The organism is Bradyrhizobium genomosp. III, assembly GCF_000261705.1.
In the GTDB taxonomy this organism is placed as follows: domain Bacteria; phylum Pseudomonadota; class Alphaproteobacteria; order Rhizobiales; family Xanthobacteraceae; genus Bradyrhizobium; species Bradyrhizobium ottawaense.
Window position 1 is genome coordinate 1 of record NZ_AJQF01000242.1, and the last position, 57,671, is coordinate 57,671.

The 57,671-nt window shown below is 59.3% G+C and carries 41 protein-coding genes; 11 read left to right on the forward strand and 30 right to left on the reverse strand.

Annotated features, from left to right (window positions below):
- On the forward strand, positions 1–2,547 hold a 2,547-nt coding region (locus tag IC66_RS0120900), incomplete at its 5' end, for a DUF4082 domain-containing protein (RefSeq protein WP_038948880.1).
- Positions 2,548–2,697: 150 nt separating this feature from the next.
- Here IC66_RS0120900 and IC66_RS0120905 read toward each other — a convergent pair.
- Positions 2,698–3,312, reverse strand: a complete 615-nt coding sequence (locus IC66_RS0120905) for a transglutaminase-like cysteine peptidase (protein ID WP_038948881.1) — start codon at positions 3,310–3,312, stop codon at positions 2,698–2,700.
- 391 nt (positions 3,313–3,703) lie between these two features.
- Here IC66_RS0120905 and IC66_RS0120910 point away from each other — a divergent pair, with 391 nt between their 5' ends.
- On the forward strand, positions 3,704–4,117 hold the full coding sequence (locus IC66_RS0120910; RefSeq protein ID WP_038948882.1) for a hypothetical protein: 414 nt from the start codon (positions 3,704–3,706) through the stop codon (positions 4,115–4,117).
- Between the two features lie 51 nt (positions 4,118–4,168).
- Here IC66_RS0120910 and IC66_RS0120915 read toward each other — a convergent pair whose 3' ends face one another.
- The 3 genes from IC66_RS0120915 to IC66_RS0120925 all read right to left on the reverse strand — a co-directional run bounded on the left by IC66_RS0120915 (position 4,169) and on the right by IC66_RS0120925 (position 9,990).
- Complete coding sequence (locus tag IC66_RS0120915) at positions 4,169–5,485, reverse strand: HlyD family type I secretion periplasmic adaptor subunit (RefSeq protein ID WP_038948884.1); 1,317 nt, start codon at positions 5,483–5,485, stop codon at positions 4,169–4,171.
- Entirely contained in the window at positions 5,482–7,239 is a 1,758-nt protein-coding gene (locus tag IC66_RS0120920; protein ID WP_049806581.1) for a type I secretion system permease/ATPase, read from the reverse strand. The genes IC66_RS0120915 and IC66_RS0120920 overlap by 4 nt, the downstream gene beginning before the upstream one ends.
- Before the next feature lie 270 nt (positions 7,240–7,509).
- Positions 7,510–9,990, reverse strand: a complete 2,481-nt coding sequence (locus tag IC66_RS0120925; RefSeq protein WP_244429133.1) for an Ig-like domain-containing protein — start codon at positions 9,988–9,990, stop codon at positions 7,510–7,512.
- Between the two features lie 756 nt (positions 9,991–10,746).
- On the opposite strand from IC66_RS0120925, the gene IC66_RS0120930 reads away from it, so the two are divergent.
- The gene (locus IC66_RS0120930) at positions 10,747–11,709 is read left to right on the forward strand and encodes a class I SAM-dependent methyltransferase (RefSeq protein WP_038948887.1); all 963 of its coding nucleotides are present in this window, start codon (positions 10,747–10,749) and stop codon (positions 11,707–11,709) included.
- 26 nt (positions 11,710–11,735) lie between these two features.
- Here the strand turns inward: IC66_RS0120930 and IC66_RS0120935 are convergent, their stop codons facing one another.
- Both IC66_RS0120935 and IC66_RS0120940 read right to left on the reverse strand, forming a co-directional pair.
- Positions 11,736–12,563 carry a hypothetical protein gene (locus tag IC66_RS0120935; protein WP_157158070.1) on the reverse strand — a complete coding sequence of 276 codons (828 nt, stop codon included), beginning with the start codon at positions 12,561–12,563 and terminating at the stop codon, positions 11,736–11,738.
- A 21-nt stretch (positions 12,564–12,584) separates the two neighbouring features.
- On the reverse strand, positions 12,585–13,658 hold the full coding sequence (locus IC66_RS0120940; protein ID WP_038948891.1) for a glycosyltransferase family 2 protein: 1,074 nt from the start codon (positions 13,656–13,658) through the stop codon (positions 12,585–12,587).
- Between the two features lie 136 nt (positions 13,659–13,794).
- Between IC66_RS0120940 and IC66_RS0120945 the strand changes: the two genes are divergently transcribed.
- Complete coding sequence (locus IC66_RS0120945) at positions 13,795–14,586, forward strand: FkbM family methyltransferase (protein ID WP_038948892.1); 792 nt, start codon at positions 13,795–13,797, stop codon at positions 14,584–14,586.
- On the forward strand, positions 14,583–15,854 hold the full coding sequence (locus tag IC66_RS0120950; protein WP_038948893.1) for a hypothetical protein: 1,272 nt from the start codon (positions 14,583–14,585) through the stop codon (positions 15,852–15,854). The genes IC66_RS0120945 and IC66_RS0120950 overlap by 4 nt, the downstream gene beginning before the upstream one ends.
- Before the next feature lie 76 nt (positions 15,855–15,930).
- On the opposite strand, the gene IC66_RS0120955 is transcribed toward IC66_RS0120950, so the two are convergent.
- Positions 15,931–16,908, reverse strand: a complete 978-nt coding sequence (locus IC66_RS0120955; RefSeq protein WP_049806583.1) for a glycosyltransferase — start codon at positions 16,906–16,908, stop codon at positions 15,931–15,933.
- Positions 16,909–17,344: 436 nt separating this feature from the next.
- Here IC66_RS0120955 and IC66_RS0120960 point away from each other — a divergent pair, with 436 nt between their 5' ends.
- Positions 17,345–18,640, forward strand: a complete 1,296-nt coding sequence (locus IC66_RS0120960; RefSeq protein ID WP_244429134.1) for a glycosyltransferase family 4 protein — start codon at positions 17,345–17,347, stop codon at positions 18,638–18,640.
- Between the two features lie 56 nt (positions 18,641–18,696).
- Here the strand turns inward: IC66_RS0120960 and IC66_RS0120965 are convergent, their stop codons facing one another.
- From IC66_RS0120965 to IC66_RS0121015, 11 genes are all read right to left on the reverse strand, one after another.
- Positions 18,697–19,452: a class I SAM-dependent methyltransferase gene (locus tag IC66_RS0120965; RefSeq protein WP_244429135.1), complete on the reverse strand. Its 756-nt coding sequence runs from the start codon at positions 19,450–19,452 to the stop codon at positions 18,697–18,699.
- A complete protein-coding gene (locus IC66_RS0120970; RefSeq protein WP_049806585.1) occupies positions 19,449–20,939 on the reverse strand; it encodes a class I SAM-dependent methyltransferase in 1,491 nt (496 codons plus the stop codon). The genes IC66_RS0120965 and IC66_RS0120970 overlap by 4 nt, the downstream gene beginning before the upstream one ends.
- Positions 20,936–22,075: a DegT/DnrJ/EryC1/StrS family aminotransferase gene (locus tag IC66_RS0120975; protein ID WP_038948899.1), complete on the reverse strand. Its 1,140-nt coding sequence runs from the start codon at positions 22,073–22,075 to the stop codon at positions 20,936–20,938. The genes IC66_RS0120970 and IC66_RS0120975 overlap by 4 nt, the downstream gene beginning before the upstream one ends.
- The gene (locus tag IC66_RS0120980) at positions 22,072–23,073 is read right to left on the reverse strand and encodes an NAD-dependent epimerase/dehydratase family protein (RefSeq protein WP_083859315.1); all 1,002 of its coding nucleotides are present in this window, start codon (positions 23,071–23,073) and stop codon (positions 22,072–22,074) included. Before IC66_RS0120980 ends, IC66_RS0120975 begins: the two co-directional genes overlap by 4 nt.
- Positions 23,070–24,248: a DegT/DnrJ/EryC1/StrS family aminotransferase gene (locus IC66_RS0120985; protein WP_038948902.1), complete on the reverse strand. Its 1,179-nt coding sequence runs from the start codon at positions 24,246–24,248 to the stop codon at positions 23,070–23,072. Before IC66_RS0120985 ends, IC66_RS0120980 begins: the two co-directional genes overlap by 4 nt.
- A gap of 98 nt (positions 24,249–24,346) precedes the next feature.
- Entirely contained in the window at positions 24,347–24,865 is a 519-nt protein-coding gene (locus IC66_RS0120990) for an acyltransferase (protein ID WP_038948903.1), read from the reverse strand.
- A gap of 35 nt (positions 24,866–24,900) precedes the next feature.
- Positions 24,901–26,376: an oligosaccharide flippase family protein gene (locus IC66_RS0120995; protein ID WP_038948904.1), complete on the reverse strand. Its 1,476-nt coding sequence runs from the start codon at positions 26,374–26,376 to the stop codon at positions 24,901–24,903.
- A 52-nt stretch (positions 26,377–26,428) separates the two neighbouring features.
- Positions 26,429–27,493, reverse strand: a complete 1,065-nt coding sequence (locus tag IC66_RS0121000; protein ID WP_038948905.1) for a Gfo/Idh/MocA family protein — start codon at positions 27,491–27,493, stop codon at positions 26,429–26,431.
- A 40-nt stretch (positions 27,494–27,533) separates the two neighbouring features.
- Complete coding sequence (wecC, locus tag IC66_RS0121005; protein WP_038948907.1) at positions 27,534–28,796, reverse strand: UDP-N-acetyl-D-mannosamine dehydrogenase; 1,263 nt, start codon at positions 28,794–28,796, stop codon at positions 27,534–27,536.
- Positions 28,789–29,913 carry a non-hydrolyzing UDP-N-acetylglucosamine 2-epimerase gene (gene wecB / locus IC66_RS0121010; protein ID WP_038948908.1) on the reverse strand — a complete coding sequence of 375 codons (1,125 nt, stop codon included), beginning with the start codon at positions 29,911–29,913 and terminating at the stop codon, positions 28,789–28,791. Before wecB ends, wecC begins: the two co-directional genes overlap by 8 nt.
- 3 nt (positions 29,914–29,916) lie before the next feature.
- Complete coding sequence (locus IC66_RS0121015) at positions 29,917–30,711, reverse strand: WecB/TagA/CpsF family glycosyltransferase (protein ID WP_038948909.1); 795 nt, start codon at positions 30,709–30,711, stop codon at positions 29,917–29,919.
- A gap of 194 nt (positions 30,712–30,905) precedes the next feature.
- Between IC66_RS0121015 and IC66_RS0121020 the strand changes: the two genes are divergently transcribed.
- On the forward strand, positions 30,906–31,793 hold the full coding sequence (locus IC66_RS0121020) for a glycosyltransferase (protein WP_049806586.1): 888 nt from the start codon (positions 30,906–30,908) through the stop codon (positions 31,791–31,793).
- Positions 31,794–31,809: 16 nt separating this feature from the next.
- Here the strand turns inward: IC66_RS0121020 and IC66_RS0121025 are convergent, their stop codons facing one another.
- The 9 genes from IC66_RS0121025 to rfbC all read right to left on the reverse strand — a co-directional run bounded on the left by IC66_RS0121025 (position 31,810) and on the right by rfbC (position 47,393).
- Positions 31,810–32,982 (reverse strand): hypothetical protein, encoded by a 1,173-nt coding sequence (locus IC66_RS0121025; protein WP_038948911.1) that lies wholly within the window; start codon positions 32,980–32,982, stop codon positions 31,810–31,812.
- A 24-nt stretch (positions 32,983–33,006) separates the two neighbouring features.
- Positions 33,007–34,434 (reverse strand): HlyD family type I secretion periplasmic adaptor subunit, encoded by a 1,428-nt coding sequence (locus tag IC66_RS0121030; RefSeq protein ID WP_244429136.1) that lies wholly within the window; start codon positions 34,432–34,434, stop codon positions 33,007–33,009.
- Complete coding sequence (locus IC66_RS0121035; protein ID WP_390887034.1) at positions 34,431–36,626, reverse strand: peptidase domain-containing ABC transporter; 2,196 nt, start codon at positions 36,624–36,626, stop codon at positions 34,431–34,433. Before IC66_RS0121035 ends, IC66_RS0121030 begins: the two co-directional genes overlap by 4 nt.
- A gap of 1 nt (position 36,627) precedes the next feature.
- Entirely contained in the window at positions 36,628–36,948 is a 321-nt protein-coding gene (locus IC66_RS0121040; RefSeq protein WP_038948915.1) for a hypothetical protein, read from the reverse strand.
- A gap of 11 nt (positions 36,949–36,959) precedes the next feature.
- The gene (locus IC66_RS0121045; protein ID WP_244429137.1) at positions 36,960–43,856 is read right to left on the reverse strand and encodes a DUF4082 domain-containing protein; all 6,897 of its coding nucleotides are present in this window, start codon (positions 43,854–43,856) and stop codon (positions 36,960–36,962) included.
- A 113-nt stretch (positions 43,857–43,969) separates the two neighbouring features.
- Positions 43,970–44,857: a glucose-1-phosphate thymidylyltransferase RfbA gene (rfbA, locus tag IC66_RS0121055; RefSeq protein ID WP_038948917.1), complete on the reverse strand. Its 888-nt coding sequence runs from the start codon at positions 44,855–44,857 to the stop codon at positions 43,970–43,972.
- Positions 44,766–45,803, reverse strand: coding sequence for a dTDP-4-dehydrorhamnose reductase (rfbD, locus tag IC66_RS0121060; protein WP_038948918.1), 1,038 nt, complete (start codon positions 45,801–45,803; stop codon positions 44,766–44,768). Before rfbD ends, rfbA begins: the two co-directional genes overlap by 92 nt.
- Positions 45,763–46,821, reverse strand: coding sequence for a dTDP-glucose 4,6-dehydratase (gene rfbB, locus IC66_RS0121065; RefSeq protein WP_038948920.1), 1,059 nt, complete (start codon positions 46,819–46,821; stop codon positions 45,763–45,765). Before rfbB ends, rfbD begins: the two co-directional genes overlap by 41 nt.
- Positions 46,822–46,835: 14 nt before the next feature.
- Entirely contained in the window at positions 46,836–47,393 is a 558-nt protein-coding gene (rfbC, locus tag IC66_RS0121070; protein WP_038948921.1) for a dTDP-4-dehydrorhamnose 3,5-epimerase, read from the reverse strand.
- 344 nt (positions 47,394–47,737) lie between these two features.
- On the opposite strand from rfbC, the gene IC66_RS0121075 reads away from it, so the two are divergent.
- The 3 genes from IC66_RS0121075 to IC66_RS0121085 all read left to right on the forward strand — a co-directional run bounded on the left by IC66_RS0121075 (position 47,738) and on the right by IC66_RS0121085 (position 53,742).
- Positions 47,738–50,077, forward strand: coding sequence for an AAA family ATPase (locus IC66_RS0121075; protein WP_038948922.1), 2,340 nt, complete (start codon positions 47,738–47,740; stop codon positions 50,075–50,077).
- Between the two features lie 75 nt (positions 50,078–50,152).
- A complete protein-coding gene (locus tag IC66_RS0121080) occupies positions 50,153–52,165 on the forward strand; it encodes a hypothetical protein (RefSeq protein ID WP_038948923.1) in 2,013 nt (670 codons plus the stop codon).
- A 107-nt stretch (positions 52,166–52,272) separates the two neighbouring features.
- Positions 52,273–53,742, forward strand: coding sequence for an exopolysaccharide biosynthesis polyprenyl glycosylphosphotransferase (locus IC66_RS0121085; protein ID WP_038948924.1), 1,470 nt, complete (start codon positions 52,273–52,275; stop codon positions 53,740–53,742).
- 55 nt (positions 53,743–53,797) lie between these two features.
- Here IC66_RS0121085 and IC66_RS0121090 read toward each other — a convergent pair whose 3' ends face one another.
- On the reverse strand, positions 53,798–54,163 hold the full coding sequence (locus tag IC66_RS0121090) for an H-NS histone family protein (protein WP_038948925.1): 366 nt from the start codon (positions 54,161–54,163) through the stop codon (positions 53,798–53,800).
- Positions 54,164–54,842: 679 nt separating this feature from the next.
- On the opposite strand from IC66_RS0121090, the gene IC66_RS0121100 reads away from it, so the two are divergent.
- Positions 54,843–55,226 (forward strand): H-NS histone family protein, encoded by a 384-nt coding sequence (locus tag IC66_RS0121100; RefSeq protein ID WP_028143632.1) that lies wholly within the window; start codon positions 54,843–54,845, stop codon positions 55,224–55,226.
- Positions 55,227–55,355: 129 nt separating this feature from the next.
- Here the strand turns inward: IC66_RS0121100 and IC66_RS0121105 are convergent, their stop codons facing one another.
- Both IC66_RS0121105 and IC66_RS0121110 read right to left on the reverse strand, forming a co-directional pair.
- Entirely contained in the window at positions 55,356–56,432 is a 1,077-nt protein-coding gene (locus tag IC66_RS0121105; protein WP_240536270.1) for a nucleotidyltransferase family protein, read from the reverse strand.
- Positions 56,419–57,630, reverse strand: a complete 1,212-nt coding sequence (locus tag IC66_RS0121110) for a serine/threonine protein kinase (RefSeq protein ID WP_244429138.1) — start codon at positions 57,628–57,630, stop codon at positions 56,419–56,421. Before IC66_RS0121110 ends, IC66_RS0121105 begins: the two co-directional genes overlap by 14 nt.
- Positions 57,631–57,671: the final 41 nt, after the last annotated feature.

Sequence of the window (57,671 nt, forward strand, 5' to 3'; positions counted from 1 at the left end):
GCCGCGAGTGCCACAACCACCCTGTTCACCACCCAAACGCCGGTCAACACCAATGCCACCGACGGGACAGGCGTGGATTATGAGCTGGGGATGCGCTTCAGCGCGGACGCTTCCGGCGTAATCCAGGCGATCCGGTACTACAAGGCTTCGAACGAGACCGGCACCCATATCGGCCACATCTGGTCGGCCACGGGCCAGGAGCTGGCGACCGTCACGTTCACCAATGAAGGCGCATCGGGCTGGCAGCAGGCGACCCTTGCCACGCCGCTCACCATCGCGGCTGGCACGACCTACGTGGTTTCGGTCAATATCAACAGCTACTACGTCTCCACCACGCAGGGCTTCGCGTTCGGCATGAGCAATCAGGGCCTGAACGCCCCGGTCGGCGCCGGCGTCTTCGACTACACCGAGGGCGTCTTCCCGACCAACGTCTATCAGAATGCAAACTACTTCCGCGACGTCGTGTTCGCCCCGTCCAACATCATCGCGCTCCTCAACACGTCGACGATCTATGCCAGTGAAGCGGCCGGCACGGCCACCGTCACCGTCACACGCTCCGGCGACCTCTCGTCGCAAAACACCGTCGAGTACACGACGAACGAAATCGGCACCGGCGGAAGCGCGACGGCAGGATCGGACTTCATCCAGCCCACCTTCAACGGTCGGGCGAACACCGGCCAGATCGTCTTCGCACCGGGCGAGAGCACGAAGAGCTTCACCATCCCGATCGTCAACGATCAACTGACCGAAGGCAACGAAACGTTCGCCATCGGCCTTCAAAATCCCGGCTCCGGCTCCCTCGGGGCTCCACGCACTGTGCTCGTAACCATCGTCGACGACGACTCACCCGCCTCGATCGCTATGGCGGACGTCGTGGTGAGTGTCGCGGAGAGCAGCCCGACGGCGACGATCACGCTGCTCCGCAGCGGCAACGTCAGTCAGGCAGCCACGGCCGGCTTCACGACGAGCAGCGGCAGCGCACTTGCAGGATCCGACTACACGACCACATCCGGCACGGTGACCTTTGCTGCCGGCCAGGTGAGCCAGACCATCTCGGTGCCGATCATCAATGATGCGACGCCGGAGAACGACGAGACCTTCACCATCACCTTGAGCAATCCGACGGGCGCCACGCTTGGCGCTCAGGCGACAACGACCGTGAAGATCCTGGACAACGACAACCCCGCTCTCGGCAATCTCGTGGGCGAGACGGCCGTCTCGGGGCTGAACCAGCCTGCGGCGATGGACTGGACTCCCGACGGCCGCTACATGTTGGTCGCGCAGAAGGACGGCGTGGTGCGGGTGGTGGACAACGGCACATTGCGATCGACTCCGCTCATCGACCTTTCGAGCGAGGTCAATGATTTCGGTGATCGCGGGCTGCTGGGGATCGCGGTGAACCCGAATTTCGCAACCAACCACTATGTCTACCTGCTCTACACCTACGATCCGCCCGAGACGGCGGGCCAGAGCGGCCTTGCGGCCGCCGATCAGGGCGGCAACCGACCTTGTCGTCTGGTGAGGGTCACTGTCAACTCCAGCACGATGATCGCCGATCCGGCCAGCGAAGTGGTGCTGGTCGGCAAGAACAGCACCTGGGCCTATACCAGCCGTCCCGACGCGAACAGCGGCGGTGATCCCAGCATCGTTCCTTCCGGGATCGTCAACGGCACCACGATCACGGCTCCCGCCAGCCAGATCGAGACAGGAGCGCAGGACAACGATCCCGACAGAGCCGGCATCCAGAACCAGAACATCCGCGACTATCTTGCGACCGACAGCGATTCGCATTCGATCGGCGCCGTTCATTTCGGCCCCGACGGCTACCTCTACATGACGGTCGGGGATGGCACATCGTACAACTTCGTCGATCCCCGCGCAGTGCGGGTCCAGGACATCCATAACCTCTCGGGCAAGCTCTTGCGGATCGATCCTGTCACGGGCGAGGGAGCGCCGGGCAATCCGTACTATCAGGCCGGCGATCCAAACAGCAATCAGTCGAAAGTGTTCTACTACGGCGTCCGCAACGCGTACCGCTTCAGCTTCGATCCCGTCACGAATCTGCCTGTGCTCGGAGACGTGGGCTGGAACAACTGGGAAGAGCTCAATACGGGGCCCGCGGGCTCGAATTTCGGATGGCCCTACTTTGAAGGTCCGAACAAAACCGCCAGCTACCAGAACCTCTCGCAGGCGATCACCTTCTACAACAATGGCAACCGCAACAATTTGTCCGACCCGCCTGCCGTGTTCCCGATCCTGCCTTTGAGCCACGGGGCACCGGACAACTTCCACGTGATCACCGCGGGAGATTTCTACAATCAGAACACGATGTTCTTCGACGACGTCTACAATGGAACGATCTTCGCCGCGACGCTCGATGCGAACCGGCAGGTCGCAAGCGTCCAGTTGGTGGACAACGTGCAAGGCATTGTGGACATGCAGAAGGGGCCCGACGGCTGGCTCTATGGTGCCGATATATATGACGGCACGATCCGGCGTTGGGTGGACCCCTCGGCCGCCGGCAACGTGGGCCTCGCGGCGTCATGACGACGAGTGCGCCGGGAGAAGGTGCCCCACTTGTGAGACTTGTATGGGTCAGTGGGGCACGACAGAGCCGATGCCCTCACCGCACTTGCATGCTTGAGACAGTCGTCCCGGCCGGCGCAGTTCCGCATAATTCCGGCCACATGACAGGAATCATGCTCCCGGGCGGCCAATCGTCGTCCACAGTCGGCTGTCGCTCGGCATCTGCATGCGGACCCAACGATACGGCACCCGCGACCAGAGCTTAATCTCGGGCACGAGGTTATCCAGGATCAGGTCGCCGCTCCTGGCGCGCACCACCAGCACAAGGTGATGGTCCCCAGAGCTGGTGACTACTTCGCTCAATAGCAGGACCCGCGCAGGCCAGCCGCGTTGCAGCAGTTCGTGACGCTTGCTCACTGCGTAGTCGTTGCAATCACCACGATCGGGGTTAACGATCCACTCCTCACCTGCAAGGCCGAGTTCATTAGGCTGCGGAGCAATGGCGCGGTTCACGGTGCGATTGACTGCTTTCAGCTCCGCCCACCGTTCCTTCGTCAGCCGGGTCGGCCCGCCGCGGAATGAGCGCCGCGGGCGACACTCGGCCTGATAGCGCAGACAAAACACCGTATAAGTGAGGGGCGGAAGGGTCGGGCGTCCCTGCTCGATATGCGCAAGGGCCGCTTGCGAAGCCCCTGGCGCGCTCAACAATGCCGCGCGCGCCCACTGAACGCTTCCGATCATGACTGCCAAGGCTGCCGCAACGACCGGTCCCGAGGTTGGTTGCATCTGCGGATCCCCCCAGCGAACGCCAAACCAGGCCCGGATTCACTGCTCAGCGCGGCCGCCCCGGTCGTGGGAACGATCAACCGCCCATATTATATTATTTAATATCAGTTAAATTTAAATGGCAATAATAAGTTAAGAATTAAGTCGGCGCAGATGTCGCACGCAGGCAGCCGCCGGATGCTCGCGGTCTGCCGAATGAATGGAAATGGGAGCGAGAAGTTCCGATCGGCTCGGGGTTCCGATGAACGGCCCTCAAGCACGGCGCTGGACATGCGCGCGCATCCGCGCACCATTCAACATCTTAACGCCACATATAATTTTGATTGTTGATTTAATTATTCATCGAGGTCCAATTCTCAAACCGCATTTCCCGGGACAGGACGGATTTCACATGCAGGATGAGTTGCTCGTCATTCTGGGGGCTGAAGCTACGATACTTGTCTTCGTCGCCGCGATGACCCTGTACGCCAGGCGAATGGATGTTCTGAGCGGACGCTCGTTCGAGCGATCGGTGGTCTCGCCTACGGGCAACGGGCATCCGTTACGGTCGATCCGCCGAAAGCAGCGCGATCTGCTGCGGCTGATCAGGAGGTGGGGCGGCCTCACTACGTTCGCGTTCGCCCCGCTAAATCTGCTGCGGCGACCTGACATCGCCAGAACGCTGCAATGGAGCGTTCAAACCAGACCCCAGACTCTATCTCGGCGCGCGATGCGCTTTCGTCGGTCGGGCACGCCCGCTGCCGATGCGTCCGGCCGCCCAGCCCTGCTTTCAGAGGCTGTTCGCAACGCCGACGCCCAGGGATAGGGCGCCGGCGCCGAATGCATGCGGTCGAGCGCCGCTTGCTTCCGCGACGACTCAGCGCTCCTTGAATGCACGCTCCGCCTGATCGTGCAGCGGCTTGAGCAGATAGGACAGCGCGGTCCGACCAGCCGTCTTGATGAAGACCTCGACCGGCATTCCTGGCAGCAGCTTGGCCGAGCCGAGCTTCGCCAGCTCCTCCGGCTTCAACAGGATCCGGCCCGTGTAGTAACTCGTGCCGGCGCGCTGGTCCTGCGTGATATCTGCCGAGACCATGCTGACCTCTCCATCGATCTCCGGAGTGGTCTTCTGGTTAAACGCCGCGAACCGCATTGTCGCGGTCTGTCCCACATAGACCTGGTCGATGTCGCGCGGTGCGATCTTGACCTCGACCGCAAGCGAATCCGCATCAGGCACGATCAGCATGATTTGCTCGCCGGGTGAGATGATGCCGCCGACCGTGTGGACGCTAAGCTCGTGGACGCGACCGGACTGTGGCGCCCTGATATCGATCCGATGCAATTGATCGACCGCCGCAGTCTTGCGCTCGCCCAATTCGGAGAGTTTTGAGCGCGTTTCGATCAGGTCCTTGCCGACTTCCGTCCGCAGGTCCTGGTCGATCTGAATGCTCTGGAGGCCGATTTCGGAGATCTTGCCTTTCGATTGCGCAATCATGCCGGCCAACTGACTGCGCTCGCCTTCGATGCGTGCGGAGTCGCGCTCGAGGGAATTGAGCCGCGTGATCGGCACCAGATTCTTTTGCCAGAGGCTACGCACGCCCTCCAGCTCCTGGCGGATGAATTCGACTTCCTTCTGCTTGGCCTCGGTCTGCCCCGTATAGCCCTTGATCTCGTTCTCCAGCTGCGCACTTTTCTCCTGCAACTGCGCTTTTTGGCCGCTCCTTGCCTGACGGCGGAGGTCGAACAGCTTCCGCTCCGCAGCGATTGCTCGGCTCGCCTCAGAGTTGCTTTCCTTGGCTCGGTCGAGCAGCACCTTGGGAAACACGACCTGCTCGGCACCATCGCGCTCGGCCTCGAGACGAGACTGGCGCGCGAGCAGCTCATCGATGCTGTTGGTGACGATCGTCGCATTGGCGAGCGTCTGAGTCTCGTCGAGGCGGATCAAAACGTCGCCTGCATTGACCCGATCGCCCTGGCGCACGCGCAACTCACCCACGATCCCACCCGTGGAGTGCTGAACCTTCTTGACGCTCGAATCCACCACGACCACGCCCTGGGCGATCACCGCGCCCGACAATTGGCTCGTTGTCGCCCAACCGCCGATCCCAAATGTCACAAGACCGAACATGATCATACCAACGATCATATAACGCTGGATGGATTGCAATGCCGGCGCCACCACCTGGCCGTTCATCGGTTGCCTCCTTGAGCTTCCGCGACCACCTTGAGCGGCACGGGATTTCGCAAGACCTTCTTGAGGACCTCCTCCCTCTTGCCGAAGGACTGAACCCTGCCTTCCCCGAGGCACAAGACATGATCGACGCCTTCAAGCGCCTTCGGACGATGGGCGACCACGACGACGATCCCGCCGCGACGGCGCACGTTCAGGATCGCCTCGGTCAGCGCCTCCTCGCCCTCGGCGTCGAGATTGGACGAGGGCTCATCGAGCACCACCAGGAACGGTTTGCCGTAGAAGGCGCGCGCGAGCCCGATGCGCTGCCGCTGCCCCGCCGACAGTGCCACCCCCCCCTCGCCGATCTTCGTGCCGTAGCCATCCGGAAACGAAAGGATGAGATCGTGCGCGCCCGCGGCATGCGCGGCCTCCAGAACAGCGGCGGCGGTCGCCTGCGGATCGAAACGCGCAATGTTCATGGCGATGCTGCCGTCGAACAATTCCACGTCCTGAGGCAGGTACCCGATGTGCTTGCCGAGGGCGTCAGAAGACCAGTGATCGAGTGCGGCGTTGTCCAGCCGTATCCGGCCTCGAATGCCCGGCCATACCCCAACCAGCGCACGTGCCAGCGTCGATTTGCCGGATCCGCTCGGCCCAATGATTCCAACCGCCTGCCCGCGCCGCAACTGGAACGACACGTCATTGACGGTGGGCTGCTCCGAGTTCGGGGCGCCGATATAGAGATGCTCGACGGTGAGAGTTTCAACAGGAGGAGGCAATGCCAGCCGCTCCTCCTCGCCGGGCAGAAGTTTCAGCAAAGCATCGAGCCGTCGCCCCGATTGCCGGGCAGCAACGAACCCTTTCCAGTTCGCAATGGCCATTTCGACAGGCGCCAAGGCCCGTGCGGTGAGGATCGATCCGGCAATGATGATGCCGGCCGTCGATTCCTGGTTGATGACGAGGACTGCGCCGACGGCGAGAACCAGCGATTGCAGGATCGCTCGAAAGAGCTTGGAGACGCCTCCGAGCCCGTTTGCGACGTCGCTGGCCCGCTCATGGGCCGCGAGGTACTTCGCGTTGACATCCCGCCAACGCAACGCCGCCTGCTGCCGCATGCCCATAGCCTGCAGAACCTCGGCATTTCGGCGTCCCTCGAGCGCCAGTGCCGCGCGCGAGACTGCGAGACGCGAGGACGCCTTTGCCGGCCCTCGCGTGCGCGTTTCCGCGAGCATGGTAATGCCGACCAGCACCAGCGCGCCAGCCAGCGCAGTGACGCCAATCCAGAAGTGGAAGAGGAAGCAAACGCCGAGATAGATCGGCATCCAGGGTAGATCGAAGAGCGCGGTCGGCCCTCCGCTCGACAGAAAGCTGCGGACCTGATCCAGATCCCGCACCGGCTGCAGGCCATCGCCATCGGCCCTGGTCTTCAAAGGCAGACGAACAAGCGCGTCGAATATGCGAACGCCCAGCCTTTCATCCAAATACCGGCCGACCCGCGCGCTGATCCTGCTTCTGACGAAGTCGAGCCCACCCTGAAACACGTAGAGTACCGTGGCCAGAACCATCAAGGCGATCAGCGTCGGTATGCTGCGCCCGGGCAGCACCCGATCGTAGACTTGCAGCATGAAAAACGAACCAGTGAGCATGAGGAGATTGCTCATCCCGCTGAAGGCCGCGAGCGCCCAGAATATCCTGCGGCAAGACCGCAGGAACGCCGACATCTCCGACTGTGGCTCCTCATAGTGCTCCGCCGGTTCGGATCGACCAGCGAACATCCGTTGCCGCAGGGCCTCGACCGGGCGCCTCGCCAAGCCGACCAGTCGCGTGGTCCGCAGTTCGGCGTCATCCGCCCACTGTCGTCCGGCCGCCCAGAGCTCTGATATGTGAAGAAGTGGAATCCGAATGAGATTCGCGGGCGGGGGGAATCCCCCCCGCCGTCCAAAGTCAATCATGGTAGCCGCCCTTGAACCATGCCTTTGTCGGAAGATCCCCCAAGAGATCCCCAAGGCAGTTGTTGAGTACTACTCGGTGTGGATGCCCATACCTTACGCGAAGTGGAAGTCCTGACTGGTCAACGAACCGACCTTCATGTTCTTCAGCGTGAGCGTGTCGTCCCCCGTCGCGATGACGACGTCGCCGCCTGATTGGGTCGCGTGGGAGAGAACACTGGCAAAACTGTCGAACACGCTCTTACTGAACTCGATCGTGTCGTGAGCAGGTCCGCTGGCAACGAAGCCCTTGACAACATCGTTGCCGAAATTCGCGGCAAACGAGAAAGAGTCAGCCTTGCTGGTCCCAACGAACACGTCATTGCCTGAAGTGCTCGTCTGTGTGTTGCTGGTTGTTGAGCTCGAAGTAGCAATGGTCTGCGTGGTGCTCGTGGACGACGTAGCCAGGCTCGAAGTACCGACCTGCCCATCACCGTTGAGATCCTGATGGAAGCTTGTCTCAAGCGACTTAAGTCCAGAGTCCGTACCCGACACCGAGCCGCCGGACGTGGAGCCGGTCAGGGTGCTGACATGGGAGACGTAGTTGCCGTTGTTGTCGGTGTTCCACGCCGTGTATTGACCGGTGCTCGCCTCCTTCCAGGCAACCTGATAGCCCGTCGCCGTCTTCTCCGCACCAATGGGAGTCCAGGTGCCATCTGACCCGCTCACGAAATCGGCACCGCCATCCTTCAGCGAAGGGCCCGTTCCGCTGCTGCCGTTGAGGTAGAATTTGCCGCCACTCTCAACGAGACTTGTCACACCAGCCGACTCGACGACCTTGCCAGTTGTCTGCGCTGGCGACGTCGGTGCGGTTGCTGTGGAAGTACCGATCTGACCGTCACCGTTCAGATCCTGATGGAAGGTGGCCTCCAGCGATTTCAGGCCGGAGTCCGTACCCGACACGGAGCCCCCCCACGTTGACCCGGTCAGGCTGTCGACATGGGAAACGTAGTTGCCGTTGTTGTCGGTGTTCCACGCCGTGTACTGACCGGTGCTGGCCTCCTTCCAGACAACCTCATAGCCCGTCGCAGTCTTTTCCGCACCAATCGGTGCCCAGGTGCCATCCGACCCCTTCACAAACGCCACACCGTCATCCTTCAGCGTGGGGCCCGATCCGGTGCTGCCGTTGAGGTAAAATTTGCCGCTGCTCTCAACGAGAGTTGTCGAACCAGCCGACTCGACGACCGTACCGGCAGTCGGCGACGTGGGCGCGGTCGGCGACGACGGTGACGTCGGGGCCGAGTTGCTGATGCTCGCCGCGAACGCGGTGGACGCCGTGCCGGTGTTGCCTGCCGCGTCCGTTGCCTTGGCGGTGAGGCTGTGCGAACCGGCTGCTAGGGCAGCACTGGTGTAGCCCCAAGCGCCACTGCTGTCGGCCGTGACGGTCCCGATCTGGGTCGTGCCGTCCAATACCTTGACGACGCTGCTCGCTTCCGCCGTGCCCGACAACACCACCTGATTGGCACTGTTCACCGTATGGCTGGCCATGGTCGGCGCGGTCGGCGCTTTGGTATCGACGGTGATTGCCAACGCAGACGACGCCGCGCTGGTCTGACCCGATGTGGTAGTCGCCGTTGCGGTCAGCGTGTGCTTGGCGTCAGTCAGGACCTTCGTGATGTAGTCCCAATTGCCGCTCGAATCCGCGGTCGTCGAACCAATCTGGGTCGTACCATCGTAGAACTTGACCGTGCTGCCGGCAGCAGCGGACCCCTTGAGCTCGATGGTGTTGTCGTTGGTGATCTTGTCGCCAGCGGTGCCGCTATCGGTCGAGAACGACGCGATGACGGGAGCGGATGGTGCAGTCGGGGCAGACGGGGCTGTTGAGCCCGAGCCGCTGTTCGCAGACGTGTTGAGCGTTGCGACCAGGGTCCCGCTGTCATCGACGTTGCCGGTGTAAACCGGGGAGTTGCCGGTGAATGCCGTCGGGCCCCAATAACCCCCGCCCATATGATTGTTCGTGACGACCACTCCCGTGACCGATCCGCCGTTGAACTGGGCCGAGCTGTAGATGTTGTAGCCACCACCGTACAGCAGGTTGTTATCGACAGTGACGTCCGAGACGGGCCCGAAGTAGTTGTCGATCATGATCGCAGCCGTTTGGGTATGGTCATTGATGACCGTGTTATGGCTGATCGTGATGTTGGAGTTCTTCCCGTCGATCGAGATACCGTCGTAGTGCGGAGATCCCGACGCGATCATATCGTGGATATAGTTGTCCTTGATGAGGGTATTCCCTCCATCCACTCCGATCCCGTTCTCGACGTTGTAGATGTTGTTGGCGATGAACGTCCCTTGACCCATGATTCCATAGTCGCCGTCGTTGCCCGAGCCGACGCCATTGATCTCATTGTGCTGGATCACCGCCCCGGTCACACCCGTCGCAACCCTCACGGCGTAGAACGCGTCGGTCGTAACCTTGCAGTTCTCCAACGTGACGTTCGGAGCGTTGATGAAGACCGATCCATGGATGTCGAGGCCGCTGATCACGGCGCCCGCTGTGTTGATTACGAGATCCCCGTAGTAAGGAGTGAGGGTCACGCCCGCCGACACTCCAGTGTTCGTAGCATCAGGCCACGCAGTCGTCGTTGCCAAGATATATTTCTCCTTCGCAGTTAAATCGAACGTGGGCGCATCATCCCCAAAGGCGCGCCACGGGCCGTGTCATGCTCCATCGGCGGGGGCTTTTTTGGGACAAGACGGCGGCGCGACTAGGGTCATTTTTTGGGTCCAACGCTCGACTTAATTCAGCGAGATTAAAAAAAACCGAAGCAACTCCGCCATATAAGCTGCACCAGATTGCGAGTGTTCGCGCGTTGCCACAAGAGCACACTGCGAACTTTTTCACTTCAATCTTCGTCAGCGCCGGCAGAGAGGGTCATGCTCATCCATCAGCACGGGGCGCTCGGCATTTTCCAATTTAATTGGCGATATATAATCCCTGCCTTCAGCAAAGGATTACTGGCAAGACGCTCTTGGCCACACCTCACGAGAGATGTGGCGCTCGAAGGAGCCGCTTGGAGGGCCTGATGTTGAATCGCGCGCGGAGTTATCCCGCAATCGACCGCCGCTCACGCCAGGCTCGCTGCGTTGTCGCCAAAGCTACGCTGAAGATGCCCTTTCCGGCAGGCAAAGAGCCCACGCGGCCCCGTGTTTTTACGGCCCGGACGAACTGGAGGGATGGCCGTGGTCTGGACGGTGGAATGCCAATGGGCCACAATATTCTCGTGCATCGAGATGGAGCGTTATCGGACCGCTGATTGCCCTCGTTTTCTTCGTTCAGATCGGAAGTGATCCATGCACTATTTCCGGAAGTCTGTTTACAGAATACTTGATCTGGTTTTGGCGCCGTTCATCCTGCTTTTTGCTCCGCTTGCAATCCTCGTGAGTCGCCTTCGTGATCGAGCCCCCTTGTCGAGGTCTGTCTGCGACAGATTTCAGTTCGCCATCGTGCGGCATCACTACTACGAGCCCATCGTTTTTCCGGCAGACCTGAAGCGCGATCTCGATCTGCCGAGGCAAATAGCCGGACTGAACCTGAACGAAGCGGCACAGCTCGCTCTGATCGCGCAATTCAACTACCGGGACGAACTACTCGCAATTCCGGTCCATCAAAAAGGCCCGGGCGAATTTGGCTACCACAACGGCTCCTTCGAGCCTGGAGATGCCGAATTTCTTTATAATATGATCCGTTACTTCCGACCCAAACGCATCATCGAGGTCGGCAGTGGAAATTCGACCCTCATGGCCCGCCTCGCAATAGCGGCGAACAGGAAGGACGATCCACGATATCATTGTGAGCAGATCTGCATTGAGCCGTTTGAGCAGCCCTGGCTCGAATCGACTGGCGTGACGGTTTTGAGAAAAAAGGTCGAGTGCTGTCCCGACAGCCTGTTCGAGACGCTGGACGAGAATGACATTCTCTTTATCGACTCATCTCACATGATCCGGCCGCAGGGTGACGTGCTGCACGAATACCTACACGTGCTCGGCCTGCTCCGCCCCAATGTGATCATCCATGTCCACGACGTCTTCACGCCGCACGACTATCCCGCTCAATGGATACTTCGCGACCGCTGGCTGTGGAATGAACAGTATCTACTCGAGGCGTTCCTGAGCTTCAACCCGCATTTCGAGATCATTGGCGCGGTTAATTGGCTCGCCCGTTCCCACAGAGACAGGCTGAACGACGCATGTCCGGTTCTGATGCGCGAACCCTCGCGCCAGCCCGGTTCGTTCTGGTTCCGGCGGGTGGCATAGGCAGGAGGCCCGAAGCCAGGCACTGATTACCTCGGGCCGGCACGGCGGCCTGTCGCGTCATCGACATTTTCTCGCCAGACCGGGACGTTCTTCACAATCGAGCTATAGCCCCACTTGCCTCTGCCCATCCGGTTGTTCGTAAAAGAAACCCCGTCGACCGTCCCGCCATTGAATTGCGCCGAGCTGTAGACGGTGTAACCGCCGCCTATCAGCAGGTTGCCGTCGACTTCAATATTCGAGATCGGTCCGAAATAATTGTCGATCATGACCGCCGAGGTCTGCGTGTGCGCATTGATGACCGTGTTGTGCCTGATGACCACGTTGGAATTGCCGCCATCGATCGAGATGCCATCGTAATGCGGAGAACCGGACGCAAGGAGATCGTGAATGTAGTTATCCTGGATGAGCGTATCGGACCCGGACACGCCAATTCCGTTCTCGACATTATAGATGTTGTTTCCGACAAACGTACCCTGGCCAACGATGCCGTACGAACCATCGTTGCCGGAGCCGACGCCGTTGATCTCGCAATTCCGGATCACCGTGCCCGTTACACCCGGCTCGATTCTCACGATGTAAAACGACGCGGAAGTCACTCGGGAGTCCGTCAACGTCACGTTCGGCGCCTTGATGTAGACGCGGCCTGCAATGTCGAGGCCTGAGAAGGTCGCGCCGGCCTGATCCGCCACGACGTCGCCAGACGGCGTCAGCTTCGCGTCCGGCCGCACTCCCGTATTCGTTTCGTTGGGCCACTCGGACCTGTCGCGCTCGGCCGCGCGTGCAGCAACTCCACCGGCTTCGAGGCTCGCTACCGCAAGCAATAGAAGCGCCTGAACAAGGATCGGCTGCCGCATCTGGAGGCGCCCCCGGCTTCGCTATTGGGCCATCCGCTCCTTCGGCCGGCCCATCTCACCCTTCAGTCCCGCGACAAGTCCTTCGACCGCTGCGCGACTGTTGCTTGGCGCGCCCTGCAGCAAGAACCTGAATGCGTACATGAGCGAAACCGCAACTCTCAGAGGCAGCGACCACGGAAAATGCCGTCGCACGAAGCGAACGCAATTGCGGTGCTGGAGATAGACGGAGAGCACCGAAGCTCTGCCCGATCCCGTCGTCGTACCTCGCTTGTGAATGACGATCGAATCGGCCGCATAACCGAGCCCCAAGTGCCTTGCGCGAAGCCCCCAATCCATGTCCTCGTAAAACAGAAAATAGTTTTCATCCATGAGGCCGATCCGCTCGATGCACCAACGGGTCACGTACATCGATGCCCCCGAAGGGCTATCCATCGCGTCTTCAACGGCGGCGATGTTGCAGGACATGTCGATAAGCTCTCCCAGGCCTATGGCAACGTCTCTCGCCGCCAGCCTCTGCCAGGAAAGCCCGCCGCGAAATCTCACGTGATCTGCGTCGAGGCTGTCCAGAATGGTGCTGCCCACCATCGCCTTTCGGCCGGATTGTGCCCGTTCGTGCAGCGCCGCCAGGGCAGATTCGGTCGGCTGAGTATCGGGATTCAGGATCCAGATGGCGCACCAGGTGGGTATCGCAGAGAGGGGACGCAACCAGGCGTTAATCCCGCCGGCATAGCCCAAATTGTCGTAGGCGCACCCCACCCAGACATTTGACGATCTTCCGCGCAGAGACAGGCGCTGAACGTTCGTAAACCGGCTGGTGTTGTCATCTAGCGCGATTCCAAACGATTGGCCCCGCCGGCAGGGCCCTCCTTCGCTGATCAGGGCGCTTACAAGGTGGTGATAGGCATCACGACCGCCATTCTCGCAAATGAAGATGTCGAAAGTGGGCGACGTGGTCGCACGCGACAATGCCAACAGGCAATCAACGACGTCCTCCGAGTTCCGGTAACCGACGATGAGCACCGCGACCTCGGAAACGAGGCTCTCCGCCAGCCCATACGAAGCATCGGTTTCGCCAACCTTCAACGCGGTCGCCATGGGGAACTTTCGCTGCACGATTTAATAAATTATCTACATTCCCTATATTTAAATGACCGATATTGCAATCGCATTTATTTTGTTTAATCTGAGCGATTAATAGCCGATCCATGCGCTTGGGCAAGGTCGTATCGTCATGAACTTGAAGCCCTTTGCCCGTTTCGCATATGCGAACATCCCCGGCGTTGCCGCGGCGCGATTCGCATTCAAGGACGCGGCTGCCTCCTACCTCGCAAAACCCGAGTACAGGGGCGCGACTTGGACCTCCAGCGCCAATGGCCTGATCGTCGACATCGGGGCCAATCGCGGACAAAGCATCCAGGCGTTCAAGAGGTTCAGGCCGCAATCGAGCATCGCGGCCTTCGAGCCCGAACCGCTCTCGGCCGAGCGACTCAAACTCCGTTTCTCCGGAGACCGGTCCGTCTCGATCTTCCCCTGCGCTCTCGGAGCCAAGCCGGGCACCATTACGTTCTTCGTCCCCTCTTACGGTCGGTGGGCTTGCGATGGCATGGCCGCGACCTCCCGGGAGGCGGCGACCGAGTGGCTGAACGATGGCGGCCGCATGTACCGTTTCGATCAGTCCAAGTTGACCGTGGAGGAACACAGGATCGAGTGCCACACGCTCGATTCCTTTGCAATGTCGCCCTCCCTGATCAAGGTGCACGCTCAGGGCGCCGAGCTGGAGATCCTGCGAGGGTCGGAGCACACGCTGAGACGGCACAAGCCGGCCCTGATGTGCGCCTTCGCATCGGACGAGATCTCGGAATTCGTTTCCGACATCGGCTATCGGCCGTACGTCTTTCAGAATGGACATTTCCTGAGCGGACTGGCGCCGCGTTCGGTCACGTTCACTTGGTACTTGACTGACGACAACAGCCGCCGCGTTCAAGTCGAAGCGGGATCACCGGGCAAGGCGGTTCTCTCATGAGCGTCACGGTTGCGGGCGGCGAATTCGGCCTGACAAGTACGGCTTTGCCGCAAGCCGCTGAGCGGTGCAGCAAGCTGCCGGCCTGGCTGCTGCTGATGGGGCTCATTCTGCCGGCGGCGCAAGTCCAGCTTTATCTCGCCGATGCGAAACTCACGGTCGGGCGGATCGGCATCCTGCTGCTCATAATACCTGCAGCGGCAAGACTGCTCAGGACCGGTCGTCACATCCTCGCCTCGGACTATCTTGCATGTGCCGTCGCAGCCTGGATGTTCGCAGCCGCCACCTACACCAGCGGGTCGAGTGCGATCTCATCGACCGCCGCCGAGAGCCTCGAGTTTCTGGGCGGCTACATCGTCGCCCGCGGATTTTTCTTCGGGCCGGCGGCAATTCAAAGCTTCATTCAACCCTTTAAGATCGTGACTGCCTACATCGTCCTGCTGGCCCTTTTCGATAATCTTTCTGGCCGGCTCATTGTTCAGCAGATGTTTTCTGCCGCCTTCGGCAGCTATGCGCCGCTCTCGCCCGACTACAGGCTGTATTGGGTAAGAGCCGCCTCGACGTTCGACCACCCAATTCTGTTGGGCACCTATTGCACCGTCGCTTGCGCCATCCTGCTGTTTTCGGAGCAACGGCCATTGTCGAGGATGCTTTGGGCAGGTCTGTGCGTTTTCGGTTGCCTGCTGTCGTTGTCCTCCGCGCCGTTGTTGTCGTGTCTCCTCGTCCTGATGCTTTACCTCTATGATACGGCACTGAAGCAAACTTCTGGACGATGGCGCGCGCTGCAAGTGTGTCTGGCTACGATCGTTCTCGTGATCCTGGCCGTGGCCAATCACCCGCTAGGCTGGATCATCTCCCACCTCACCTTCGATCCGGTTTCGGGTTACTTTCGGATGCTGATCTGGGACGCAGCGACACAGAAGATCATGTATTCTCCCTTCACCGGATACGCATTCGCCCTGCTCAATCACGACATTCTCGATACCACGATCGACTCGGTGTGGCTGGTGTTCGCGCTACGGTTCGGACTTCCTATGATTTTCCTGCTCATCCTGACGAACATTGCGAGCATTCTACCGGTAAAAAAACGCTTCAAGGGCGTCATGGAGGATCCCAGCGCGTCGGGCCTGCGCATCGCATTCACCGTCGCAGTCGTCATGCTCATGTTTACCGGGCTGACGGTCCACTACTGGAACTACCTCTGGATCTTCTGGGGAGTATGCATCGGCATCAGGGCATCGCTGCGGGAGTCCGCGATGTATCCGGTCTAGCCCGATCCAGCGGTGGAACACGCCGTCGGGCCGAAACGCGGCTTGCAGCGTGGCAGCCCGTGAGCCTCGGAGCCGATTACAACATCTTCAGCCGCTCGATAGCAGGTCGCAGCAATTGCCACCCGCGCGACCCCAACTGCCGTTTGCTGGCGAGAAGCCACCAACGACGCGATCTCGTGACCGCCGGGTCCAGCTTTGCCGCTATCGCCGAAAGGCGCTCCGATAACCCAACGTCTCCGTCATTGAAAGCTCGGCTCGCACAACTGATCGTGTCGAGCGCCAGATGGCTCGTCAACCAGGACCTGAGATCGTCGACGTCCGGAAGCACGCCAGCGCAGCTATCCAGGAAATGCTCCAACGCCAGCTTGCGTTGAACGAAATCCTGCTCGGCCGAATATCCGCCTGACATGTTGGTTGAATGTCGCCGGTACACGGCCTGGATCGCATCGATGAAGCCGACGGGTCCATGCGCGGCGAACCGCAGCCACATCTCCATATCGCCGCTGTGCGTCAAATCCGGTAAATATCCCCCCACCTTCTTCTGCAGGCTGGTTCGCACCATCACGCTTGGCGCCAGGACTATGTTTCTGCACCCCCCCATTTTGATGAAATCGCGGCCGGCCAGTATCTTCGTACCAGGTCCAAGTTCCGGCGGCAGCGGCACAACCTCCTCGCGCTCCTGGCAAAGCGCGACTGCGCCTCCAAACGTGAGGCCGACGGAGGGATTCTCATCCATCAACCTCGCAGCCCTCTCGATCGCACCGGGCATCAGGTAATCGTCTGCGGAGAGCAGAATCATGTAGTCCGCAGCGGCCCAGTCGATCCCCTCGTTGAAGGTGGCGATGTGGCCGTGATTGACAGAATGCCTGCGAAACTCGACCCGAGGATCTGCACGAACCAGTTCCTGCGCAACCTGGGCTGTATTGTCCGCCGAGGCATCATCAATAATCAGCAGCCGCAACTCGGGTCCGCACTGCCTCAATATGCTGTCGGCGCATTCTCTAAGGAAATGCCCATACTGATAACAGGGTATGATCGCATCAATGGAACTCACGGCGCATCCATTCCTGCCAAAGGCCTCCGGAACGCGCCTTCCATGATTTTTGAGCCCGCATCCCAATATTGGTTGCCCACAATCCAGACCGGCTGTTCATCAAATCACCAGGCGACATATGAGATCGTACATCCTGAGTACGGCCGCAAGAATAATGCCACCTGTTTAATTGGATTTTTATCACGCCGCAATATATGTTTAATCTTTAATTTGCACGCTGTATATCGGTATCAGGAAATCGAGGCCGACGGCATTTGAACTCATGACGGGTTTCAGGCAGAACGACCTTTCCTTGCGAGGGCGTGCGACGCTTTGGGCACAACGAAACTCTTGGCGCCTGCCGCGAAGCGTGCGACGTATCGGGAAGAAACTGTTCATTGGCAGCCGGTTGGCGTCCGGAGACGACAGTCTCGTTGACGACTGGTCGAAGCCGCTCATGCCATATGATGCCATGGTCGCGCCGCATGCCCCGGCGGCGCCCGCCTCTATTCCGACCAGCAGCGTGTCGAATCCGGACGATTTTCTCGTGTCGCCGGGAAGTGTCCATTGCCTCATCGTCACTCCGGTGCTCGACGCCGGCGGGCTAGATGAATTTGTCGCCTTTCTTGCGCGACGCCTCCCCCATTTCGGGCTTCGTGTGACGGTTATGTGCGCACATTCATCGTCGGCGCCCGTCGGACAATTGTTCACGATCTTGCAGAGGGAAGGCACGGCGGTTGTTGCCGCCTCGCCAGGCGACGCTTGTCTCTGGATGAAAACGAACCGTCCTGACGTTATCAGCGCGCACGATCCGCCGGGTTGGCTCTTGCAGGCGGCCAAAGATGCCCGCGTTCCGGTCGTGGAGACGCTCCACGGCATTCCGACCCCCATAAGCACCAATTGGATGGAGGAGCGTCAGAGATCGGAACTCGTCACCTGCTTTGTCGCGGTAAGCGAGCTCGTGCGGCGTCAGTACCTGTCGGGCAATCCGGCCTATTCCGATCGTGCGGTCATCACCATCCCCAATGCATTCAACCAGACACATCGCCCGTCGGTGAACCGGTCGAAGGCCCGGGCCTGGCTGGGCCTCAAGGACGAGTTTCTCTTTCTCTCGCTCGGTCGTCACACGGTCCAGAAGAATGCATACGGCCTGGTGCGGGCATTCTCAGACGTCGCAGAAGATGATCACAAGGTCCATCTGCTGATCGCCGGCCGCCTGGACGATGCTGTGTACACGCGTCAAGTCCGTACGCTTCGCGACAAGATGCCTTGCAAGGACCGGATCCACCTGCGGCATTCGTTTCCAGATCCATCCATCCTGCTGGCCGCCGCCGATTGCTTTGTTCTGAACTCATTTTTTGAGGGATGGTCATTGGCCTCCATGGAAGCGCTAAGCGCGGGATTACCTACAATCGTGAGTGATGTCGGCGGCGCGCGTGAGCAGATCGGTCTGGACGGTAGCCGAGGCTTCGTTGTGGCGAACCCGGTTGGCGATCCCGAAAGCGCAAATTGGCATAGTTCGAGCCTTATGCGATTTCAGCCGCAGAAGAATATGGATGAACTCGTCTCCGCCATGAGGTCAGTCGTCGCTCATCGCGACTATTGGTCCAGGGTGCGCGAACAACTGTCGGCAGATTCAAAAGGCCGCTTTGATCCCGTCATATGCTCCAAACGGCATGCCGAGGTCCTGCTTGGGGCGATTTCACGATCTATGCTCGAAGGTGAATTTGGGGATTGTCCCGCTCGTAGTTGACGCGCCCGAGTGCGCCTCTTCGGGAATTGGAGCGGTCCGCCTGACGGCTATCGCTGCTAGCTGATCAGCCGGTTCTTCTTCCAGTTGATTTTCGGCTGCGCGGTCGATGCAGTGGTCAGTTCACCCGCCATAATATATTGCTTTGCCAGGTGATGGGTCAGGCCGCCGAAGGTAAGTCTGTCCAACATCTTCGATCTTGGACCTTCAATGCCCGTGACCAGACCATCCTTAACGACCAGGCCCGAATCGTTCAGAAGCCTGACGGCGGTGCCTTCGACAAAGAACTTCAAATGGGTGCGGTCAAGAATCCCCGAATCTGTGTATTCAAATCGACGCTGGAAGAGCAGCGGAAGCGTCACACTCAGATGCGCGATGTTCGGAACAGAAACGATTACGCGCCCACCATCCATGAGAAGGTTTCTGGTGATGGCCTGAAGAGTTCGCGTTGGATCCGGAACATGTTCAAGGACATCAAGCAACAAGATCAGGTCAAACTTGCTACCGACTCGCAATATCAAATCGTCGATGTCTCCGATCATCGCGACATCGGCGTTCAGTTTCAGGTCGGCTTCAAGTTCTTGATTGAGCTCGACTCCGAATGTCGTGGCGGCAGAGTAGATCGACTTGAGCCAGGCAAGAGTGAAGCCTGCGCCAGGTCCCACTTCGAGGATCCGGGAGGCGCGGCTGGGCAGTAACGACCGTATCTCGCGGCGAGAGCGGATGTAGTAGCTTTGCGCAGCCGTGTCCTGCGCAGCACCGGCGCGTCCCTGCATGTCGTCGATCTGGATTCTTCTGGCAGCCTCCAAGCTCATTGAACGACGCTCCTTCTAGAAACCTCCATTTGCTCAATGCCGTGATCCTTGCGAAGGAACGGCCTTAGCGATTCACGCCTGGTGGCGGTCGCAACAAGGTCGGGTGCAAGCACAGAAGACAGGAATTTCAACCTCAGACCGGCGCGATGCGGAGCGCGCCTCTCAATCTTCTCGATCGCCAGACCGGCTTGCGCACACCACCTCTGAATTTTCCCGCTCGTCGTGTCGTGGATCCCCACAGCATCGAAGCTCCCCCAGCGTCGAAAGACGCTGCTGGATTTCGCGCATTCCCAGGCATACCGAAGAGAGGGGCGGTTTGGCGCGCAAATGATCACTCGCCCGTCCGGAGCCAGGAGATCGGCAAACAGCTTGAGGAGATGCGCCGGATCACGAATGAATTGCAAGACATCAACGAACAGCAGTCGGTCAAACCGCTCCGCTGCAATTTTTGATCTCGCCGTTATGACGTCCCCTAACACCACCTCAGCCCCAAGCTGGGCCAAGCCGCTACCCACAACGGGGTCGAGGGGAATAGTCACCACTCGGTTTCCTCTCTCCAGCAATCGGCGTTCGTTTGCAGCCGAGCAGGACCCGATCGACAATACGGCCGCGCTTTGCGGTACAGCGGACAACACCTCGTCCCTGGCCGGCTCGTAGTAGTCTTTCGAATACATGCCGTGCCAGAGCCTGGTCTCGGCGCTGAACAGCGGAACGGCATCGTTTCCCTCACGCGCGATCTGCATCAGGACGGATAGTTGTGCGTCCAATTGCCGGCGATCGACGCCGAGCCGGTTGATATATTTGTTCGGTAAATGGTGCGCCGAGAAATCGTCGATATGGGAAATTGGTATCAGCTTCCGGAAGCCACACTGGGTGAATGGATCGGTTGCAGCGGTGCAAGGCAGGTCGTACTTGCCTTCGTGAGGCCCGACCAAAAAGCCGCCGGACGCAATTGCTCTGGCAAGCTGCTGCCGGGTGAGCATATAGCTGGCAGCATGCTCGTTGGTAAAATGAGCAAGATGGTAATTTCCCCTGGTCTTGACCGACGTACAATCCCAGTGGAAGGAACCGTGGGCCTGCGGATAATTCAATTCGCTGTTCGACGCTCTCTCGACGAGCATCCATCCGGCAACCTCGCCCTCATTCAACACTGAGGTCACGTCGAGAAACGCTCGAATATTTCTTTCAGTGATCAGGATATCGTCTTCGGAATAAATGAACATATCATACTGATCAGCCCGCGCTGCAAACAACTCTTTGTGCGCGAAGGGAAGCGACCAGGGATTCTTATTGGGAAGGCCAACGACACACTCGATGTCTGCAGCCGGCTTCTTGTCGATGTTGGAGATGATGACGATATCCACGTCGAACGACATGGACCGGTATTCCTTGATCACTCGATCCAGGTGGGCATTATTGGCAGTCCCATAGCTCGCGATCACGACCAAAAGTCGCAATGCCTTTTGGTCGGCGATCCCCGGGATCATCGTTCCAACTCTGCCCGCACCGCAGCACTCACCCTCGAGGTCTCCTCGGCGCTCATCTGTGCATAGATGGGCAGCAAGATCGACCGATCCTGGGCGAGCTCGGATTGACGCAGATCCTGTGTCTGGACAAGGGCCGAATAAGGCTGCTCACGATGGGCGCACATGATACCGCGGCGGGTCGCGATGCCCTTATCGAGGAGATGTTGCATCACGACGCGCTGGTCGAGGCGGTCTGGAAGACGTACGCAATAGCTCTGCCAGTTGGATCTGGCCCACGCTGGTTCAGTCGGTAACCGCAACCCTTCCAAATTGCCGAGCTGTTCGGCATAATTTGCGGCGACGGCTCGCCGGCGCGCAATCAGTTCCGGGAGCCGCTCGAGCTGTTTGCGCCCAATGGCGGCCTGCATGTCCGTCATTCGGTAGTTGTAGCCCACAACGACGTATTCCTCGAAGATCACGGACGACGAATTGTGCCGCACCGTGTCCGGAACGCTCATGCCGTGCTGGCGCAGGAGCTTGAATTTGCGATCAAGCTCGGCATTCGCGGTGGTGAGCATTCCCCCCTCACCCGTCGTGATCACCTTTCGCGGATGGAAGGAGAAGCAGGCAATGTCGCCATGCGGCTTGCCGATCGACTCCCATTCCCCGTTCATCCGGATCTGCGATCCGGCAGCACAGGCAGCGTCCTCGATCACGGCGATCCCGTGGCGGCGCGCTATGGCCAGAAGAGCGGCCATATCGCACGGCATGCCCATCTGATGGACGACGATGATCGCACGCGTGCGCTCGGTGATGGCTTCGGCCAACCGGGCGCAATCAAGATTATATGTCTCCGGCTCGATATCGACGAAAACCGGAGTGGCTCCCTGATGTCGGATGACGTTTGCGGTCGCGATGAAGGAATGGCTGACCGTGATCACCTCATCGCCGACGCCGATGTCCAGCGCCGCCAAGGCGAGCTGGAGCGCGGTCGTGCAATTCGAGACGGCACAGGCGTGCGGTGCGCCAACAAGTGCAGCGAACTCGCGCTCGAATGCGGCCACCTGCGGACCTTGCGATACCCAGCCCGACAGCACGACCGCGCGCGCCGCGTCAGCCTCTTCGTCCGCTAGCAGCGGCAAAGCGATCGGAATCACGATGCTGCCGCCTGCCGCTGGTGGTCCGAAGCAAGCTCACGTTCGGATCGCCACCATTTCACGAGGTCGGCGAGCCCCTGCTCCAACGAAACCGTGGTGCGGAAACCCAGCAGACGCTCCGCCTTGCCCGTCGATGCCAGTCGGCGCGGCACCGGATTGACCGAGCGCTCCGGCGCGAATTCAGGCGTCAGGCCCCGGCGTCCCATCACGGACGCAAGTGCCGTAGCCAGCTCCGTCAGGCTGGTTTCGGTGCCGCTTCCAACGTTAAAGACCTCATCGGTGATCTTTGACCTGGCCGCAAGGATGTTGGCGCGCGCGATGTCGCGGACGTGAACGAAATCCATAGACTGACGGCCGTCACCAAAGATGACGGGAGGCAATCCGGCCTCCAGTCGCTCCATCCAGCGGATCAAGACCTCGGTGTACCGTCCGTGGATGTCCATCCGGCTGCCGTAGACGTTGAAATACCGGAATGCCACATAGTCGAGGCCGCATACATCGTTGAAGGCCCGCAGAAGGCCTTCGTTAAACGCCTTGGCGGCTCCATAGAGAGTTCGGTTGTTGTACGGATTCTGCCGCTCCGTCGTCGGAAATTCCTCGGCCATGCCATATACCGATGCCGAAGACGCCGCGATGATCTTCTGAATGTCGTGCTTGATGCACAGCTCCAGCAGGTCGTAGGTGGCGTCGACCATAACCTCCTTGGCGAGGCGTGGTTCGGCCGCACAATGAGTGATGCGAAGTGCGGCCTGGTGGAAGACGATATCGGCCGCCTTGACCAATGCTTCCATCAGCTTGCGATCGCGTATGTCGCCGTGAACCAATCTCACCGGTCCGCGCCCGAGCGCGCGCCGAAGATTTTCCGGTCGGCCTCTGACCATGTTGTCGAGAGCAACAATTTCAATGCAGCCCTCGTCGCAGAGCAGATCAACGATGTGGGACCCGATGAAGCCTGCGCCGCCGGTGACCAGAACGCGCTTTCCCTTGAGATCAATCAAGACGCCCTCCTGTTGTGGGACCATGTCATGACGCTTTGTGGATGCTCCGCTCGGGCGCCAACCGCTTCACTGGGCCGCAGCATCGCTGCGTTCCTCAATGTGGCGACAACTTCGGCCGCCTGTTCCGGCAGCAGCTCCGGATAAATGGGAAGAGAGAGGAAGTCGTTCGCCAGCATCTCGGTAACGGGGAGATCACCGGCGCGGTAGCCGAGTTCTGCGTAGGCTCTTTGCAGATGCACCGGAACGGGATAGTGAATCCCGGCACCTATTCCGGCATCACGCAACAGCGACAGTGCGTGATCGCGCTCCTCCAATCTGACTGCATAGACGTGATACACGTGACGGGCGTGCCCTGGCGGCTGGGGACGCGCGAATGGGAGCTCAGACAGCAGTGCATTGTATTGCTCAGCCGCCGACCGGCGCGCTTCCGTCCAACTCTCAATGTAGTCCAGCTTGACGTTCAATATCGCGCTCTGAATTTCGTCCATACGATAGTTATATCCGGGGATGGCGTGGTCGTACTTCGCCTCCTGCCCCCAATCTCGCAGCAGTGACACGCGGTGCGCGAATTCAGGCCTATGAGTTACGACGGCTCCACCCTCGCCGAACGCCCCCAGATTCTTGCCAGGGTAAAAGCTGAAGCATCCTAGATCGCCAATCGAGCCTGCTCGACGTCCCCGGTATTCGGCGCCATGCGCCTGCGCGGCGTCCTCGATGACGACCAGGCCGTGACGACGCGCGATGGCCATTATCGGATCCATGTCGGCCATCAGCCCGTGGAGGTGAACCGGCAAGATCGCCTTGGTTCGCGGTGTTATCGCAGCTTCAATCAAGCCGGGATCCATCGTCCACGTTACAGGGTCAACGTCGACAAACACCGGCTTGGCACCGCTGTAGATAATGGCCGCGGTCGTCGCGACGAACGTCATGGATACGGTGATGACCTCGTCACCGGGTCCGACACCCGCCGTAAGCAAGGCAAGGTGAAGCGCCGAAGTGCCGGTGTTCACCGCGCGGCAATGGGCAGTCCGGCAATAACCCGCAAAGCGTCCCTCGAAGGCGGTCACCTCCGGCCCGAGCACAAAGTGCCCGCTCCCGATGACCCTAGCCACCGCGGCGTCAATTTCCGGCTTGATCTGGCAATATTGGGCTTTCAGATCCAGGAAGGGTATCAAGATTCAAGACCTTGGTTGGACCAAACATTATAATAAAATATTAACTCTCATAATCGCATTAAATCAAGCATTAAATTGTAACGCATATATATCGCGCTTTAAAATGGTTTATGGAGTAGCTCTGCAGAGCGACGATCGCGCAGGAGCGTGTTTTCAGCTGCGGGCAGGACCCGAGCGGGCACTCCTGCGACGATGGCGCCGGGCGGAACATCCTTAGTGACCACCGCACCGGCACCTACGGAGGCGCCCTCTCCGATCGTCACACCGCACAGGATGGTGGCGTTCGAGCCGATCGAAGCTCCCCGACCGACCCGGGTGCGCTGCAGCGTCCAGTCCGAAGCCTGCTGAGGACGACCGTCCGCGGTTGTTGCCTTCGGATATTTGTCGTTCGTGAACATCACGCCATGACCGACGAACACCTCATCCTCGATCGTGACGCCCTCGCAAATGAAGCTGTGCGACGATATCTTGCAACGCGCCCCTATCTCTGCCCCCGCCTGGATCTCGACGAAAGTTCCGATTCTGCTCTCGTCGCCGACGGTGCAGCCATACAGGTTGACCAGGTCCGGATGCAGGATGCGAACATCGCGACCAAGCTGGGTATCCTTTATTGGCATGTTAGCTTCCCTGTCCCTACAATCCAGCAAAACCACTACAGTACCGAGCGTGACGGGCGCAGCTTGGGCGCCATCTCGACGAGACCCGTCGCAGCTTGACGAAGGTGCTGCAGCAGAGGATGCCCTGTTACGATCAATCCCCACCACCAGCAGAAGGCGGCGACCACAAACGCTGATATAAGGCCTACAACGAAATTGAGAATTCCTGCCTCGATCAACAGCGCGCAGGCGCCTACGCCGGCGGCGGTCGCCATCGTGACGACACCGCTCTTGAGAACGGCACGGCCAAACTCGCTTGGCCGCAGCGCAAGATGCCGACTGAGATAGTATATCGCCACTACCGCCTGGAACGGCAACGTCAGCAATGCGCACGCTGCGACCGCCTCCACGCCCAAAAAGGATGCGCCCAAAAGGGCAAGGAGCGACGGTGGCAACGAGATGAAGGACGAGACAAGCGCGTCGCGCACGCGTCCAACCGCCAGGAACACGGGATATGTCAGGCACGCAGCGAATAGCGCCAGATTTGCAAGGCAGAGAATCCGCACCAACGGCACGACCTCCAACCAGGCTGCGCCAAGCCAGATCAAGACGATCGGCTTTGCCATGATCGCTACGAAGGTGAGAAATGGCCACTGCACCGCGGAAAGCAGTTGGACCGCGTCCAGATACACGCCCTTTAGATCTGCCCCGGCTGCACGCCTCGACACGATCGCCGGCATGATGATGGGGTTCAGCACCTGCGTGACGAGCCTGTCGAATACCTGAATCAGGTTGATCGCCCGGCTATAGAGACCCACAGCCGTAAAATCGAGAATCTTCGCGAGAAAGAGCTGGGGTGCGAGGTTGTAGAAGATATTGATGACGCTGACACCGCTGGAATAGAGACCGAATCTGAGGACCTCGCGGTATTCGGACAGCGAAGGGCGCAACACGCCGAAATCCCGGTACGAACTCAGCAGCAAGGCCGTAAGAACCATGCTCCCTGCCACACCACCCCAGATTGGAGCCATGTAGCTGAAGTTCAGGAGCGCCAGCCCGATCGAAACCAGCGCGACCGTCATGTTGCTTGCAAGATTGCAGATCGCGAGCGTCCCAAACTGCATGTCACGACGAAACAGGGCAGCCAACGTTCCTGAGACCGGTAGAAGGAGAAGGTTCAGCGCAGAAACCTGGATACCTTGCCTTAGGCTGTCCTGCCCAAAGAGTTGCGATACGACGTCGGCCCCAGCTGACAGGATTAGCGCAACTGCCAGCGAGATGATACAGGTGATAGTAAACGCCGTGCGAATGGTCCCGCGCGACAACTCATGCTTCTGAATCAGATAGTTTGCCCCTCCAAACTCCTGAAAGGCGGCGGCGATCACGGCGGTAAGTGCATTGACGACCGCAAAGACCCCGAACTCGCCCGGCGTCAGCAGACGCGACAGAACTGCGGTCGAGACAAGGAACAGCACAAGGGCGGCATAGCGGTCCACCCCGGAAAACAGGACTGAACGATGCACTGAATTCATCGAGACTCCGTCCCGGGGCTCATCTGGCCAACAGCCACGGCCAAGCCGCCTATCAAGCCGTCGCCCGGGCCCGCTCCGGTAGCATCCGCGGCAGTTGCCTTATCGGGATTGGTTTGCCCTGCTTCGCGATTGATCGAGAAGCTGCCTCGAGCACCTCGATCACCCGCAGCCCGGACATGCCGCTGGAGATCGGCCGCGTCCCGGTGCGCACACAGTCGATAAAGTGCTCGACCTCCGTTTGCAGTGCCTCCTTAGGCGAGATATGCGGAGCCCACATGTCACCAGCGCGATATCCAATCCGGAATTGATGGGCACTCTCGGGAGGCCTGTCGAGCGTAATTCCCTTGTCATAGACCTTGATCTTTTCGGTCGGTTCGAGATCGTCATAGACGATCATCTTCTTGCTGCCGCCAATGAAAGTCTGGCGGACTTTGACAGGCGAGAGCCAGTTGACGCTGACATGGGCCACACATGCGTTGGCAAAGAACAATGTGATATGCGCCATGTTTTCCGGCGAACCGACGACATGGCACGATCCCGTTGCCGATACCGCAATCGGCTCCTCATCGAAGATGTGATGAATGATCGAGATGTCATGCACTGCCAGATCCCAGATCACATTTACGTCTTTCTGGAACAATCCGAGGCTCGAGCGTGTGCTGTCGTAGTAGTAGACGTCTCCGAGCTCGCTCTTCAGCAACAGCTCACGAATCTTCTGAACCGCCGGGGTATAGAGAAAGGTGTGATCGACCATCAAAATCAGTCCGCGCCGATCCGCCTCGTCGATCAGGCGCATCACCTGCTCTGAACTCGGCGCAAGGGGCTTTTCGACCAACACGTGCTTGCCAGCTCTCAACGCCGCCATTGCCAGCTCGTAATGCGTGTGCACCGGCGTGGCGATGGCGATTGCATCGATCGAGGCGTCCTTCAGCAGGTCGTCATATCGCGCGGTGGTCGCCACCCCCGGGTACTGCTGCCTGATGGCGGCAAGCCTGCCTGGATCAAGGTCGCTCACGCTGACGACGCGGGCGGCGGGATTGATCGAGAAATTGCGAACGAGATTGGGCCCCCAATAGCCGTATCCCACGACCCCGATTCCCAGCTGACTATCTCGCATACTGACCTCGATCCATTCGGGGAAACTACGATTCTGCACGTTAGGTTCGCGCGGGCATATCCTGCCATATGCCTCGCGTATCGATGACGTCGAGGTGCCGGCGCTCCGCCAACGGCACCATTTTGAATTCGTCATGATCGACGAGAAGAACCGCAATTTCGCAGCTCCGGAGGGCCTCATCGATGGTCACGAACGCGACGCGATAATCGGCCAACTGAGACGGCAGACGGCGCAGATTCGGTTCGACGACCTTGATCCGTTCGCCGTATTTGGCCGCGAGATGCGTGGCAATCTCCAAGGCGGGGCTTTCACGCACGTCGTCGACGTTCGCCTTGAACGTCAATCCGCAACAGGCAACGTTCGCATAGGGATGATCGTCGATCAGCGCCTCTGCGTTCTCGATGATCTTCCGGGTCTTGGCGTTATTCACCTCGCGGCTTGTTCGCATCACTCGCGCGAGATCGGGCGCAGAGTCGATGATGAACCAGGGGTCGACCGCAATGCAGTGCCCGCCCACGCCCGGCCCCGGCCGCAGTACGTTTACGCGAGGGTGACGGTTGGCGATATCGATCACCTCCCAGACGTTGATATCGAACCTGTCGCAGATCAGCGAGAGTTCGTTGGCAAACGCTATGTTGGTGTCGCGGAAGGCGTTTTCCGTCAGCTTGACCAACTCGGCCGCGCGCGCCGTAGTGCCGACGCAGGCGCCGCGAACAAACATCTTGTAGAAGCGTTGGGCACGCCGCGTGCAGGTTGGCGTAATCCCGCCGATACACCTGTCATTGTTGATAAGCTCGGTCAAGATCCGCCCTGGCAACACGCGTTCGGGACAGTATGCGACGTAGATCGCTCCATCCTCCCGGCCGTTGACGCCAATGTGCAGCTCCGGCCTGCGTTCAACGATGCGCTTTGCGATGGCTTCGGTTGTCCCGATCGGCGATGTCGATTCAAGAATGACAAGATTGCCTGGCGCGAGAAGGTCCACGATGTTGTCGACCGCGGCGTGAACGCTTGCCAGGTCTGGACGGTTATCGTGGTCGATCGGGGTCGGCACCGCGATGATGAACACGTCCGCCGGCTGCGGCTTCCTCGACGTCGTGAGCGCACCGCTCGACACGACCTTGGAGACGAGACCGTCCAGATCGGGCTCGGCGATGTGAATTTTTCCGGATGCAACGGTGTCGACGATGCGTTCGTTTGTATCGATGCCGACCACCTGCAGCCCACGGCTCGCAATCAACGCCGCGGTCGGCAGCCCGATATAGCCAAGCCCAATGACATTTATCTTTTGGAATTCAGGCATCGAGAAGCACCTTCACGATACGCTCGCTCGCGTGCCCGTCACCGAACGGATTGTGCGAACGCGCCATGGCAGCATAAGTCTCGTCATCGTCGAGCAGGCGAAACGTTTCGCCAACGATCCTGTCGTAGTTGGCGCCGACCAGGCGCGCCGTTCCGGCTTCCACGCCTTCGGGACGCTCGGTCGTATCGCGCATTACCAGGACCGGCTTCCCGAAAGTGGGGGCCTCCTCCTGGACACCGCCTGAATCTGTCAGGACCAGATACGACATCGAGAGCAGGCTGACGAAATCAGTGTATTCCTGAGGAGAAATGAGGACGACCCGCGGGTGATCCGACAACCGAGACGCAAACAGGTCGCGGACATTCGGATTCGGGTGCACAGGGAGCACCACGGCGACATCTTCCCGCTGCAGGATGGTCTCAAGCGCGTTCACGATGTTGGTGACGCCGCCACCGAAATTCTCCCTGCGATGGCAAGTCACCAGGATGATGCGCCGATTGCCGTGACGCTTCTTGATGCCGTCCCAGCGACACGCCAGTCCCGGATCGGACTCGACCATGGCTTTCGCGAGGATGAGAGCGTCCACCACCGTGTTTCCGGTCACGTGAATGCGGTCATCAGCCACGTTTTCAGAACGCAACGCGCGGGCCGCGCGCTCCGTCGGGGCAAAATGTTGATCGGCGATCGAGCCGACGATCTTGCGGTTCACCTCCTCGGGCCACGGAGCGAAGATGTCGCCGCTGCGCAGTCCGGCCTCGATGTGCGAGACCGGTATACGGTGATAATAGGATGCCAGTGCACCCGTCATGGCAGTCGCCGTATCGCCCTGGACAATCACCCTGGTGGGCTTCACCTTTTCGAGCAGTTCGCCGATTTGTCCGAGCAGCCGGGCGGTCAGATGATCCAGCGTCTGGTTTGTCGTCATAACGTTGAGATCAAAATCCGGGACCACGTTGGCCAATTTGAGGACCTGATCAAGCAGCTGCCGGTGCTGTGCGGTCGCACATATCGTTACGGCGATGTCCTTGCGATTCTCAGCCTTGAGTCGGTTGATGACCGGAAACAGCTTGATTGCTTCCGGCCGGGTTCCCAGAAGGATGAAAAAATGCTTGCGCACGCTTCAACCCCCGATCCGGCTCGGACCAGGGGGAACGGCGCCGGGCGCACCGAGCGGGTGCCGAAGCGCCTGCCTGAAGAGCGCTTGCGCCAGCACGCCCGCAAACAGCGCGTTCGTCTTGGCGTATCGCCACCACATCCGCCCGGGCTCCTGATAGATGCGGTACAGCCACTCGAGGCCGAGCTTCTGAAGCCGTACTGGCGCGCGCCGAACGGTACCTGCCAGAACATCGAATGCACCACCCACACCCATGATAAAAGGCACGCCGAGATCATCGCGGTGAGCGGCGAGAAAGCGCTCCTTCCGGGGCGTCGGCATGCCGATGAAGAGGCAATCGGCCCCGCTGGACTGGATGTCCCGTACGACGTCTTTCTCCTGCTCGCGCTTGAAGTAGCCGTCGTGCCAGCCCGCAAAGACAAGCGAGGGATGCCTCTCGCACGCGCTCTGCATCGCCTGGTGCAGCACGCCGGGGGTCGCTCCCAGGAAATAAGGCTTGAAGCCTTCATGCGCGCATACCGCGAGCAACTCGGCGAGGAGATCCACGCCCGCGACGCGCGACGTGGCCGGAAGTCCCAGCGCTCGAGCGCCCCAAACGATCCCCATGCCGTCGAGGCCGACGACATCGCTGTTGGCGACATCGGCCGCGAGCACGGCATCAGACCTCATATTGACGAATTTGGCGACGTTCAGCGCCACATGTTGCAGCCTTCGCCGGCTGTGCATAGCCCCGCGCGCCAGATCGACGGTTTCCGCCATTGTCAGCAGGTCAACGGGACATCCCAGAAATGAGGCGCGCATTGGAACCTACCTCCCAGAAAAAAATACGGTCTGTTTAAGTTTGCATTTAAGATTATTATCTAGATAATACGCACCAGATATTTAATAGCAAGGTTTAAATAGGATAGAATTTGGCGCCAGACAGCGGAATATCAGGGCCTCCACGCAAGAGGCGGACAGCAGATCCAATGTCAATTAAATAGAGGATTTAACTGATGATTTCGGTTGTTATTCCGCATCTCAATCAGCCTGACGCGCTGGAATCCTGCTTGCGAAGCCTGGACGCGCAGACCCTGCCTCGGCACGCGTTCGAGGTCATCGTGGTGGACAACGGCTCGGCAACGCCCCCAACAGACATCGTTGGCGGCCATCCTCGTGTACGGCTGCAGCACGAACCGCATCCGGGTCCCGGTCCGGCGCGAAATGCGGGCGTCGCTGCGGCCAACGGCGAGATCCTCGCTTTCATCGATGCCGATTGCAGGGCCCATCCGGATTGGCTGAGCAGCGTGATGAAATGGTTCAACTTGTCGCCGGCTGGCACAGTTCTCGGGGGCGACGTTCGCATTTGGCACCCGGAAAATGCGGAGCTCGACGCCATTGCGGCATACGAGAGCGTCTTCGCCTATCGCTTCAAGCTCTATATCGAGCGCCACGGATATTCCGGCACCGGCAATATGGCGGTGTTTCGCCGCGATTTCGATCGCGTCGGCCCTTTTGCCGGCATTGAGATCGCCGAAGACATGGAGTGGGGAGAGCGTGCGCTGCGCGCGGGACTTCGATTTCGATACACTCCCGAGATGATCGTCTTCCATCCCGCCCGGAGCTCCCTTCGGGAGCTCTACGCCAAATGGGATCGACACATCGCGCACTATCGCAACATGGCGGAAGGCAAGCCTGTTTGGCAATTGCGCTGGCTCGCGCAGGCGTTGCTGGTCTTCGCATCTCTCGCGCCAAACGCTGTGACTGTGCTGACCAGCGACCGCCTCCATGGTAGCGGCGTCCGCCTCAAAGCTATTGCCGTATTGTGTGCCGTCCGGGCGCACCGCGCCATGACGATGATCTCGCACCTGCGGGGCCGGCGAGCAGTCGCTTGGAATCGTTAATGCGAAGGCAATTCTGTCAGGCGCCGCCGAAGGCACAGTTGTTGGTCAGCCCCGGCAAGTCGGTGCGCCGGCCGAATGACCACAGAATCCAGCCGAGCTCGTAGCTACGGCACTCGAGCCGAACTTCCACGTCAGTGCCGTCGATCAGTCGCTGCCCGTTTCCGAGCCAGGCGTTCTTGACTGCGCGCAATACGCGCGGCGCCTTCGTTGTCAATTCGCCTTTGCGAGCCTGCGAGCGGAGGGTCAGGCTCAGTTCAGGCACGAGCATGGCCCGGCCCAGCTGGTTCTGGCCAAGTACCCAGTTGAATCCCTTCACCAGGGCGTCCCGCGATCCCTTCTGCCCAAAGCGCTCCGCCCATTCCAGCAGCGCCGGGGCCATTCCATACTGATGAACCGAATAGACCTCATAGAAATCAAGGACGCGGCCGCTCATCGCGTCGAAAAACCAGGGCCATTCACCTTGTGGGCCTTGAAGCGCTATCAGATTGCGCACGCAAGTATCGGCCATGACAAGCGCGGACGCGTCTCCGGCAAATTCGCCATATTGATAGCAGGCGATCGAGAGATAAGTTTGCGTCGCAAATGACGAGAAGCGGCGGCGAAACCCGAACGGTGCATCGAAGAACAATCCCGATTCGCTGTGGAAGCGTTCCTTCAGGAAACGAAAAAGCGGCCTGGCGTAGCGCCACCACTCGCTCTCGCCTGCCCTCGCCTGAGCCACGACTCCTGTGAGCAGCATGCCAATATCCTGCGCGCGAAAGCTCTTCCACCTGGACTCATCGGCGAGAATGGCTGTCAGCTCGCATTTGACCGGCTCGGGCGTTTCGAAGCCGAGTTCGGCGGCGCTCCACAGCGCCATACCGAAGGCGTACTTGCGCACCGGAAGCCTCGTGAGTAGCGAAGTGTTACGGCTGAATATTTCAGGCAGATCAAGACCACTTGGAATTCCAGCGACGCGCGACATTCCGAGTAAGACATTGAGCGTATAGAATACGTCGCTGTTCGGTACCGACTCGTTTGGCGAAGAACGTCCATCGAGATGATAGATGTGCGACCACCGGCGATGTTCAGGCACCCAACAGCGTTCCAGCCCGTTGAGCGCATAGTTCACCAGCGGCGAATTCCGCGAGAGCTTACTCGCCGCCGTGGGCACTACGAGCTTCATCCCAAAATTCGGACTAATGATCATGGTCAATCGCCATCCCAAGCCGGGTTAATATTCACGGATGCTTTCATCCAATCCGCGTAGCAACGGATAGAGGAAATAGGAGATCACGGTGCGCTTGCCGACTTTCAATTCGGCCGTCACCGCCATACCCGGAATCAGTTGAATGCGCTCAGCCGGCAGCCGAAGGTGCGTGTCCGACAAATCGACCAGTACGCGGTAATAGGGAGCTGGCGCGCGGCGCGCACCTTCGGCCTTCGTATCAGGCGAGAACGTGTCCTGACTGATGACGCGGACTTCGCCAGATGCAGTTCCATACTTCTGGAACGGAAATGCTTCGAACTTGATCCGGACCGCTTGTCCAAGCGCGATCTGGCCGATGTCCCGACCCTCGACGTTAACCTCCGCCTGAAGGGGGACGTCACGCGGAACAAGGACGAACAGCGTTTCCGCTTCGCGAACCACCGAGCCAACTGTCCGGTTTGCGATATCCAGCACCACGGCATCTGCCGGCGCCTGCAGGACGATCAGCTGCCGGCGAAGTTCGGCCTTCTTCAATTCCTCTACTGCGCCATTGCGCTTTGGCAACGTCTCCACAAGTTCCTGATAAGTCGTGCGACGAAACTCCTCGGCGAATACCTTCTGATCGGCTCGGGCCTTTTCCAGCCGATGGGTGGTATCGGCGATACTGCCACGGACACGCGCCAGATTGCTCTCGACCTCGAGCCGTGCATCGCGAGACAGCAGGAAGTTCAGCCTCGAACCGACCTCCTTGTCCATCAGCGTGGTGCGCATCGCTTCAATCGAACGCATCGTGTCGAGCCGCTGAAGCAGAACCGCCTCTTCATCCTGCGCTGTCTTGAGATTGGCTCGAGCGGACGCGATCTGCGCGTCGTAGTTCTGGATCTGCGCCTCGTAGGCGGCCTTCCTCTGCAAGAACAACTTACCCTGCAGGACCTGGTCCGCATTTATCAGCTCCTTGACCGCATACTCGGTTCCATTCAATTCGGCGCCAAGGCGATCGATCGACGCATCGAAACCAGCCACTCTGCCACGCAATTGGTCGAAATCCGCCTGCGAGAAGGTCGGATCGAGCGTAGCGAGAACGTCGCCGCGGTTGACGCGATCACCGGCCTTGACGTGGATCGCGCGTATGACCGACGTTTCCAAGGGCTGCACGACGATATTGGGACGTGTCGTGGTCAATTTTCCCTGCGCCGTGACGATCATCTCCACTTGCGAAACGGATGCCCAGGTGATCGCGAAGACGATCAGCGCAAGTATGCCGTAGAGGGTGAGACGCGCGAGCCGCGGCGGCGCTTGCTGCTCGACCTCGGTGGCATCGGACTGGAATTCGGCGATGACTGGCGCTCGCCTCGGCGATGACCTGAATAGCTTTCGCCGTCGCTCGACCGGTCTGGCCGGGACCAGGCCGATCGGCTTCGCATCTGCGCGTGATGGCCTCGTCTCCTTCATGCAATCTGCTTCATCTGTTGGTTCCACAAGTGTCTGTAGATGGTGCATTTCGACAGGAGATGGTCGTGGCGATCCACGTCGACGATTCGGCCGCGGTCCATCACCAGGATCTGACTTGCCTCGGTCAGCATCGACAGCCGATGCGAGACGATGATGACTGTACGCCCTGCCGCCAAACGGCGGAGATTGCGCCGGATGATCATTTCGCTTTCGGAGTCAAGGGCACTCGTCGCTTCATCGAAAATCAAGATTCGTGGATTGACAATCAGAGCCCTCGCGATCGCGAGTCGCTGCTTCTGCCCGCCGGACAGGTTCGAGGCGTCTTCCTCGAGCATGGTGTCGAAGCCACGGGGCAACCTCTCGATGAATTCGTCGGCGCCAGCGAGCTGCGCGGCAGCGACGACCTCGGCAAAGGTCGCGTCACGTTTCACGCAGGCGATATTGTCGCGAACCGTCCCGCGAAACAGGAAGTTGTCCTGCAGGACGATTCCGAGGTTTCGGCGCAGATGTGCGAGGTCGAACTCTCTCGAATCATATCCGTCGATACGCAGCAGCCCCTGCTGCACCGGATACATGCCCGAAATCAGCCTTGTGAGCGTCGTCTTGCCGGAGCCGCTTCGGCCCACGATCCCGAAGATCGAGCCTGGCTCGATGGTGAAGGAGACATCGTCAAGCGCCGGCGCTCCCTCGGCTCCGTAGCGGAAAGAGACGCTGTCGAACTCGATTTTGCCGGCGAGGTCGGGCCGCAGCCCATCTTTCCGACCGTCACGTTCAGGCTTCTGATTCATGACCTCGCCGAGCATTTTCACGGCAAGCGCCACTTCCTGGTATTCGTGCACCATGGTCACGAGCTGGACCAGTGGTCCGGAGACCCTGCCGGCCAACATGTTGAAAGCGACCAGCGCGCCGATTGTCATTTCTCCGGCGAAGACATCGAGTGCTCCGACAGAGATGATTCCAAGCGTCATGATCTTCTCGAGAAATCCGGTGAGCGCCTGGGCGCCTGCGGAAATCTTCTCGACACCGAATCGCATGGTCACGGACTGCGCACATCGGCTATCCCAAACCCTGCTCTGCGCTGGCTCCATGCCCAGCGTCTTCACCGTGCGCATACCATGGACTGTTTCGACGAGGAGAGCCTGCCGCGCACCTTCCGCCTGGTAGAGATCGTAAAGACGTCGCCGGAAAGGGCCCATGAGCAGGCCGACAACAGCGCCGCTCGCGGCGGTGAAGGCCAGGACCATCAAAGTCAATTTGACACTGTAGAGCGCAAGGACCGGCAGGAAGACGAACAACGAGAGCGCGTCGAGGGTCGTCAAGAATAGTCGCCCGGTCAGAAACTCGCGGATCCGCGCCGCTTGTTGCATGTGCTTGACCAGTACCCCCGCGGCCACGTGCTCGAAGAAGGTGACTGGCAGCCCGAGGAGATGACCGAACGTCTTCGTCGCAACGCGAATGTCGACCCTGTTGGTCGCATACAGCAGCAAGTAGCGCCGCAGAAAGCCGAATATGGCGTCGAAGACGAGCGCTACGCCTGCTCCTGCCGCGAGTACATAAAGAGTGGTGAAGCTCTCGTGAACCAGAACCTTGTCGATGACGAGCTGGAAAAAGATCGGGACGACGAGGCCCAACGCGTAGAGCAGGATGGCGGCAATGGCGACGTCCCTGAACAGTCGCCATTGAAGAAGCAATTCCGGTACGAACCACCGGAGGCCGAAACTCCTCCGACCATCTTGTGTCAACGGCTCGCGCTTGATCAGGATCGTGTCGCCAGCCCACTGGGCACAGAAGCGGTCGCGATCAACAACCAAGACCTCGTGCTTGCGGTCGGCTAGGGGGTCGAAGATGCTGACGACCTCGGCGCCGTCAGCTCGCCGTCCCGCGCCAAGGACAACGATCCAGTTGCCATTGGCGAGCCTCGCCAACGCCGGATAGGCTTCTCCGAGACGAATCAGCGCGCCCCAATCCAGTTCCGTGCTTCTCGCGCGCAAGCCCGCATCCTTCGCCATGCGCAACAGAAGATTCAACGAGATCGGGGCGGCTACCGCGTAGGCACGCTTTAAGCGCTCGACTGGCAGATCTATGCCATGGTGACCGGAGACCTTGGACAGGCATTCCAATGCCGTCTGCATTGACAATCCGGGCGCGGGCGTATCCGCAACCTGGTCCTTCGCGCCGCCAGCGACGTCCATTTCAGCGGAAATTCGAAGAGACATTCAGAGACCGTGTGTTGGGCGCCAGCGCATCATGTATTCCCGACGCACCGTTGTGCGACTGAACTGACGGATTCTTCCGGACCACGCCCGCGTCAACTAGGCCCTGAAGCGCCTTCTGCATCACATCGACCGAATTGGCGAAGGATTCGACCGAAAAGATCAATCGCTGCGAAAACACTCGCTTGGGGGCATTGTTTGCGTCGCGCTCCGTCGGTGAAAGACTGACCAGATCGACACGAACAATGGTGCCGCTGACGGTAATTTCTTCGATTCCATCGGTATAAAGTTCGGCGTGCATCTTTACGTCTCCTATGCTGCCAGCTGCGGCCTGAAAACTACGTCAACGCCATAGCTCGTTGAGTTGTAGGTGTTGGTCGGGAATAGGCTGTCCGTCCCGTACGCAAACACACCGTTGCCGCCGATCGATGACGACGATGGGGCCGTCAGCGGTCCGTTGGTAATCGCGTTTGCGAGCAGGCCCGGATCGGCCGCGTAATTCCCGGAGGTGTGATAGGACGCGACGTAGGTCATTCCCGGCATGATCGTCACGGGCGTGGCAAAATTGACCTGTTGCCAGCCGTCGGCCGTTTCGCTGGTAAAGGTCGCCGTTGCCAGCAAAGTCCCGGTGCTGCTCCAGAGATCCGCGACGTGGCTGCCCGTGTTGGATGGACCCTTGTAAAAGCGAATGCCGACAATATCGCCCGGGGTGGACGTCTGAAACTTGACGCCAAGTTCCACCGACTGTGGATCATTGGCCGCCACAATGCTGGGCTCATCACTTGCGCTGAACAGGCGCACAGTCGTCGAAGACGCAGCGTTCACATCGAGAGAGACGAGTGCGCTGGCGGTACCACTATGGCCGTCGGAGATGCTGTAGTTGAAGGACGCCGATCCCGTGTAGCCGGCCGTAGGAGTGAAGATCACGCTGTTGCTTTGGGCGTTGAAGCTGGCGACCCCGTTCGTACCGCCGCTCGCACCCGTGATCGTGAGCGTATTGCCGTCCGGATCGGTGTCGTTGGCAAGCAGTACCGAGGCCGGAATCGCAAAGGGGACGTTCTGCGTGGCGTCCAAGCCGCTGTCGTTCGCAGCGACGGGCGACTGGTTGGCGCCGCCGCTCGAGCTGTTGAACACCACATCGACCCAGTAGTTGCTTGCGCTATAGCTGCTGGTCGGCATCAGATTGCTTGTTCCGTAAGTGTAGAGGCCATTGACGCTCGCAGGAGCCGTGAGCGGACCGTTGGTGCGGGCGGTGGTGAAGTAGCTGGTGGTGGAGGCATAGTGGCCGTTGCTGTGATAGCTCGCGACATAGGTGGCGCCGGCCGTGATGGTTACGGGACTGCTGAACGTGACGGTCTGCCAGCCGCTGCTGCCCTCGTTCGTGAAAGTCGCGGTCGCCAGCAGCGCGCCGGTGCTGCTCCACAACGATCCCGTATGAGTGCCGAGGTCATTTGCACTCTTGAAGTACTTGATGCCGGTAATCGTGCCTGCCACGGAGGATGTGAATTGCACGCCGAGATTGACCTGAGATGTGTCCCCATTGGATCGCAGTGCGGGGGTGTCCGAACTCGAGAACAGGCTCACCGTTGACGGAACTGCCGACACTGCGATATTGAATGTCTCACTGCTCGTGAGATTGCCCAGATCGGCAGCAGAGACCGTAACGCTGAGCGTGCCAACGTTCGCAGACGTCGGCGTGCCGCTAAAGGTACGGGTCTGAGCATTGAACGTGAGCCAGGCGGGAAGGGCCGAAGTTGCGGCGTAGGTGAGCGTGTCGCCGGCATCGACATCGGTGAAAGTGCCGGCGGGCAGCGTCAGAGAGAACACGGAGCCCACGGTCGCAGCCTGGCTTCCGGTCTGGATCGCCAGCACCGGCGCGTCGTTGGCGCCGTGAATGGTGACACTAAGGGTGGTCGACGATGCGACGCCGGCGGCGTCCCGCATCGTATAGTTGAAGACATCGCTCAGCGTATTACTCGACTGCCGCAGGGCCTGCACGGCCGCATCGTTCTCGTTCACCGTATAGGTGAAGGCACCTGAGGCACTGAGCAAGAGCGTGCCGTGTGCGCCCGCGAGAGGCGTATTGAATATCCCGTTGGTCGAGCCGAAGCTGAATGCAGTGACGGTCTTGGTGTCGCCGGAATCGGGATCGATATCGTTGGTCAGCACGTTGCCGATGGCGGGCGAACCGCCAGTGCTGTTGTTCGCGCCGCCCTTCTCGGTCGCATCCGCGCCGTCAGCAACCGCGGTTGGCGGCGTATTATTGGCGGCGGTGGAACCGTTGAAGACAACATCGACCCAATAGTTGGAAGATTTGAAGCTGTTCGTCGGGAACGCGCTTCCGGCTCCGTAAATATAGACTCCGTTGCTGCCGGCCGGTGCCGTCAACTGGCCGTTGGTAAGCGACGTCGCGAAATAGTTCTGGGTACCGGAATAGTTGCCGTTGGTGTGGTAGGACGCGACGTAGGTGGTGCCTGCCGTGATCGCGACGGGGGAGGAGAAGTTGACCTGTTGCCAGCCGCTGGCGGTCTCGCCCGTAAACGTGGCGGTTGCAAGCAGCGTTCCGGTCGAGCTCCAGAGATCCGCAATATGGGAACCGGTATTGAGCGATCCCTTGTAGAAGCGCAGGCCCGTGATCGTCCCGTTCACCGATGCGGTAAACTTGACGCCGACTTCGACCGGGCTGCTATCACCGGAATTGGGAACGCTCGGCGCATCGCTCGTGCCGAACAGGCTCTGCGCGGAGGCCGGATAATTGACCTTGAGCGACACCTGGCCGGACCCGCTTTGGCCGCTCGTGTCCGTGATCGTGTAGCTGAAACTCGCCGCCCCGGCATAGCCGGCGGTGGGCGTGAAGGTGAGGGTCTGGTTCTGGGAATTGTAGCTTACGCTTCCATTGGCCGCGTTGCTGACGCTGGTGAGCGAGAAAGCCAATCCGGACGCGTTGGTATCGTTCGCGAGCAGCGTCGATGCCGCAATATTCAGCACGCCATTTTGGCTAACCGTGAAGCCGCTGTCGGCATTCGCTTGCGGCGCGCTGGTTGCGGCGGAGCCGTTGAAGACGACATCGACCCAATAGTTCGAGGATTTGAAGGTATTTGTCGGGAACGCGCTTCCGGATCCGTAGGCATAGACCCCGTTGCTGCCGGCCGGAGCCGTCAACTGGCCGTTGGCAAGCGATGTCGTGAAATAGTTCTGGGTACCGGAATAATTGCCGTTGGTGTGATAGGACGCGACGTAGGTGGTGCCTGCCGTGATCGCGACGGGGGTGGAGAAGTTGACCTGCTGCCAGCCGCTGGCGGTCTCGCCCGTGAACGTGGCGGTTGCAAGCAGGGTTCCGGTCGAGCTCCAGAGATCAGCAATATGGGGACCCGTATTCGACGATCCCTTGTAGAAGCGCAGGCCGGTGATCGTCCCGTTCACGGATGCGGTAAACTTGACGCCGACTTCGATGGGACTGGTATCGCCGCCATTGGGGACGCTCGGCGCATCATTGGTGCCAAACAGGCTCTGCGCCGAGGCCGGATAATTAACCTTGAGCGACACCTGGCCGGTGCCGGTTTGGCCGCTCGTGTCCCTGATCGTGTAGGTGAAACTCCCCGCCCCGGCATAGCCAGTGGTGGGCGTGAAGGTCACGGTCTGGTTCTGCGAATTGTAGCTTACGCTTCCATTGGCCGCGTTACCGACGCTGGAAATCGAGAAAGTCAGCCCGGACGGGTTGGTGTCGTTCGCGAGCAGCGTTGATGCCGCAATGTTCAGCACACCATTTTGGCTGACCGTGAAACCACCGTCGTCACGAGCTTGCGGCGACGTCTGGCCTGAATCGCTGAAGACGACGTCCACCCAGTAATTCGCGGCGTCGATCGAGGACGCGTTGCTGGGGAAAGTCGGGTTACTGCCGTAGGCATAGACGCCGTTGAGGCTGCTACCGGGCGCGGTGAGCGCACCTTTCGTAATGCCGTCATAGTCGATGAAATAGAAGTCCGTCGAGGAATAGTGGCCGGTGTTGGTGTGATAGGAGGCGACATACGTGACTCCCGCTTGAACATTGACAGGCGTCGCGAAATCAACCTGCTGCCAGCCGCTCGCTGTTTCGTTGCTAAAGGTGGCGCTCGCGAGTAGCGTGCCGTTGGTGGTCCAGAGATCGCCGATGTGGGTGCCGGTATTATCAGGCGCCTTGTAGAACCGAATGCCGGTGATCTTGCCCGACGCGGTAGGAACGAATTTGAGGCCGACTTCAACTGCGCCGGAATCGCCGTTTGAAATCACCGCAGGCGTGTCGGTCGGACTGAAGAGCGACAGGCTGGAAGACGGCGTGACCGTGTAGGTCGTGCCCGTACCAGGTGTTTGCAGGTTCAGGCTGTCGTCGATCGCCCTGGTCTTGAGACTATATGTCCCCTGGGCGCCTGTGATGAACGTATATGACCACGTCACGTTCGCCGCGCCGACGTTGCTGTTGGTTGGATGCCAGGTTGTTCCACCATCCGTGGAGATTTCGACGCCGGCAATCTTTCCAGCCGCGTCAGCAGCCGTACCCGTCACCGTGATCGATTGCCCTTCGACAACGCTGGTAGCCGAGAGATTGCTGATCGCAGAGGTCGGCGCCGTAGTGTCTGTGGACCGGATCGCGGCCACCAGGTTCGCCTGCAGCGTCGCCGGCTGAACCCCCATGTCGGCGAAGAGGTTGACCATCGCCTGCTGGACATTTGGGTCCACTGGAGTCGCAGGTCCGTCGTGGTCGCTGGCAAGCGCCCACGGCCAGTTGATTGAACCGGCTGAGAATATCAGTGCGCCACTAACGGGATCCCGATGCAGCACGAGATTGTGGGTCGCCGTGCCTGCTCCGAACGTGTTGCCGTAATCAAGCAGATACTTTCCGTCCACATTGACTGTCGAAGACGAGACACTGACCAACCCCGCCGGACGGAATCCGTTGTCCGGCGCGACGTCCCATTCAACGCCCAATAGGCCGGGTACGAGCGAGGCGGTCTGTCCGGGTGAGGTTTGCGCGACGGCCGTATTGCGCCAGAAGCGCAACTGGGTCATCGAGTACGGTATCGTGATCGTATCGTACCGGAATGCGTTGACCGCAAACAATGTACCGGTCAATTCATTCGAGGGAAGAGGAGCACCGAACCGCGGGTCAGAGTAGTTGCCGGTCGCCTGTCCTGATGGATCAATCAGCGCATTTGCGTGCGTATCCTTGTAGCTGATGAGCGTGCGGTTGGCTGTTCCACTGCCATCGATGCTGGGTGCCAATCTTGTTTTCCAGAAAATTTCGTTGGCTGTGAGAAACGCAAGGTTCACACCAGCGTGCGCTGCGGCCTCTACGTTGGCGCGCTGAGCTTCGGTCCAGTACTCGTCATGCCCCGCGTCCATGAAGACTTTGTGATTGAGCAACAACGAGCCGTTTGTCGCAGCATCGATTCCGGAAATGTAAGAAACATCGTAACCGTTCTGCTCGAGCCAATAGATGGCCGCAATCTCAGCCGTGAACGGAGAGTCTCCCCCCTCGGAGAAGGTTCCAGTGCCGTCACGCGTCACCAGCGGGCGATTGTAACTGACCGCGTAGGCCGATCCGTTGACGCCCGGTCCGTTTCCGAAATAAAGGTTGGCCCCTCCCCAACCGTTGTAGGCTTGCCAGTCCTCATCACTCGTCTGCAGAACGATATCGCTGTGCGACGCGTCGTTCCGTATGATGAACGGGATCTGGAATATCTCGGTGCCGTTGATGACGTTGGCGATGTAGACGCCCGAGGCCGCATCGGTTGGCACGCTCCAGGAATCGGTTACGCTCCAGTTGCCGGCATCGACGAGACCGGTCGACGGATCACGTAGTGCAGCGGGTTGGACGACCGCGGCTCCGGCCTGATGCTGCAGGCTCGTAACCAGCCTGGCACCATCGCCGCCGTAATAGCCTAGCCGGTAAACATCGACGTGATAGTTCGGGTTGCCCGTCAGATTGTTGATCTTGAATTGGACCGTCCCGCCGACATTGGTGCTGATTGCTGTCGCAAATCCCTGGGTCAGGGTCGAATTATCGCCTGGCTGGATCTCCCAGACACTTCTCGGCGTGCCTGGCTTCTGGTTTTCCAGTACGGTGGGATTCGTGGGTGGATCGGAGACAATAGTGCCTCCCTGCCCATCGCTCTTGAAATTCCAATTCAGGTCCATCCCCGAAAACAGCAAGGTGGCACTTGCGGCACCGTTGCTGAAATCGACCACGCTGATATTCGAACTGTTGTCGTAGTGGACGGTTGCCGACATCGAGGATGTGAAGGGTAGATCCTTCAGGTCGATGAGGTTCCCCGGCGAAAGCGGCGCCCCCGGGGACGAACCTGCGATCAACCCGTGGAACCTGGCCGACTGATCGAGGACCAGCGTGCCAGCTTCCGTGTCGAACGACACGGTTATGCCGGAGAACGATCCATTCAAGAACTGCCCCGAAACCGAAGCTCCGATCTCCAGGATCGCCTTGTCTGCAATTTCGAAAGATCCCGTGCCTTTGACGTCGCCCTTAAAGTCCCCTGTAGCAATGCGATTGCCAAGGAACGCCCCAACTTCGACAGTCCCGTTGTTCAGTACATCGCCTTCGACGACAAAGGGCGACCCGGCACCGATCGAAAGCGTCGCGCCTGCATCAACGACCAGGCTCCCAATATCAACACGGGCAGTGCTGGTGACGACATACGCTCCCGCCGCATCGAGCACCGCGGAGTCAATGACCCCTGGGACGCCGGCGCTCCAGTTCGTAGCGGCATTCCAGACCCCGTCGCTCGAATTGGTCCAGTGGGTGGAGCTCGGCGTCGAAACCGATGATGATGTCGGCGGCGTCCGCTCATTTTCCACAGTTGAGATCGTCGGGACCAAGCCCTGATGGCGGCTCGTCAAAGACGTCGAAGACAGCAGAGCAGACAATCGCGACTGGAAAGATGGGAAGAGACGGGGCAAGGCGCCGCGCAAGTCTGGCAGATCGCCCGAGCGGGCCCCAGACGACGCGCGGGCGAAACCGGCGTCCCCAACTGGAAGCGGCAGACGCGAATCCTCGCTCGCCGAGGGATCAGCAAACGGTTGGCTCCAGAGGACGGATGGATCGGGGCCATCGAACGCATTCCAGAACGCCGATTCTGGCCAAAAGGCGGGGGTAAGTTCCCCTGGGAAAACGGCCCGGGCTCCCCGACCAAAGACGTTCGCCTTTTGCACAAGCATGGCTAAACCGATTAATTAAACGAACCTTATCGATTTAATTCTATTTTAAACCGTCCGTCAATTCAATGTGCACATCATTCAGGTGATTTATAATTATCGGCTTGGTACCGCTATTATTGCGAAGCGTAATGCGGCAGCCGAGTGATTTCGTTCAGATATTTGCCATAACCGCTCTTCTCCAGCGGCTGCGCGAGCGCTAGCACCTGATCACGATTGATGAAGCCGAGTCTGAAGGCGACCTCCTCGAGGCAAGCAATCTTCATTCCCTGCCGCTTTTCTAGGGTTTGCACGAACATCCCTGCGTCGACGAGAGACTCGAACGTGCCGGTATCCAGCCAGGCAAACCCCCGCCCCATGCGCTCGACGTGCAGCGCGCTGGCCGAAAGGTAGCGCATCTGAAGATCGGTAATCTCGAGCTCTCCGCGGGGCGATGGCTCGACGCGACGAGCGTAGCGGACAACCCGGTTGTCGAAAAAATAGAGCCCCGTAATTGCCCAGTTCGAAGCCGGTCGTTTGGGTTTCTCCTCGATCGAGACAGGGCGGTCCGCCTCATCAAACGCGACCACGCCATATCGTTCTGGGTCTCGCACGTGATAAGCGAAAACCGTGGCTCCTTCTTCACGTCCCGCCGCCTTGGCAAGCAGTTCACTCAGGCCATCGCCGAAGAAGATATTGTCCCCAAGCACCATCGCCACACGATCGCTTCCGATGAAATCGGCACCAACGATGAAGGCGTCCGCGAGACCGGCGGGACGGGCTTGTTCGGCGTAGCTGAGCCGAATGCCCCATTGGCTCCCGTCGCCCAGCAACCGCTCGAACTGACACCGGTCGGACGGCGTGGTGATAATCAGAATTTCGCGGATCCCTGCCAACATCAGAGTCGACAGGGGATAATAGATCATGGGCTTGTCATAGATCGGGAGCAACTGCTTGCTGACGACGCGCGTGATCGGATAGAGGCGCGTTCCGCTGCCGCCAGCAAGCACGATTCCCTTCAGCATTGGTTTCTCCTTCTCCGGCTAGCTGATCGAGACAGGCTTCGAGCGAATGGCGCCAGGGCGCCAATCGAATCCCGAACACGCGTTCGGCCTTGGATGAGTCGAGGCGCGAGTTTCGAGGCCGACGCGCAGCGGTCGGAAACTCTTCCGTCGAGATCGCCTCGAGCGCCGGAATCCGCTCTCCGCGACGGGAGCGCGCGTCGAAGATCGCCTGCGCAAAGTCGTACCAGTTCGTCTCGCCTCCGCCAGCAAGGTGGAAGATGCCGGCCGTCGCCCTGCGATCGTCCGTTACTGACCGTTCTGCGATCCGAAGCACGGCCTCCGCGAGGTCGAATGCATAGGTCGGATTTCCATGTTGGTCCCGAACAACCCTCACAATGGGCTGGCTCTCACATAGCCGCAGCATCGTTCGAACGAAGTTGCTGCCATAGGGAGAGTAAATCCACGAGCTCCTGATCACGGTTGCGAGCGGGTGCGCGGCCAAAACAGCAGCCTCGCCGGCGAGCTTCGACGCGCCGTAGACATTCAACGGCGCGGGAATGTCACTTTCGTCGTAGGCATCCGGTTTCGCACCGTCGAACACATAGTCGGTCGAGAGATGGATGAGTGGAATGTTCATCTGCCACGCGACATCTGCCAGCGCCGCCGCACCGTCGCGGTTGATGCTGAACGCTTTCGCTGCTTCGGATTCGGCCTGATCTACCGCGGTGTAGGCTGCCGTATTGATGATCGCAGTCGGCGCGACCGACGCGATGAGCTTGTCGATCCCCTCGCGGTCCTCCAGATCGAGCTCTCGACGCCCGAGGGCCACCACAGGCAGACCGCGCATTGCACCGAGATCAAGAAGACACCTTGCCAATTGACCATTCCGTCCGGCGATGAGGATGGGTCGATCTGTCATCTTCACCTCAGTGTTGGGCAGCCAGGAGACCCAGACGCGCGCCGTCATAGACACCGCAGCGAGCACGCTCCCACCATGCGCGATTCTTGAGATACCATCCGACGGTTTCGGCCAGCCCCTCTTCAAAGGTTCTCGTCGGTTCCCAACCAAGTTCGCGATGTGCCTTCGACGCGTCGATCGCATAGCGCGCATCGTGTCCCGGACGATCCGGCACGAACGTAATAAGAGATCGTCTTGCTCCCGCGCCCGGTGACAATCGATCCAGCACGTCGCAAATCTGGGTGACGACCTCCAAGTTGGATCGCTGGCTATCTCCTCCAAGATTGTACTTCTCGCCCGGTTTCCCATCGTACAGCAGTCTTATCAAGACGGTGGCATGATCATCGACGTGAAGCCAGTCGCGAATATTTCTGCCGTCGCCATAGACTGGTAGAGGCTTCCGGTCGATCGCATTGAGGATTGTCAGCGGAATGAGCTTTTCCGGGAACTGGTACGGCCCGTAGTTGTTCGAGCAATTCGATACGATGACGGGCAGTCCGTAGGTTCGAAACCACGCGAGCGCGAGGTGGTCCGAGGCGGCCTTGCTGGCCGAATACGGCGAACTGGGCCTGTAGGGCGTGTCCTCGCGAAACAAGTCGTCGGGCCCTAGTGAACCGTAGACTTCGTCCGTCGATACATGGATGAAGCGGAATTTCTTGCGTCTCAGAAGCGGCAGGTGCTCATAATAGGTCCTGGCGGCCTCCAACAGCGTGTAGGTGCCAACTATATTGGTGTTGACGAAGGCGTCGGGCCGGGTGATCGAACGGTCGACGTGGCTTTCTGCGGCCAGATGTATAACCGCATCCGGCTCGTAATCGGCGAATGCGAGATCCATAACCTCGCGATCGCAGATGTCGGACTGCAGGAACGCATAAGATTCCCGCGTCTCGATGCTCGCCAGCGCGGCTGGGTTGGCTGCGTATGTCAACTTGTCGACGTTGATGACTGCGGCACCAGTCTGCAACACCAGACGGCGACACACCGCAGAACCGATAAAGCCCGCTCCGCCGGTCACCAGGATACGCATTCTACTCGTCTCCACTACTCAAAAGCGAAACCAAGCTGATTAAACGCAGGAAGGGTTTGGTCCTTTGGCGACACCTGAGCCTGAGAGATTGTCACGGGCCACTTGATCGCTAGCGTCGGATCAGCCCAATAGACGCCGCCGTCGTGGCTCGGGGCGTAGACCTGGTCGACCTTGTACAAGACGACGGTCTTGGGTTGCAGCGTACAGAAGCCATGCGCGAACCCCTTCGGAATGAACACCTGCTCACCGCTTTCACTATCCAACTGGATGGCGATATGCTTGCCGAAGTTGGGCGATGACCGCCGGAGATCGACGGCAATATCGAGAATGGCCCCGTTCAACACCCGTATGAGTTTCGCCTGGGCGAAGGGCGGTCGCTGGAAGTGCAGGCCACGCACCGTGCCGATCCGGTCTGAGCTGGACTGATTGTCCTGCAGGAAGTCGTGCAGGATACCCTTTTCGGCAAAAGCTGATCGCTGGAAGGTCTCACAGAAGTAGCCGCGGCCGTCGGCAAACCGATCTGTTCGAACTACTTTGACATCAGGGATCGCCAAGGATCGCAGTTCCAGCATTAGGTACTCCTGCCGGCCCTCACTTCAGAATCGGATTTTCCATGCGGGGCGCATAATCCCCGATGGAATTAATTCTTTGCCAGGCCAGCCCGCCTCTAACCATCGCATTATTTTTGATAAAACACTGGATAGACCGCAAGCAATTGAAATACCGCACTGTTTTCCCGCATTCGATCAAAACTGACGCGCTACTTTATTTTCACTCTCGTTTCAATTAATATATGATTCATTTAATTTGGCAAGAAGATTTTTATAAGGTATATAATCCCTCGCCGCCCGTACGTCCTTTAAACGCTGGTCTGCGGGCGGGCGGCCTCAACGTGGCTCAGTCGGATAGGTACGTGATGCTCCAGAACAATCTTCAACACACGGATAAACTGCGGCTGGCGGTGAACGGGCTTGCTCAACCCGTCCAGGCAGACAGCGGAGGGATCAACGACGTCATCAATTTCGCTATCGGGCTTCTGCGACGCCAATATCTCGTGATCCTTGTCACTGCTGGGCTCATCACTGCGGCCAGCGTGCTCTATCTCCGGCTGGTATCTCCAACCTATACGGCGCAGGTTCAGATCCTGTTAGCCAATCCAAAGCCCCAGTTTGTCCAGCAGCAATCGCTCGTCGCCGAGCCGGCATTCGATCTCAGTCAGATCGAGACCCAGCTTCAGCTCCTGAGATCAAGGGCAATTGCGGTTGCGGTAATCGACCAGTTGAAACTGACGGACGATCCGGACTTTAAGGCGTCGGGGCCATCTCTACAGTCGCTCTGGCAGCGAATCCGATCATTCGCCTCGAATGGACCGAAGAAGGAAGGGCCGTCGGATACGCAGGGCGAACCATCGGACTCTATAGTAGACGCATTTCTCAGCCGGCTTTCAGCGGGACGTATCGGGTACAGCAACATAATTGAGATCAGTTTCAATTCGAGCAACGCGGTTCGGGCCGCGGAGATCGTCAACGCCGTAGCCAAGGCCTATGTTGCGGACCAGCTCAACGCAAAGTTCGACGCAAATCGCAGGGCAACAAGCTGGCTGCAGGAGAGGCTGCGCGACCTTGGTGACCAGGCCCTCACTGCACAACGGGCCGTCGACGTCTACAAGGCCCAGAACAATATTGTTTCTCTGGATGGAAAGCCCATCGACGAGCAGCAGATCACGGAGATCAACAATCGATTGGCTGCCGCACGCGCCCAGACCTCTGAGGCCACGGCCAAATTGGCTCGCTATCAAACTCTCCTTACCTCGTCCGATCCGAAAAATCCGGCCTCGATGGCCAATCTGGATGCCGTCGGGGCCGATGCGCTGAACAGTCAGATCATCACGGGGCTGCGCCAGCAGTATCTAGAACTCATGAGACGCGAGGCCGAGTTGTCCGCCAGGGTCGGTCGCGACCACCTAGCAGTCGTCAATGTCCGGAACCGCGCGCGAGAATTTCGTGTCTCCATTTTCGACGAAGTCAGGAGACTTGCCGAAGTCAGCCGAAGCGAGTTCGAACTTGCCAAACAGCGCCAGGAAGAAGTCGAAAAGCAGCTGTCCAAGGCCGTTTCGCAGTCTCGTTCAGTCAATTCTGCCGAGTTGACTATCAAGGATCTAGATAGCCGGGCGAAGGGCTTGCGTAGCCTGTACGAGACCTTCTTGCAGCGTTACATGGGCTCCGCACAGCAGGAGACATTTCCTGTCTCAGAAACGCGGGTCCTTTTTCCCGCTTCGCCGCCGCCAAGCAAAAGCAAGCCAAAGACAAGGCTGGTACTGGCGCTGGGCATCCTTGGCGGTCTTGGAGTGGGCATCGGCTTGGCGCTCCTCAGAGACCTCATGGACCGCGTCTTTCGTACCTCCTCCCAGCTGGAAACTGTGTTGGAATTGCCTTGCCTATCTTTGGTCCCGTTGTTACCGGCCCGCAAGTCTCCGAAGCCGTCAGTTCGACTCCTGAAAACCGATGATGATAACCAGCAGCGGATAGTTTCGTCTCCAACCGCAATTCACCGGACCGTAGTCGGGATGCCGCTATCTCGATATACCGAGGCAATTCGTTCTATCAAGCTGGCCATCGACCACAATCCAGCGAAAATCTGCTCCCAGGTCATCGGCATTACCTCGGCCCTCCCGAATGAGGGGAAGACTACGATTGCGGCCTCGCTCGCGCAATTGATCGGGCACACCGGCAAGAGAGCCATCATCGTCGACTGTGACCTTAGGAATCCTTCACTAACAGCTATCTTTGCGCCCAAGGCTGTCAGCGGAATCATCGAAGTTGCAAACGGAACCCGGTCCCTCGCGGACGCCATTTGGCGGGATCCGACAACCAACCTTGCATTCCTGCCCGCTGTGCGGCGGGGACCCCTGCTTCACACCAGCGAAATTCTCTGCGCGGACGCGATAAGCAAGCTGTTCGACCGTTTGCGAGCTGACTATGACTACGTCATCGTCGACCTTCCTCCCCTGACCCCGTTGGTTGATGTCCGAGCCACTTCATCTCTCATTGACTGCTACATTCTGGTTGTTGAATGGGGCCGTACCAAAATAGATGTCGTGCAGCACGCACTGCACACAGCACCCAACATTCACGAGTCGCTGATTGGGGCAGTACTCAGCAAAACCGATACCAAGGCAATGGCTCGATATGACGGTCATCGGAGCTACTATTATCATGACAGCCACTACATCCGTTATGGACTTTCCGGCTCTTGAAGGCGTCTCGTAGCGGCCTCCGCGTTCTCCGGCCAGTGGATCGGCGGAGTGGCCGCACTACACGATGAGGTTCACATGATTATCCGCCTTGTCATGTTGGCCGAGTTAGTGGCGATTACCGCGGCGCTCGCGATGCCGGAAAGCCTGCAAAGCTGGGTGTTGGCATCCTTCGTACTTGCAACGGCCGCACTAGTTGTAGCGATCTTTCCATCGTCCACCTCCCTCGGGCTCTCCAAGCTGCTCCGGCCCGGTCTCGTCGTTGTACTCGTGGCTCCGGTGCTCTGGATGGCATTACAGGCAGTGCCGATGCCCATGGGCACATTCGGCAATCCCATTTGGGCCACTGCATCGGCCGCCCTGAACGAGTCGCTCGCCGAAATAGTCACAGTCGATACCAGGGCTACTATGGTCTCGCTCTCGCAGTATTGTGCAGTGCTCGCCGCGGCCCTCCTCACCGCGGTCATCGCGCTTGATCGATACCGCGCGGCGCAAGTCCTTCATATTCTCCTGTCGATAGCCACGATAGCCACTGCTATGTGGTTCGGTAAGGAAACAACTGGTATCGCCGGGCCCGATGGCTCAACCGTCGCTGTGCTCGGCGTTTTGCTCTCCTGGGCGACGGCAATACGAGCGGTCGATCAGCTACGACGGCACAGTCGGCCCGGAACAATCGCGCCAGCCCCGCTCCCTGCTCTGTTCGCGGCGATCATCGCAATCATCGTCTGCCTGGCCGCGCTGCTCAGCCGGGCCAACTCTACCGCCGTCGTTTCTGCCCTCCTCGGATCAGGAATCTTGCTATCGGTATTCGCTATTCGCAGGTGGTTCTTGGGCTTGTGGGGTACCGCCGGCATTTTCGCAACAGCCGCAATATTCTCTATTGCCAGCGTCACGGTCATTCCGTTCAGAACGAACACCGATCTGACAATCGCCTTGTCAACGAGCAGCCAGATCGCGACAGAACGGATGCTGCAGGACGTCGCGCCGGCAGGATCCGGTGCGGGCGCTTCGGCGGTCCTCTTGCCGATTTATCGCGACGTTGGAACCGGCGCCACGCGAGAAAGGCCAACCGCCGCCGCAGCCATCGTTATAGATATGGGCTGGGCCTTCCTTTGCGGTCTCGTAATTATAGCAATGCTCGGCGCCTGCATTCTGGTCAGGCGTTCCCTTTCTCGAGCTTACGATTACGTGTACCCGGCCCTGGGCGCCGGCGCTTCGATGGCGCTGACGATGCTAGCGTTTGCCGACCACGGAATTCTGGGTTTGGGCGCGTCGCTTTTGGTCGCTGCGATTTTTGGACTGGCGTTCGCTCAAAGCCTCCCCGGCGCGGGCCGAGACGCCATGTCCGCGGAATGGAAGGCGTCTTCGGAGCGGATGGCAGGTCCGGCTCCGGCGTCGCCTCCAAAGTTCGCGTCATCATTAACCGCCATTTGGCCCCGTGCTGCCCTGATGCTGCTTGGAATCGCGCTGATCATGCAGGCAGTATGGATGGTCCCTCCCGAGTGGTATCTCGGTGGTCAATCGTCTTTGTCGACAGCCCTATCGACAATAGCACCACGGCCGTATGGGATCTCGAAACAGGTTTCAGTTGCGGCAGCACGTGAAGATTTATCTCCCCGGGGAGAAGCGAGATCCAGCTTGGATTCGGCACCAGCTGCGGACGAGCAAAAGACGGATTCTCCAGCGGCTTCAAAAGTGTTTGCTCGTGCATTGCGCTCTTCGCCGCTCCGCGGCGACATTTGGCTCTTGCTCGCAGCCGCATCGAAGCACAATTTGGCTCAGTCTAGCACGGCAGCGATGCTCAAGATGTCGTGGTACACCGCGCCCAATGAGTTGGATCTGCTTCCGTTGAGGCTGTCCGTCGCGCTTGCTACAGATGCAGTGCTACGGGACTTCGAGTTCCGTGACTTGATCAAACGAGACGTCAGCCTCGTCGTTACGCATCAGCCTATCGTGAGCCCAGTGCTTGCGGCCGCATACCGGTCGGCTTCGGCCGACGGGAAGGTCTATCTCGAGAGCCTGATTTCAGAGCTGGGTCCGTCGTACCTCGACAAGATACACGCGCGGAACTCCCGACAGGGATCTCGGTAAATTCCTCTGAGCGTCACGGAACGTTAGATAGCCAAGGCCGGGATTTTTTTCTTGATAAATTCAGTTAATTAATAATATATTAAATATTAACTCACTGGTGTCCGAGAATGAACTTCGTGAACCGACATTTTCCCGATCGGGAGGTTACGGATCGGGTCAGTCCGGGGCCGGCAGTGTCCCGCCATCAGAAATGGCCTCTCCGTTATGACTCGGTTGAATACGTGGCGCTCTGCGCGGATATTGCGACCATTTTGTTTGCGAGCGTCGCTTCTACATTGCTGCATCAGGCTAAAAATGGACAAGCCGCAGGCGACTTGAGCGCTGCAACTGGCTTGGCGCTGGTCAGCGCGGCTTATCTCGTTTGCGTGCTGAAGGCCCAGGGCCTTTATCAGCCAGTTGAGCTCCTCGCCCTCCGAAACCAAATACGCGCCGTCTGTATGGCTTGGACGTCGTTGTTGCTCTTCATTTGGGCCGTGTCCGGCTTTGCGGTTCGCCCGGAGTCTTCTCAGCAAGCAGCCCCGCTTTTCGCCGTCTTGGGCCTCGGCTTGCTTATGGCCGAGCGGTGGGGAGTCAAGGCGCTTCTCGGAAGGGGACTCAGCGGCAGAAAGTTCGCCGAGACAAATATTGTTCTGATCAGCGATCAACCACTATCGAAGAACGCGGGGTTATCTGAAGCGCTCGCCATGCACGGTTATTGCGTCAAGGGACGGTTCAGCTTGCCTCCAATGGGCTTTGGTCCTGTCTGTCGAAGGCGGCTCACCGCCCGCGTGATCGATCACATTCGCAGTTGCCAGCTTGAGCAGGTGGTGGTGGAAGCTAAGCCGGAACGATGGCACGAACTTCGGGCCCTCATTGCCGATTTACGGGTATTGCCGTTCCCGATCATGTTTGTGCCGGTCGGCACACCATCCGAATTGCTTCGACATCATACGCGAAGTCTTGGAAGCGCCGTTTGTGTAGAACTTCAGCCCGGCCCCCTCACACGGCTGGAATGCGCGACGAAGCGGATGATTGATATTATTGGCGCGGGACTCGGGTTGGCGATACTTGCGCCGCTGCTTGCGTTGGCCGCGGTCGCGATCAAACTGGATTCTCCAGGCCCCATATTCTTTCGGCAGAAACGCTGTGGCTTCAACGGCCGGACCTTCTTGATCCGCAAGTTCCGGACCATGCATGTGCTCGAGGACGGGCCCGTGATCCTTCAGGCTCACCACGCCGATCGACGTGTCACCCGCGTCGGCAAATGGTTGCGGCGGTCAAGCTTCGATGAACTGCCACAGTTGCTAAATGTTCTTGACGGCAGCATGTCGCTTGTGGGTCCGCGTCCCCATGCCTTGGCCCACGACGGGGAATTTGACAAGCTCGTGCGAAACTACGCGTTTCGCCGCAGGGTCAGGCCAGGACTGACCGGATGGGCCCAGATCCACGGCTGCCGCGGTGCAACACCCACAGCGTCCATGATCGAAGCACGTGTACAATACGATCTCTGGTACATCGACAATTGGAGTCTTCGGCTGGATCTCGCAATCGTGTTGCAGACTCCGATGGAGGTCTTGCGGGGCCGCAACGCCTACTAGGCGCGATCCCCGCTCAAAGCGCCAACGTGCGCCAGCCCGCTGGCGCAGCGACGCTTCACGCCCGCTGCCGAAGCTTCGGAGCCGCTGCCCCTATGCGAAACTCCTCGATCCGTCGGCCGGATTTCATGGCAGCAACCAACCACCGCGGCCGCTTGCCACGTCCTGACCAGGTTTCAGAAGTCTGGGGGTTGCGATATTTAGGCAGCACGCGCGGATATTTGCGCCTCTGCTTGCCGGTCGGGGAGACGGCCGGCCCGCCTGTTTCGAACACGGCCATTCCCCCTCCGAGAACCGCCAGGCGCTTCTCCAGTTCCTGCTTTTCTGCCTTGATCCGATCCGACAAAATGCCGCTAATTTCCTCATGAAGCGACCATAGATCGTCCAGAGACATCGCTTCTAGTTCGAGCTTCTTGGTCGACATGCTAGCATCCTGTAGTTGCGCCCATTTAATATTGTCCCGGTCGGCTAATCAAGAACCAAGTGGTCAGCTTAAACAAAAATATTTGGAACCGAACGGCAAGTTCGTGCTCCACATAACTGCGCCGCTGGTTCTAATCAAGACAAAAAAATGAACTTATCCGCTCAATTTAATAGTGGCCAAAGTAACATTACGCGCCTTACGTGCACCGATGCCCCGACTCAAGTGAAGAACGACACGTTAAGCCGGGCCTGGGATCAATCTGCCACGCCGCACTTTCGACAAATATGCTCGGCATCCGAGGCCGCGTTGCATCGTTCTTACCCTCGGCAACAGGGAGCGTACGACTCAGTTACCCTCAGCGCGAGCCATCGCAGCTGGATTTGTGGCTTCAGGCCTGGATATCAATCAATCTAGCCGCGGCAGCGATGAACCGGCCGATCGCTTCCTGAAGGGCGCCCCAGAGGGCAATCGTAACATCCAATGTTTCTCGTCTGGCTCGCATTAAAAACTGATGAAAATAATCCTCGCAATTAATAATTAAATAATATATTATTATTTATTGTCACGCCAATTTGAAAGACCAGCCTTGGACCTATCCGTATTTTGCGCTCGAAAACGATACTCGGCGTGGAGATGACAAGGTAGTCGGGAGCGTGAGTTGAACGGTGACGAGAATGCTATGCGCAGGCAAGATCTCGAAGCCATGGATTTTGAAGAACTATGGCTCCTCCACGAGGAGCTAACAAAGATTCTTGCTGAAAAGATCACGGCCGAAAAGCGGGAACTGGAGAAGCGCCTGGCGCAACTCAATCAACCGGAACAGGTCGGTGGGCCCGAAAGCGGGGCGGCAGAGATGGGCCTAGGCCAGCCTCCCCGCCGCAAATACCCAAAGGTCGTACCGAAATACTTCAACCCTCTCAAACCGACAGAAACTTGGTCCGGGCGTGGCAAACAGCCGCGCTGGCTGGTCGCCGCACTACAATCCGGGCACACATTGGAGGAGTTCAGGATTCACGAGAACGGTGAAGCCTCCAACCAGAATGCTGGTGGTCAGGGGCACTGATTGCCCTACCACTGCAAATCCCCGCATGCGCAAAGTCGTTGGATCCAGGGAAGCTGGCGCCCGGTCGGAACGCGGCCAATTGAGGTCGTTCGCTTCGGAGCTGCCGCCCTAACGGAGCGGCTTGTGATTTTAGGCCTTCCCTGCGCGCACCGCGACGGCCGCCTTCAACAGAAACTGCAGGGTTCCCATCCTCGGCAAGGACCACAATCCACGCCGGCGCGCCGTGGGTTGGATGGTGTCATTCGCCACCTTCCGGTAGTTTCCGAGATCCAGCATCATCATTGCGAGGAAGGGCACGCGCGTGGCTGGAAATCGTGCTTGCATCAACTGTCGCATGAACTGCAGACGGGGAATCAGCCGAGAGCGCAACTCTTGCGGAATCTCGACGCCAAGTAACTCAGCAAGAGCAAACAGCTGGGTTTCAACCGCGTTCTTCATCAATTCGCCCGAGACAAGAGAGGCAAGCTCTTTCCAATCCAGGCCCTCGGCGGAATTGCTCATATCGCGCAATTCAACTAGGTGCCGCAGGTCGAGGTCGCCCAGCCAATAACCGTAGTCTTGAAATTGATCATGGATGATCAACATGAGCGCGCGGTAGGTAGGCGCGGGGATATACACGCGTCCGCGCCCCAGCGGCGCGGGCACACAATGGTTCAGCGGGTGCCCGAAGCTCCGGTAGAGGTACGCGGGACCTGGAGCTGCCCGCTGCAGGTCGATGGTCCCGACATCCTGCGAGCGATTCAGCTCGACATGCCATCTGTGGCTTTCGGGAGGGGTCTCATAGTCAACATCGTAGCCAATTGCGCATAGAGCGGAGACTGCCATTCTGGCTTCGTCCGGCATAACCATAATATCCAGGTCGGACATTAGCCGAACGCCTCGTCGCTCTTCAGGCGCGGTCACCAGCGTCGATGCCCCCTTGAGCATGATTGGCGTAATTCCCAGGTCGTTCATCGCAACGACGGCTTCTTCGAGTTGAGCGACGAGCCGATTGTTCCGCAGCACGTTTCGGCCGTGGATCTGGCGAATATATCCGCAGACGTCCTCCGACAGGACCGGTGCAAATTTGTCGACAAAATCGATGAGCGCCGGTGTCGTCAGAGTCTGATTTGCGAGCCCGATTACGGACGTCCATTCGACATCGACGGGTGGCATGCCTTGCAGGCAATTGCAGAGGCTCGTGAGCGCCGCGCTATGCCTTGCCATTGCATAGATCCATAAGCACGCGGCGAGCCTCCACGGCCTCGCAATAGGTGAGTTGAAGCGATGGCGCGCCCGCGACGATCCGCTTCAAAGCGAAAAAGCCAGCCTGCGAAAGTCTTCCGTCAGCAGCAAATCCGTTGTCGATGAGCCGCTTCATCGAATCCAGTTGATCTATCGCGGTTAGTTCGGCCGGACCGCTCGCGACACGGTTCAAGAAGATGATCCAGCCTGCGGAAAAGCTTTGGTGGTACGCATCCGCAATGGGTACGTATCGCACCAGAACGCCGTCGGAGCGGCGATGCGTCGCGTCGTACCGGCCGCCATGTAGTCGCGAGAGCAAGTCCCACGATCCCTCCTTGAGAGTGAGAGCAAACGGGATGCCGCAGATCGCTCCGTCAGCGCCAACCAGCGCAACGTCATCGCCGGCGTACCGAAGTCCGGCATCCACCAGCTGCAATGTGAGGGTAGACTTTCCAGCTCCCGGCTGGCCGCACAACAATAGGCCCATACCGTCCTTCACAAGAGAAGCGGCATGAAGGGAGAAGGTCCAGCGATCGCTTCGAATAAGCCGCTCGGTGATGTGAGCTTTGATCGTTGGGGCAAGTGCTTCGACTTGACATCTGGAGATGCTGGAATCCTCTCCGCGCAAGAGCACTTGCTCGTCCAGCATCATTGCCTCGATCGCAATGTCGTCGTCGCCGCCGGCGCTCTGGTCCGAAACACAAAACAGCGAACACAGCCGCCTCAAGAGGTCCCGATTTGCAGCCCGGACCCCTATTCGGTGCCGGCCTAGTACCGCCGAGAAGGCAAAATCGGTCGGCATTCGCCAGTCGACCTCGAGCAACGCTCGATCGATCCAGACATCTACGACCTGTCGGGTGAACTGGCGCGCGGTCTGCTCGTCGATGCCTAGGGTCCCAAGCCCCTTACAGGTGTCTTCCAGAGAGGCGCCTTGCGCCAGCTTACACCAGATGAATGCCCCTACTCGGTCCAGTTCAAAGATCTTCTGCCCTGCTTCGCTGAAGAGCATTGATCGACCGTCCAGCAGCGCGAACACTGCATCCGAAGCCGGTCTCAATACCATCTCTGCCGACGATCTTTCCAGCACGGTTCCAACCAATGTGAAGACATCTGCCTCGTCCTGTGCCGACGAAGCGACGACAGCGCCCGGGATGCTAGCGTCGCGGCCCTCGGCAGCCACGAAGTTCAATCTGAACCGTCCGCGGCGCGGCAATTCCCGTC

Excerpts from the sequence above, each read along its gene's own strand:
- IC66_RS0121015 (WP_038948909.1), bottom strand. The coding sequence starts at position 30,711 with ATGCGCGCCTCATTTCTGGGATGTCCCGTTGACCTGCTGACAATGGCG.
- IC66_RS0121025 (WP_038948911.1), bottom strand. The coding sequence starts at position 32,982 with ATGATCATTAGTCCGAATTTTGGGATGAAGCTCGTAGTGCCCACGGCG.
- wecC (WP_038948907.1), bottom strand. The coding sequence starts at position 28,796 with ATGCCTGAATTCCAAAAGATAAATGTCATTGGGCTTGGCTATATCGGG.
- IC66_RS0120930 (WP_038948887.1), top strand. The coding sequence starts at position 10,747 with ATGCACTATTTCCGGAAGTCTGTTTACAGAATACTTGATCTGGTTTTG.
- IC66_RS0120910 (WP_038948882.1), top strand. The coding sequence starts at position 3,704 with ATGCAGGATGAGTTGCTCGTCATTCTGGGGGCTGAAGCTACGATACTT.
- IC66_RS0120945 (WP_038948892.1), top strand. The coding sequence starts at position 13,795 with ATGAACTTGAAGCCCTTTGCCCGTTTCGCATATGCGAACATCCCCGGC.
- IC66_RS0120990 (WP_038948903.1), bottom strand. The coding sequence starts at position 24,865 with ATGCCAATAAAGGATACCCAGCTTGGTCGCGATGTTCGCATCCTGCAT.
- IC66_RS0120960 (WP_244429134.1), top strand. The coding sequence starts at position 17,345 with ATGCCATATGATGCCATGGTCGCGCCGCATGCCCCGGCGGCGCCCGCC.
- IC66_RS0120940 (WP_038948891.1), bottom strand. The coding sequence starts at position 13,658 with ATGGCGACCGCGTTGAAGGTTGGCGAAACCGATGCTTCGTATGGGCTG.
- IC66_RS0120970 (WP_049806585.1), bottom strand. The coding sequence starts at position 20,939 with ATGATCCCGGGGATCGCCGACCAAAAGGCATTGCGACTTTTGGTCGTG.
- IC66_RS0121000 (WP_038948905.1), bottom strand. The coding sequence starts at position 27,493 with ATGCGAGATAGTCAGCTGGGAATCGGGGTCGTGGGATACGGCTATTGG.
- IC66_RS0120935 (WP_157158070.1), bottom strand. The coding sequence starts at position 12,563 with ATGCGGCAGCCGATCCTTGTTCAGGCGCTTCTATTGCTTGCGGTAGCG.
- IC66_RS0120950 (WP_038948893.1), top strand. The coding sequence starts at position 14,583 with ATGAGCGTCACGGTTGCGGGCGGCGAATTCGGCCTGACAAGTACGGCT.
- IC66_RS0121045 (WP_244429137.1), bottom strand. The coding sequence starts at position 43,856 with ATGCTTGTGCAAAAGGCGAACGTCTTTGGTCGGGGAGCCCGGGCCGTT.
- IC66_RS0121090 (WP_038948925.1), bottom strand. The coding sequence starts at position 54,163 with ATGTCGACCAAGAAGCTCGAACTAGAAGCGATGTCTCTGGACGATCTA.
- rfbC (WP_038948921.1), bottom strand. The coding sequence starts at position 47,393 with ATGCTGGAACTGCGATCCTTGGCGATCCCTGATGTCAAAGTAGTTCGA.
- IC66_RS0121075 (WP_038948922.1), top strand. The coding sequence starts at position 47,738 with ATGCTCCAGAACAATCTTCAACACACGGATAAACTGCGGCTGGCGGTG.
- IC66_RS0120915 (WP_038948884.1), bottom strand. The coding sequence starts at position 5,485 with ATGAACGGCCAGGTGGTGGCGCCGGCATTGCAATCCATCCAGCGTTAT.
- IC66_RS0121030 (WP_244429136.1), bottom strand. The coding sequence starts at position 34,434 with ATGAAGGAGACGAGGCCATCACGCGCAGATGCGAAGCCGATCGGCCTG.
- rfbB (WP_038948920.1), bottom strand. The coding sequence starts at position 46,821 with ATGCGTATCCTGGTGACCGGCGGAGCGGGCTTTATCGGTTCTGCGGTG.
- IC66_RS0120905 (WP_038948881.1), bottom strand. The coding sequence starts at position 3,312 with ATGCAACCAACCTCGGGACCGGTCGTTGCGGCAGCCTTGGCAGTCATG.
- rfbA (WP_038948917.1), bottom strand. The coding sequence starts at position 44,857 with ATGCTGAAGGGAATCGTGCTTGCTGGCGGCAGCGGAACGCGCCTCTAT.
- IC66_RS0121080 (WP_038948923.1), top strand. The coding sequence starts at position 50,153 with ATGATTATCCGCCTTGTCATGTTGGCCGAGTTAGTGGCGATTACCGCG.
- IC66_RS0121100 (WP_028143632.1), top strand. The coding sequence starts at position 54,843 with ATGCGCAGGCAAGATCTCGAAGCCATGGATTTTGAAGAACTATGGCTC.
- IC66_RS0121105 (WP_240536270.1), bottom strand. The coding sequence starts at position 56,432 with ATGGCAAGGCATAGCGCGGCGCTCACGAGCCTCTGCAATTGCCTGCAA.
- IC66_RS0121020 (WP_049806586.1), top strand. The coding sequence starts at position 30,906 with ATGATTTCGGTTGTTATTCCGCATCTCAATCAGCCTGACGCGCTGGAA.
- IC66_RS0120995 (WP_038948904.1), bottom strand. The coding sequence starts at position 26,376 with ATGAATTCAGTGCATCGTTCAGTCCTGTTTTCCGGGGTGGACCGCTAT.
- IC66_RS0120965 (WP_244429135.1), bottom strand. The coding sequence starts at position 19,452 with ATGAGCTTGGAGGCTGCCAGAAGAATCCAGATCGACGACATGCAGGGA.
- rfbD (WP_038948918.1), bottom strand. The coding sequence starts at position 45,803 with ATGACGGCGCGCGTCTGGGTCTCCTGGCTGCCCAACACTGAGGTGAAG.
- IC66_RS0121085 (WP_038948924.1), top strand. The coding sequence starts at position 52,273 with ATGAACTTCGTGAACCGACATTTTCCCGATCGGGAGGTTACGGATCGG.
- IC66_RS0120920 (WP_049806581.1), bottom strand. The coding sequence starts at position 7,239 with ATGTTCGCTGGTCGATCCGAACCGGCGGAGCACTATGAGGAGCCACAG.
- IC66_RS0121040 (WP_038948915.1), bottom strand. The coding sequence starts at position 36,948 with ATGCACGCCGAACTTTATACCGATGGAATCGAAGAAATTACCGTCAGC.
- IC66_RS0121035 (WP_390887034.1), bottom strand. The coding sequence starts at position 36,626 with ATGGACGTCGCTGGCGGCGCGAAGGACCAGGTTGCGGATACGCCCGCG.